The sequence below is a fragment of the Corynebacterium sp. 32222D000AT genome (assembly GCF_053546955.1).
Window position 1 is genome coordinate 113,646 of sequence record NZ_JBPPVW010000003.1, and the last position, 56,981, is coordinate 170,626.

Consider the following 56,981-nt stretch of genomic DNA (forward strand, 5'->3'; position numbering starts at 1 on the left):
GCCCGCCGATGATGATGCCGCGGAGGGTAAGCTCGCGCAGGCTCGCCTGTGAACCGGCGGCGGTTTCCGTTGTCGCCATGCCAGGTCCTTTCTAGCTAGTATGGAGGTTTTTCGCCCGCGCCCGTGGGTTCTGCGGTTAGAAGCTGACAGGGTCAGTTCCTTAAGCAGGCAGTTTCCCGGTTGCGAGATAACGAAATTCTAGTACTTGACAGGTCGATTCCCTAAACGAGCCTCCCAGTAGGCGGGACGGGTAGTTTAGAGGGCATGACCGAAAACATTTCCGCACAGCAAGCATTCGAATTCGTCACCGGCGACCGCGAGCAGATCTTTAAGCAGCTTTCCGAGCTGGTCGGCTTCAACTCCGTCCACGGGGATCCGGAGCTTAAAGACCAGACCGAGAAGGCCGCCGCGTGGGCTGCCAACGCCCTGCGCGAGCTGGGCGCCGAGGTGGAAGAGATTTCCGCGGTGGACGGCTCCACCGCCGTGGTCGGCACCCGCGCCGGCAAGGAGGGCGCGCCGACGGTGCTGCTCTACTCCCACTCCGACGTCGTGCCGGCCGGCGACCCCGCCGGCTGGGATTCCGATCCCTTCACCCTGACCGAGCGCGACGGCCGCTGGTACGGCCGCGGCGCCGCCGACTGCAAGGGCAACGTCGCCATGCACCTGGCGGCCCTGCGCGCCGTCGAGGCCCTGGGCGGGACCGACCTGAACCTGAAGTTCCTCATCGAGGGCTCCGAGGAGCAGGGCGGCGAGGGCCTGTCCCACCTCATCGAGACCCGCCCGGAGCTTTTTGCCGCCGACGCGATCATGATCGCCGACGCCGGCAACGTGAAGGTCGGCCAGCCGACGCTGACGACTTCCCTGCGCGGCGGCGGCCAGATCGTGGTCCGCGTGGACACGCTGTCCTCCCCGGTGCACTCCGGCCAGTTCGGCGGCGCCGCCCCAGACGCGGTCAAGGCCCTGATGCGCGCCATCGACTCGCTCAGCGACGAGCAGGGCCGCCTGGTCATCGACGGCGTCGACACCCGCGCCAAGTGGGAGGGCCGGGAGTACTCCCGCGAGGACTACCGCGCGGACGCGCAGCTGCTGGACGGCGTGGACATCCTGGGTGACGAGACCGACGCCGTGGCCGACTTCCTCTGGGCCCGCCCGGCCGTGAGCGTGACCGGCTTTACCTCCACCCCGGTCGCCGAGGCCGTCAACGCCGTGCCGGCGACCGCGCAGGCCAACCTGAACGTGCGCGTGCCGGCCGATATGGACCCGCGCGAGGTCATCGACGGCATCGTCAGCCACCTTAAGGCCCACACCCCGTGGGGCGCGCATATCAGCTGCGAGGTCCCGGAGGTCAACCGCGGGTTTACCACCGATCCGACCAAGCCAGCCCTGGCCACCCTGGGCGAGTGCCTGGGGGCCGCCTACGGCGCGGAAGTCGCGCAGGTCGGCATGGGCGGTTCCATCCCGCTGACCGTGGAGCTGCAGGAGGCCCACCCGAACGCGGAGATCGCGCTGTACGGCGTCGAGGATCCGCAGGCGGCCATCCACTCCGCTAACGAGTCCGTGGACCCGACGGAGATTGAGCGCATCGCCACCGCCGAGGCGCTGTTCCTGCTGCGCTACGGCAAATAAACCCCCGCTGGCACCGCCAACTGACCCCATATAATACTGAGTGGAAAAATTTAGGTTTAAAATCCAGCACTTTAACGGTAAAGTGGGGAAACGTTGGCCGCGCCATTCATGACGCCGCCTCAACGCTGGACGCTCCCGCCTGGTGGTGTCGCTTGTGTTTCTCAGTGAAAATCAGATCGGTTCCGCCGCCATCCTCAAGCGCGGCGAATGAGTGCAGACTGCCGCTGGGGCAGCACCGTTGTGCGTCGACATGGACCCTTTACTCGCGGCACCCTGTCCTATCCGCGACTTACACGTAGGGAGCACTCGTCTCACCGTGCTGATTCTGCTTTGCGCACTGCTAATCGCCTCGATCAGTGCGCCTATCCTCATTCACTATCTGGGTAGACCCGCGTTCGGTTTGCTCGCCCTAGTCCCCGGCGCCGGCTTCGTGTGGGTACTCAGCCTCTTTGCTAACGGGACGTTTAGAAACGGCGGTTCCGTCGACGTCACCGTCGAATGGATGCCCGCCGCGCACCTAGCCTTCGACTTACGCTTGGACTCCCTAGCCGGGCTGTTCAGCCTGATCGTGCTGGGCGTGGGGGCGCTGGTCCTGGTCTACTGCTGGGGTTATTTCGACCAAACGCCGCGCCGCCTCTCGATGTTCGGCGCGCAGATGGTCGCCTTCGCCACCGCCATGTTCGGCCTGGTGGCCTCCGACTCCATGCTGCTGATGTACGTCTTCTGGGAGATCACCTCCCTGCTGTCGTTCCTGCTGGTCTCCTACTACGGCGAGCGCGCTTCCTCCCGCCGCGCCGCCCAGCAGGCACTCATGGTCACCGTGCTGGGCGGGCTGGCCATGCTGGTCGGCATCATCCTCTTCGGCCGGCAGACCGGCATCTGGCACTTCTCGGAGATCTCCGGGTTCGAGCAGATCGAGCTGACCCCGTACATCACCGCCGCCATCGTGCTGATGCTCTTCGGCGCGCTGACCAAGTCCGCCATCGCCCCGGCGCACTTCTGGCTGCCGGGGGCTATGGCCGCGCCGACGCCGGTGTCGGCCTACCTGCACTCCGCGGCCATGGTCAAGGCCGGCATCTACCTGGTCGCCCGCCTAGCCCCGGACCTGCAGGTGGTAGACACCTGGCACCTGGTCATCATCCCGCTGGGCGTTATCACCATGCTGCTGGGCGGCTGGATGGCGCTCAAGCAGAAAGACCTCAAGCTCATCCTGGCCTACGGCACGGTCTCCCAGCTGGGCTTTATCACCGCCGTGGTGGCCATCGGCTCCCGGGAGGCCATGCTGGCTGGCCTGGCGCTGACCTTCGCCCACTCGCTGTTTAAGGCCCCGCTGTTCATGGTGGTCGGCGCCATCGACCACACTGCCGGCACGCGCGACATCAACGAGCTGTCCGGCCTGGGCCGCCGCCACCCGGTGGTCTACGGCCTGGCGATTGTCTCCGCGCTGTCCATGGCCGGCATCCCGCCGCTTTTGGGGTTCGTGACCAAGGAGGCGGTCATCGAGTCCGTCATGCACGAGCAGCTGCTGGTCGGCATGCCGCGCAACATGCTGCTGGTCGGCGTGGTCTTAGGCTCCATCCTGACCATGGCCTACGCGCTGCGTTTTCTGTGGGGAGCCTTCGCCACCAAGCCGGCCAGCCACCCGACCGGCGGCGGCATCTCCGAGGCGGTGGAGAACATGCACGCCATCGGGCCGATGCTCTGGTTCCCGCCGGCCGCGCTGACCGCCTGCACGGTGGCCTTCGGTATCTTCCCGCGCCCGCTGTCGGATCTCATCAACCAGCACCTGGACAACGTCTACGGCGCGGACCCGGAGGCGACCTACCTGGCGCTGTGGCACGGCTTCAACGTGCCGCTGGCCATCTCCGCGCTGATTATCGTCTGCGGTGTTGCCATGCACTGGCAGCGCGGCGTGGTCGCCAAGGCCCAGCTGGAGCACCCGGCCCTGGGCTCGGCCGACGTGGCTTACGATGCCACGATCGACGGCATCCGCAACCTGTCGCTGCGCACCACCGCCTTTACCCACCGCGGCTCGCTGCAGATGAACCTGACCATCATCTTCGCCTGCCTCATGCTGCTGCCGGCAGCCGCGATCGTCTCCGGCGGGCTCAACGACGTGCGCATGATCGTGGCGGAAAGCCCCTGGCAGGCCATCGCCGCCATCATCATGATCATCGCGGCCATCGCGGCGACCGTCACGCATAACCGCCTGTCGGCCGTGCTGATCGTCGGCGTGTCCGGCTACGGGCTCTCCGCCGTCTTCGCCCTGCAGGGTGCGCCGGACCTGGGCCTGACCCAGCTGCTGGTCGAGACCCTCATCGTGGTGCTTTTCATGCTGGTGCTGCGCAAGATGCCGGCCAACGTCGAGTGGCGCCAGGGACCCCAGCTCAACCGGCTGCGGGCCTGGCTGTCCGTGGGCGTGGGCCTGACCGTGACCATCGTGGCCATGTTCGCCATCAACTCCCGCACCGCGGATCCCATCTCGGAGCCCATGCCGGAGCTGGCCAAGGAGATCGGCCACGGCGCGAACGCCGTCAACGTCCTCCTGGTCGACATGCGCGCCTGGGACACCATGGGCGAAATCACCGTGCTGGTCATCGCCGCCATCGGCGTGGCCTCCCTGATTTTCCGCACCCAGTCCTTCGAGCGCGACTCCCGCCGCCCGACGCTGCGGGTGACCGGCCGGCGCTGGCTGGCCGCGGAGGTCGAGACGGAGCAGGCGCTGAACCGCTCGCTCATGATCGATGTCTCCACCCGCATCCTCTTCCCGCTGATGATGGCGCTGAGCTTCTACTTCTTCTTCGCCGGGCACAACGCCCCGGGCGGCGGGTTTGCCGGCGGCCTGGTGGCCGCGCTGGCGCTCACGCTGCGCTACCTGGCCGGCGGCCGCGAGGAACTGGAGGAGGCCCTCCCGGTCGATCCGGGCCGACTCATGGCCACGGGCCTGTTCGCCTCCCTGGCCGCGGCCATCGTGCCGATGTTCTTCGGCCGCCCGCCGCTGGCCTCGGCCTACGGCTCGCTGGACATCCCGCTCATCGGCAGCGTGTCCTTCCCCTCGGCGCTGGTCTTCGACGTGGGCGTCTACCTGATCGTCATCGGGCTTATCCTGTTCATCCTCTTCTCCCTTGGCGGCAAGCTCGACGAGGAGGAAGAGGTCCGTAAGCAGCGCGCCCGCGACCGGGCCCGCTCGCTGGCCCGCCGCCAGCGCCAGCGCGAAAACGCGAAGAACAAGAAGGCCGCGGCCGCCCGCAGCCAACCGGCCAAGGCGGCGGCGCGCCACCAGTCCACCGCCAACGACATCACCAACCGATCCACCGGAAAGGAGAAATAAATGGAAGCGAACCTGTTCTTGCTGCTCGCCACAGGCGTGCTGATCTCCGCCGGCGTCTACCTCTTGTTCGATCGCGCCATGACCAAGATGATGCTGGGCCTGCTGCTCATCGGCAACGGCGCCAACCTGCTCATCCTGCAGGCCGGTGGTTCGGCCGGCTCCCCGCCGGTGATGGGCCGGGAATCGGCCCAGTACGGCGAGAAGATCGCCGACCCGCTGGCGCAGGCGATGATCCTGACCGCCATCGTGATTTCCATGGCCATGACGGCCTTCATCCTCACCCTGGCCTACCGCCAGTACCGCTACCGCACCGCCGACGTCATTGAAGACGACGCGGAGGATGCCGCAATCGCCAAGATCGCGGCCCGCCCGGGCAACGCGGCGGCCGCGCCGGACCACGACGCCTCCGACGACCCGACCACCGGTCGGGCCACCAAGCACGGCGACCAGTTCGGTCCGAAGTTCTTCGAGGAGCCCGTGAAGGGGGCCAAGGATGAGTGAGACTTTCCAACCCATCGTTGACTGGGCCCTGCCGAACATGGGCTACATCATTCCGCTGCCCATCCTGATCCCGGCCCTGGCCGCCGCGGCCGCGATGATGTTCGCCAAGAAGCCGGGCGTGCAGCGCCAGATCGCGTTCTTCTCACTGCTGGTGACGGCCGCGGTGAACGCGGTGCTCATCATCGTCGCCGACGCGGAGGGCATCCAGACCGTCCAGATCGGCGGCTGGGACGCGCCCGTCGGCATCACGCTGGCCGCGGACCGGCTGGCCTCGGTGATGCTGTTTACCTCCTCCATCGTGCTCTTTAGCGTGATGTGGTACGCCATCTCCCAGGGCGTGCGCGACGGCTCCAAGGACGAGCCGGTGGCGGTCTTCCTGCCGACCTATATGTTGCTGACCATGGGCGTGAACGTCTCCTTCCTGGCCGGCGACCTGTTCAACCTCTACGTCGGCTTCGAGATCTTCCTGGTGGCCTCCTACGTGCTGCTCACCCTGGGCGCCTCGCCCGGCCGCGTGCGCGCCGGCGTGGGCTACGTGATGGTCTCCATGGCCTCGTCGATGATCTTCCTCTTCGGCATCGGCATGGTCTATGCCTCCGTGGGCACGGTCAACCTGGCCCAGATCGGCATGCGCATGGAAGACATCCCGGCCGGCACCCAGACCGCCATCTACGGCGTGCTGCTCATCGCCTTTGCGATTAAGGCCGCCATCGTCCCGCTGGACGCCTGGCTGCCGGACTCCTACCCCACCGCCCCGTCGCTGGTGACCGCGGTCTTCGCGGGCCTTCTGACCAAGGTCGGCGTCTACGCGATTATCCGCATGCGCACCACGGTCTTTACCGACGGGCGCCTGGACACGCTGTTGATGTGGGTCGCCCTGGCCACCATGGTGCTGGGCATTTTAGGTGCTATCGCCCAAAGCGATATCAAGCGTTTGCTGTCCTTTACCCTGGTCAGCCACATCGGCTACATGATCTTCGGCGTGGCCCTCGGCACGGCCCAGGGCCTGTCGGGTGCGATCTTCTACGCGGTCCACCACATTCTGGTGCAGACCTCCCTGTTCCTGGTGGTCGGCCTCATCGAGCGCCAGGCGGGCACGTCTTCGCTGCGCCGCCTGGGCTCGCTGATCTACTCCGCCCCGCTGATCGCGATCTTGTATTTCATCCCGGCGGTCAACCTGGGCGGCATCCCGCCTTTCTCCGGCTTCATGGGCAAGATCCTGCTGCTGCAGGCCGGCGCGAACGAGGGCTCCTGGCTGTCCTGGGTGCTCATCGCCGGCGCCGTGATCACCTCCCTGCTGACCCTGTACGTGATGATGCTGGTCTGGTCCAAGGGCTTCCTGCGCGACCGCGCCGATGCCCCGGAGGGCAACGTGGCCATGGCCCGTCCGTCCCCGCTGGGCGATATCACGGACGAGGTCGCCTACTCCGACCGCGAGGACGTCGGCAAGCTGCCGCTGGGCATGGTCGGCTCCACCGCGCTGCTGGTGGCCGCTTCCACGGCGATCACCTTCCTGGCCGGCCCGATCTCCGGGATCACCTCGCGGGCGGCCGAGTCGGCGCAGGACACCTCGATTTACCAGTACGCGGTGCTGGGCGACAACGCGGACAACCCGACCCGGCACCTGGACCAGCGCGAGCGTTACCACGGCGGCCAGGACTCCCTGGAGTCGCGCACGCACCCGCTGCCCGAGCCGGAGCCGGGCATTGCCACCAGCCCGAACGACATCGACGAGTCGGAGGAGGAAGAGTAAATGACTCATCCCATTAAACCCACCTTTTCCCGCCGGCTCAGCTACCGTTTCCGCCCGGGCTTCCTGCTGGCCATCACCATCATGTGGGTGTTGCTCATGGGCGAGGTCTCCTTTGCCAATATCGTGGCCGGCATCGGCGTCGGGCTCATCATCATGGTGATTTTCCCGCTGCCGGCGATGCCCATCAACGGCCTGTCGGTGTCCTGGGGCCGGCTCATCAAATACGCCTTCACCTGGACCGGGGAGTTATTCCAGGCCTCGCTGAAGGTCGGTTGGTTGGGCGTGCGCCCCCAGCCGAAGCCGCGCAGCGCCATCTTGAACGTCCCCATGCGCGTGGAGAGCGAATTCGTTCTATCCTTTGCGGTGATGCTCTACAACCTGCAGCCGGGTGGCACGATTACGGATATCGACATCGCCAACCGCATGCTGACCGCCCACGTGCTGGACGCGGACTCGGAGGACGACATCGCCCGCGAGATCGCCAACATCCGCAAGCTGGAGGCGCACATGATCGATATCTTTGAAAGGAAGGTGCGCTAGATGGACCCGACAATCTACAACATCGTCTTGGCGGGCGCCGCCGTGCTGTTCATGGCCGCATTCCTGATGACCACCTGGCGGATCATCGTCGGCCCGAACTCCATGGACCGGCTGATCGGCATGGACGGGTTTGTCGCCATGTTCCAGTGCGCCATGGCGGTTTATATCTGCTGGACGCTGAATACCACCGTGGTCAACTCCATGCTGGTCGTGGCCCTGCTGGGCTTCATTTCCACGGTCTCGGTCACGCGCTTTAGGAAGAGGGATAACCAGTGACTTATTCGCTCATCGCCGATATTGTCTCGCTCATCCTCATCGTCTGCGGCGCGCTGCTAGTCTTCTCCGCCGCCGTGGGCGTGGTCCGCTACAAGGACACCATGTCCCGCGTCCACTTCGTGACCAAGCCCCAGACCGTGGGGCTCATCCTGACCATGCTGGGTGCCCTCATTAGGGTGACCGGCTCCGAGACCTTCGGGGTCGCGGAGCGAGGAGACCTCGGCATGCTCTTCCTGCTGGTACTCTTTGCGATGATGACCAGTCCCGTTACCGCGCAGCGCATGTCCCGTATTGCCCGGCGTGAGGGTCTGTACGGAAAGGAAGACGATATGACGCGCAACGACCGACCGGCAGGCAAATCCATGCGCCGGAAGTAGCAGGCACGCCACCGTGAAGAAAATCTACGGTCTGCCCACCGTCGGGCTGGTCTTTTTGGCCCTGACCTGGTGGGCCTGGCACCAGATCGCCCCGGTGCGGGAGCAATCCGCCTTCGTGTGGCGGATGCCCCTGGATTTGGCGATCTACCTCAAAGGCGGCGCGGAGGTCGCCCAAGGCCAGCCGCTCTACGACGGCCCCCTGATTTTCGACCTCCCCTTCACCTATCCCCCGTTCGCCGGCGTCGTCTTCGCCGGCCTCGATCCCTTAAGCGACAACGCGACCATGGCGCTGTGGCACGGCGCGACTTTCCTGGCGCTTTTTGCCGTCGTCGCCCTGGCCCTGCGGGAGCGCGGCCTACGGCTGGGGGTGCTCGGGATCCTCGTCTTCTTGGTATTCACCCTGACCACGGTCAACCTGGAGCCCATTCACGGCACGGCCTACTACGGCCAGATCAACGTCTTTTTGATGTTTTTGGTCGCGCTCGATTTCCTGCCGCGGAAGTTCCGCCTGGCCGGCATCGGCACGGGCCTGGCCGCCGGGCTGAAGCTCACCCCGGCGTATATGGGCCTGATTTTTGTCATTCAGCGGCGCTGGTGGCACGCGGTGATCTGCGTGCTGACCTTCCTGACCACCGTGGTGGTGGGCCTGGCGGTCGTGGGCGACGGCATGCGCTTTTGGACGGAGTCGATGTTCGAGTCCTCGCGCGTGGGCGCGCATACCAACCCGGGCGCGCAGGCGCTGCGCTCGGTGCTCGAGCGCGCCTTCGGCGTGGCCGGCGGGCCGGTCTGGCTGGGCGTTATCGTGGCCGTTTTCGCGCTGACCTGCGCCGCGGTCTTCCTTGCCAGCCGCAGCGGGAACAACACGCTGGCGCTGGCCTTTACGGGCTTGAGCTCCTGCCTGGTCTCCCCGTTTAGCTGGTACCACCACTTCGTCTGGGTGGTGCCGCTGGGCATCGGCTTTTTCGCCTGGATCAACCAGACCCTGGGCCGCAAGTGGCGCGGCACCGTCCTGCGCGAGCAGGTAGTCGGGCTGGTCTCCGTCGCCGGCCTCTGCCTGATCCTCGCGCCATTCGTGGGGCAGCGCAGCTTCCCCTGGTTTGCCTACCGCACTCTGGACGGGCTCGAGGCCACCTGGCCGGCGCTGGTGTTTTCCTGCTCGCCCATCGTCTTCATGCTGGTCTATGTCATCTACCGGCTCATCCCGCGCACCCCGGTCGACGAGGGCCCGGACACCCAGGACCTGCCCGTGGTCACGGGCCGGCACCGCGCGGCCTAGCGCACCGGGCGCTTGTTCTCCATCTCCTGGCAGGCCAGGTCGACCGCGCCGACCCAGCTGCCGGTGGATTCGAAGATGGCGCGCTGGCGCTCGTAGCCGGCGCCGCCGTCGATGATCTCGCGGATAAGCTGCAGCTCCTCCTCACAGCCCAGCTCGCGGCTTAGGTCGGCCAGCTCCTCCATGAGATCGGCTAGCTCGTCCTTGACCCAGCGCTCGTCCGTCTCCCGCGAGGTGATGACCAGCGCGTCCATGCCGTAGCGCGCCCCGCGCCACTTGTTCTCGGCCACGTGCCACGGCTGCAGGGTGGGCAGCGCCTCCCCGGCCTCCAGCATGCGGTCGTAGTGGACCACCAGACAGTGGGTGAGCGCGACGATGGCGGAAAGTTCGCGCAGGTTGCTCGTGGCGTCGGAGACGCGCACCTCGACCGTGCCCCACTTGGAGGCCGGCCGGATGTCGAAGTGCATGGAGCCGGTGTGGTTGATGACCCCGGAGATCGCCTGATCCCGCATGTAGTCCTGCCACTGGGACCAGCTGGTGAACTGATACGGCATGCCGGCGGTGGGCAGCTGCTGGTAGAGCATGGTCCGGTTGGAGGCGTAGCCGGTGTCAATCCCCTCCCAGCCCGGGGAGGAAGCGGAGATGGCCAACAGGTGCGGGTACTTGGTCATCAGCGCGTTGATAATCGGCCAGACCTTGTCCTCGTGGCTGATCCCGACGTGGACGTGGGTGCCCCACAGCAGCATCTGCTGGCCCCAGTACTGGGCGCGGTTGATGATTTCGCTGTAGGCCTGCTTTTCCGAGACCGGGTTTTCGCGGAAGTCGGAAAACGGGTGCCCGCCCGAGGACCACAACTTGACCCCCATCTCGTCCGCCACGGCGCGGACCTTGTCCAGGGTGCCGCCCAGATCCGCCATGGCCTCCGGCACGGTGTGGGTAATGCCCGTGACCAGCTCGACGGTGTTTTGCAGGAATTCCTTTTCCAGGCGGACGTCCGGGTGCGCGGCGCGGACCCGGTCAATGAGCTCGGCGCCGCGCGGGACGAAATCCCGCGTTTCTGGATCCACCAGCGCGATCTCCCACTCCACCCCCAGGGTGGGTTCGGCGGAGCGCGCGAATTTTTCTTCCGGGATCTTCACGCGTTTATCGTATCTATTCAGCGTTAGAATCCGTTAGCTGCCGCGCCTTTTAATTCTTTATTTATCCGTGGTTAGGCGTCGGTGAGCACCACGGTCAGCCCGCGGCCTTGCGTGGCCTTGTCCGGCAGGCTGTCGATGTTTTCGCGCGCGATGCCGCCCAGCTCCGAGGCGATCTTGCGGGCCTCGGCCTCCGCGGCCGCGTCGCCCTTGGGGAAGAAGACGGTGGTCTCCGGCAGGACCTCCTCCGGGAAGTTACCGACCTCGCCCAGCTCGTAGCCGTTGCCCTCTAGGTCGCGGGAGACGCGATCGGCCAGGCCCTGGGTCATGGAGTTGTTCAGCACGCTGACCTTCTTCGGGGCCGGCTGCTCGGCCGGGGCGGGGTCGGCCTGCTCCGGCTGGCCCGCCGCCGGGGCGGCTTCCTCCCGGTTGCTGTCCTCGGCGGGCGCCGGGGCCTCGGTGCTGCGCTCGGCGTCGGCGTCCTTCTCCTGGCTGGGCGCGGCCGCGGAGGTGGTCGGACCCTCCGCGCCGCCGGCGGGGGCGGAAGAGGTGGCGGCGGCCGGGGTGGATTCTTCGTCCCCGCCGCCCTGGGTCAGGGCGTAGAGGGCCCACAGGCCCAGCACGACGGCGACGGCGATGAGCACCATCGCGAAACCGCGCAGGGGCAGGCTGGTCGAGGTGGCGTCGTTCTTCTCCTGATTCACATTAGTCACAAAACTTACTTTAAACCCCAGGAGTTTCATTTTGTTGCGCGGCGCGCCGGATTTCTTCGCGTTGGCTGCGTACCCGCCGCAGCCGGCCCACCAGCACCGGCGCGTATTCCTGCGCCGCCGGCAGATCCAGCAGCGCGTTGAGGCGTTGGTGGTAGCGCACCGGCGTCAGGTCCAGCTGGGCGCGGATGGCCTCTTCCTTGCGCCCGACGGCGCGCGGGGCGTGCGCCTCGAAGTCCAGAATGGCCACGTCCTGCTCGGATAGGCCAGACAGGTCGGGTAGGTCAGATTGCGCGGACATGCTTAAACTGTAGAACATGAGTATTCGCCCCATCGTGATCCACGGCGACCCCGTGCTGCATCACCCCACCGAACAAGTCACGGAAGACATCTCCAGCCCGCAGTTCCAGCAGCTGATTAGCGATATGCACGAGACCATGGACGCCGCCCACGGCGTCGGGCTGGCCGCCAACCAGATCGGCATCAACAAGCGACTGTTCGTCTACCACTGCCCGGACACCGACGGCCCGGACGGCACGGAGAAGGAAGACGGCGGGATGCGCCGCGGCTGCGTCATCAACCCGGTGCTGGAGACCTCCGAGATTCCCGTGACAATGCCGGCGGACGACGGCTCCGACGACGAGGGCTGCCTGTCCGTGCCGGGCGAGTCCTTCCCCACCGGCCGCGCCGACTGGGCCCGGGTAACCGGCCAGGACGAAAACGGCAACGACATCACCGTCGAGGGCTACGGCTTCTTCGCCCGCTGCCTGCAGCACGAGGTCGGCCACCTGGACGGCTACGTCTACACCGACACCCTCATCGGCCGCTACAAGCGCGCGGCCAAGAAGGCCATCAAGCGCGAGGGCTGGAACGTCGCCGGGCTGACCTGGACCCCGGGCGTGGACGAGGATCCCTTCGGCCACACGGACGGTGAGGACTAGGCCGTGGGCTTCGCGTTTCGCTCCGACGCGGTGGAGGTAGGCGACCGGGTCGTGGCCCGGCGCGACTACGCCGGCGGGGTCAAAAGCGACGTCATCGGGCACGTGCAAAGCCTGGATCCGCTGATCATCCGCCCGCAGCAAGTGGGCGGCTACCCCTCCGATAAGGAGGCGGTGGAAATCGCGCCGGAGGAGCTAAAGATCATCAAGAAGCTCTCCCCGCGCACCATCCGCAACTCGGATATCCGCCGCGTCGAAGAGGCCATCGCGAACGCTTACCCGGACCCGCACGAGCAGTGGTCGGCGGACGGGCAGTGGCTAATGCGCGCCTCCGGCTCGGTGCCGCTGGGTCCCTCGGCCGGGTTCACGCCCCTGCCCGCCGCCGAGATCCTCGATAACGCCGGCCCGCGCCTGCTGTTGCCGGAGCGCATCGGCAAAAACGGCCTGCCACACTCCCGCCCGGTGGGCCCGGAGCTGGTCTGCTACGTCGGGGAGCTGCCCGACGAGACCAGCGCCGAAAATCCCGACACCGCGCCCGCCGCCCTGGGCACGGCCGGCGACGACACGGTGTGGGTGGTCGTGCCCACCGCCCCGGCCAGCGCGGCCGAGCTGCGCGAGAAGCTGCGCTGGGGCCGGGCCCAGGGCGCGACCCGCGCGGTGGCGGTCCTGGAGGTCCCGGACGCCGCCGCCCGCGCGATTGCGGCCGAGTGCGGCCTGGATGAGCACCATCGGCGGCGGTTCGCTACCCTGTAAATCATGCGCATAGCCACCTGGAACATCAACTCCGTCCGCACGCGGGCCGAGCGCGCGCTGGCCCTGCTGGACGCTCACGACATCGACGTGTTGTGCCTGCAAGAGACCAAGGTGGCTGATGACAAATTCCCGACCCAGGTTTTCGAAGACGCCGGCTACCACGTGGCCCGGCACGGCCTGAACCAGTGGAACGGCGTGGCCATTATCAGCAAACAGGCCCCGGAGGAGACCTACGAGGGCTTCCCCGGCCAGCCCGGCTTCGCCAAAGACCCGGACAAGGAGCAGGCCCTGGAGGCCCGCGCGCTGGGCGTGGTCATCCGCGGCGTGGAGATCTGGAGCCTGTATTTCCCCAACGGCCGCGAGATCACCGATCGCCACTACGACTACAAGCTGCAGTTCTACTACGCGCTGGCGCGCTACGTGGAGCAGCGCTCCCACCGCAAGCTGCTGCTGACCGGGGACTTCAACGTCGCCCCGCGCGACGAGGACGTCTGGGACCTGTCCGTTTTCCGCGGCAAGACCCACGTGACCGAACCGGAGCGCGCCGCCTTCCAGATGCTGCTGGAGGCGGGCACGCAGGAGGTCACCCGCCAGTTCACCCGCGAGGAGCGCTGGACCTACTTCGACTACAAGGGCATGCGCTTCCAAAAGGGCGAGGGCATGCGCATCGACTTCCAGCTGGCCTCGCAGCCGCTGGCCGAGCGGGTGCGCTCCGCCGCGGTCGACATGGCCGAGCGCGCGGAAAAGGGCACCTCCGACCACGTGTTGCTGATGGCCGACTACGACCTTCCGGACTTCGACGCGGTGCGCTAATGAGCCTCAGTATCGATCTGACCTTCTGGCAGGCCTTCTTCATGGTGCTGGACTACGCCATCAAGGCCGTCGCCATTGGCATCGTCCCGGAGGGCCGCCGCCCGTCCAGCTCCAATGCCTGGCTGCTGGCCATCCTGTTGCTGCCCTTCGTGGGCCTGCCGCTGTTCCTGCTGATGGGCTCGCCGTATATCAACCGGCGCCGCCACCGCATCCAGCAGGAGGCGAACGAGATGATCGACGACATCACCGCCGCCACCCCGGATCACCCGGAGGACCGCCTGCCCTCGGAGGTCGAGTCCCTCATCCACCTCAACCGGGAGCTGACCGGTTTCCCCTGCGTGGTCGGCCACAACCAGGGCCTGCACGCGGACTACGACGAGTGCATCCGGGCGATTGCCCGCGCTATCGATGCCGCCGAGGAATACGTCTACGTCGAAATCTACATCCAGTCCTGGGACGAGGCCACCGACGTCTTCTACCAGTCCCTGGCCCGCGCCCGGAAGCGCGGGGTGGAGGTCAAGCTACTGCTCGACCAGATCGGCAGCATCAAGTACCCCGGTTACTTCAGCTTCGGTAAGAAGCTCAGCGCCATCGACGTCGACTGGCGCCTCATGCTGCCCATCCAGCTGCACAAATTCCGCTTCCGCCGCCCCGATCTGCGCAACCACCGCAAGATCGTGGTCATCGACGGCCACACCGGCTTCCTCGGCTCGCTGAACATGATCAAGCGCCAGTACAAGACCGACGACCGCGCCTGGATTGACTACATGGTCGAGCTCACCGGCCCGGTGGTCACCTCCCTGGCCGCCGTCTTCGCCGTGGACTGGTACCTGGAATCCAACGAGACCCTGGGGCTCAAAGAACTGCCCTACGACGACGCCTGGGACGCCGACGCCAACTTCTTGCAGCTCATCCCCTCCGGCCCGGGCTATACCACGGAGCCGAACCTGCGCATGTTCAACTCCGTGGTGCACCACGCCAAGGAACGCCTGGTGATGGTCTCGCCCTATTTCGTCCCGGACGAGTCCCTCATGGAGGCCGTCACCACCGCCTGCTACCGCGGCGTGCGGGTGGAGCTCTACGTCTCCGCCAAGGCCGACCAGTTCATGGTCAACCACGCCCAGTCCTCCTACTACCAGACCCTGCTCGAAGCCGGCGTCCACATCTACCAGTTCCCCGAGCCCTACGTTTTGCACTCCAAGTTCACCCTCGCGGACCCGGACGAGCCGGCCAATACCTCCACCTACCCGCTGGCCATGTTCGGCTCCTCCAACATGGACATGCGGTCTTTCGGCCTGAACTACGAGTCCACCATGCTGGTAGCCCGCGGCGACCTCATCGACCAGCTCAACCAGCTAGCCGCCAACTACCGCGGCGTCTCCCACGAGCTGACCCTCGAGGAATGGAACACCCGCGGCTTCTTCCGCCGCTACGTGGACAACGTCATGCGGCTGACCTCGGCGCTGCAGTAGCCGCCCGTGCGTGACACATCAACATTGCTAGAGTGGGGAGCAGAAAGTTCAATCACCGATCGCTTTTTAAGGAGCATCATGTCCAAGTCTTCCAAGCCGACCCTCGGCCACCGTCTCGCCTCCGTCGCCCTGCGCGCTCTCCCGGGCGCTTTCATCCTCAACTCCGGCATTGGCAAGCTGGGCCTGCGCGGGGAAAACGCCGCCGGCCTGCGTGACTTCGCCGCCACCGGCGTCCCGGCTCTGGGCGATATGGATCCGGATACCTTCGGCAAGTTCATCTCCTACTCGGAGATTGGCGTCGGCGGCGCCCTGCTGGCCCCGTTCATCCCGAACCGCCTGGCGGGCCTGGCCCTGACCGGCTTCTCCTCCGGCCTGCTGACCCTGTACTTCAACAACGACAACATGACCCAGGACGACGGCATCAGCCCGTCCGAGGACGGCACCGCCATCGCCAAGGACAGCTGGATCCTGTCCATCGGCCTGGCCCTTATCGCCCTGGGCAAGGGCAAGAAGTAAAACTACTCACCCACATGCCAACGCGTGGCGGCAAAGGCGGCGGCCACCGCCACGCCCGCGCAGACGCACATGCCCAGTGACATCGTCAGCAGACGATCACTGCCCAGCCCCATCAGCGGGCTGACCAACCCGCCCAGCAGCGACTGGACCCCGCCCATCACGGCCGAGACCGAACCGGCCTTATCCCGGCGCAGGCCCGTGGCCAGGGCCGCGGAATTGCCCATGATGAACCCGGTGGGCGCGACGCAGAAAAACAACGCGACCAGCACCACCCCGCCGCCGGCCCCGAAGGCGATGGTGGCCAGGAGCACCGCGTTCGCGCACACGCTTAAAATCACCCCGGCGCGCAGCATCACCTTCGGTCCGTGGCTATCCACCAGCCGCATATTCACCAGGTTCGCGGCCAGCAGGCCCAGCGAATTCACCGCGAAAACCAACGAGTAGCCGGCCGGGCTAAAGCCCAGCACGTCCTGGATGACAAAGGGCGAGGCGGAGATATAGCAGAACATCGCGCTAAAGCCGAAGGACATCGAGCCCAGGTATCCCAGGATCGCCGGGTGGGACAGCACCGTGGCGTAATTGCCCAGCACCTGGCCCAGCAGGCGGCCCTGCCGGTTCCGGCCGCCGGTTTCCGGCACGACCAGCCACGCCAGGAGCAGCTGCACCACGTGCAGGCCCACCAGCACCCAGTAGATGCCGCGCCAGCCGATGGGCTCGGCCAGCAGGCCGCCGATGATGGGGGCGAGCGCCGGCGCGATGGCCTGGATGGCCATGAGCAAAGAAAAAGCCCGGGCCGCGGCCTTGCCGACCAAAAGGTCCGGCACCACCGCGCGGGAGAGCACCACGCAGGCCCCGCCGCCCAGGCCGTGCAGGAAGCGGGCCGCGATCAGCACCCCTATGTTGGGGGCCAGCGCCGCTAGCACCGATGCGGCCACCGCCCCCACCGCGCCGAGCAGGAGCAGGGTCTTGCGCCCGAGGGCATCGGAAAGCGGGCCGATAAACAGCTGGCCCGCCGCCAGGCCGACGAAGAACGCGGTCAGCGTGAGCTGGACCCACGCATCCGCCACCCCGAACTCCGCCGCGATGGCGGGCATGACCGGCAGGTACACGTCCGTGGCGAAGGCGGCCGTGGCCGACAGCAGCGCCAGGGACAGAAGAAGTGAATAGGGCACGGTTTCCTAGACTAAACCGTGCGGGCTTTAGGCGTCGCGCTTTTGCAGCAGCAAAACGCCCAGCAGCCACAGGCCACCGGCCCACAGCAGGAAGATAACCAGGTTCATCCAGTTGGCGTCCCACATCGCCTTTTCCGGCACGGTCTCAAAGATCCAGTTCTGCAAGGCCGTAAACGGCATGAACGGGGCGATGTGCTCACCAATCTTCGGCAGTCGCCCGATGAGCTGGTCGATGCCCAGGTTCAGGATCAAGCAGATGGCCACGGTGCCGGCGGTCTGCCGCAGCAACAGGCCCATGCCCTGGGAAAACAGCACCATCGCCGCCATCACCAGCGGGTAGACCCAAAGGAAGCGCCGGGCGCTCTCACTGTTCCACGGGTCATAATCCGGGGCGACCTCGCCGGCAATGGCCTGGGTGAGCAGGTAGACGCCCACCAGCGCGATGAATACCAAAAGAGCGGAAATTACCGCGTACATGACCAGCTTGACCACCGCCACCATCGGGCGGTTCGGGTTGGCCATGTAGACGTTCGTCTGGATGTTGTAGCGGTATTCGGTGGTGATGATCATGATGGACTGGATCATCAGCACCGGCAGGCCCAGCATCCAGACGGCGGTGGCCGAGGACTCCGGAGTCAGGAACATGGCGGTCTCCGGCGTCTGCCGGGCAACAGATGCGTTCAGGGCGCTCCAGCCCCAGGTCAGCAGGAAGAACACGGCGCTGGTGAGCCAGAACGACCGCGTGGTAATCAGCTTGGTCCACTCTGCGCGCAAAGTATTAACGAGCATCGTCAGCCCCCTCAATCTGGCCGTGGTATTGGACCGCGTGGCCGGTCATTTCCATGAAAGCGTCCTCCAGCGAGGCGCGGTGCAGCGTGAGCTCGTTCAGCGGCACGCCCACCGAGTACGCCAGCTGCCCGATAAGGTCCGTGGCCTGCTCTGGGATAACCAGCGTGGGCCGGCCCTCCTGGTCCTGGCTGTACTGGTAGGTGATGTTCTCCTCCTCCAGCGCGTTGGTGAACGCGTCCAGGTACTCGGAGCGGACGATGACCTGCGAGGCGGCGTGCTCCTTGATGAAGTCGTAGGTGGACTGGTTAGCCACCAGCTGGCCGCGGCCGATGACCACCAGGCGGTCGGCGGTCATGGACATCTCCGACAACAGGTGCGAGGAGACCAGGATGGTGCGGCCTTCCCGGGCCAGGGCCTGGAGCAGGTCGCGCACCCAGCGGATGCCCTCCGGGTCCAGGCCGTTGACCGGCTCGTCCAGGATCAGCACGCCCGGGTTGCCCAGCAGGGCGCTGGCCAGGCCCAGGCGCTGCCCCATGCCCAGCGAGAAGCCGCCGGCCTTCTTGCCAGCCACGTCGGACAGGCCCACCAGGCCCAGCACCTCGTCCACACGACGGGTGGGGATGCCGTTGGACTGCGCCATCCACTTCAGGTGGTTGGCCGCCGAGCGGTTCGGGTGCACGGCCTTCGCGTCCAGCAGCGCGCCAACCTCCCGCAGCGGGTTCTTCATCTCCCGGTAGCTTTTGCCGCCGATGCGAGCCGTGCCCGCCGTCGGCTTATCCAAGCCCAGGATCATGCGCATGGTGGTGGATTTGCCCGCACCGTTGGGTCCCAAGAAGCCGGTCACCATTCCGGGGTTGACCGTAAAACTTAAGTTATCGACGGCGCGGACCGACTTATACTGCTTAGTCAGCCCGTTCACTTCAATCATGCCCACTAGCGTGCCACAATTCGGGCGGTTTTACCTGCCCAAGGCACGCGCCGCCCGGCACAAATCCGCGTAAGCGGAGCGGAAGGCGGACAGCAGCGGCAGCTGCTCGACCTCGCCGAGCGGCACCCAGCGCAGCTCCAGCGACTCCTCGTTGGGCACGGTGTCCAGCGGGTTTCCGGTCTTGGTCCGGGCCAGCACCGAGGTATAGGTCCAGCCGCCGGGCAGGTCCGGGCGCGCGGGGTTGGCCGGGTAGGGGCCGGCGGTAACAATCTCATCAATAATTTCTATGTCCGCCGGGTCGATGGTGCATTCCTCGACCGCCTCGCGCACCGCCGCCTGGCTGGCGGTTTCGTGCAAGTCCCGCGCGCCGCCGGGAATCCCCCAGGTGCCGCCCTGGTGGGTCCACTGCGCGCGGTGCTGGAGCAGGACCCGCGGGCCCTCGGCCAGCAGGAAGAGGCCGGCCGCGCCGTAGAGTCCCCAGGCGGGTTTGCCGCCCGGGCCCGCTGCCCAGCCGTCGCCGCTTTCGGGTTTGCCTGCCACATTCATCACCCTCCATGCTATAACTTTTGGCAAAACCCCGCGGACAGGTGGCGTAGCACACAGCGGAAAAGCTATTCTAGATGAATGACCGGTTCCGGGGCACCCAGCTTGATGCGGCCACGCCGCAGGAAACCTAAGTCGACCCAGCCCACCGAGCACGACTCCCAGTTCGCCGGGGGCGACCACTGGCTCGACGACCTCACGGCCCCAGCAGACCCTGCCTTCAACCCGGCCACCCACCTGGCGATGTCCACCTTCGCCGGACCCGCGCGCCTGGCCCGCCGCGTCTGGTCCTTCCTGGAGACCACGCCCGGCAAGCTTTTCACCGTCACGGTGATTCTGACCCTTGCCATCGCCGCGGCCGGCATCTCCATGTCCAATTCTTCGGCCGCCCGGCAGGACAACCTGGACACCCTGCTGTCCACCACGGAGCCGATGTCGAACTCGGCCCACAACCTCTACACCTCCCTCTCCCTGGCGGATACCGTCGCCACCACCGGTTTCGTCCAGGCCGGCGTCGAGTCCGGCGAGAACCGGCAGAAATACAACGACGCGATCGACCGGGCATCGGTAGCCGCCACCGAGTCCATCCTGGGCACCTCCGACGACGACCAGCGCATCCGCGACCTGGTCGGCTTCATCCAGCGCGAGCTGCCGGTCTATACCTCCATGGTGGAAACCGCCCGGGCCAACCACCGCGCCGGCAACGCCGTGGCCAGCGCCTATATGTCCAATGCCTCGTCGCTGATGCGCGAGGAGATCCTGCCCGCCGCCGACGAGCTTTTCCAGCTGACCAGCCAGAAGGTCTCCGACGAGCGCCGCGAGCTCACCCGCCCCCAGTGGGTTCCGCTGTCCGGCCTGGTGGCCGCCGTCATCTTCCTGGTACTAGCCCAGTGGTGGCTGTGGCGGCTGACCCGGCGCCGCTTCAACCGCGGCTTCGTCACCGCCACCAGCCTGCTCACCCTGGCGGTGCTGTGGGTGGGCCTGTCCAACCTGGCGACCTGGTCCGCCGGCATGCAGGGCTTCGAGGACGCCTCCCGCCCGTGGGACGCGCTGACCAATTCGCGCATCGCCGCGCAGCAGGCCCGCACCTCGGAGACCCTGGCCTTGGTCAACCGCCAGTCGGAGCAGGAAACCGCCGTGACCTTCGACGAGACCACCGAATCCATCTCCCACGCGCTGGAGGACTACGCGGCCTCCGAGTCGATCACCACCGAGTCCGAACTCGACCGCGACGACCTCATCCGCGGCGCCCAGCACTCGCTGGAGCGCTGGACCCAGTCCCACGAGGCGCTGCTCAACGCGCTGAGCGAGGGCCGCTACGACGACGCCATCTTCCTGGCCACCGATCCCAACCCGGGCGACACGCTGCCCGGGGAGACCTCACCCACCAGCGCCGCCAGCTCCTTCAACGAGCTCGACCGCACCCTGGACCAGCTCATCGCCGACGCCCGGCGCGCCATGCGCCTGCACATCCAGGAGGGACTGACCGCCATGACGCTGGTCTCCAGCGCGGTCATGCTGCTGACCGTGGCCGCGGTGATTTCGGTCTGGCTGGGCATCCGCCCCCGAGTGCAGGAGTACCTCTAATGCGCAAGAAAGTCCTGCCCGCGCTCGCCATTCTCCCGCTGCTGCTTACTGGCTGCGTGACGCACTCTTCCGAGCTCGCCCCGACCAACGAGATCGACCGCATCCTCCCCGAGCGCACGCAGGAAGAACAAGCCGGCCCCCCGCTGCCCGCCGGCGCCTACTACGAGCCCGCCGATGCCGAAGCCGCCGACGCGGACTCCCGCGGCAACCCCGCCGGTTCCTGGCGCCCCGACGACAAGGACGCCGAGGAGCGGGTGCCCGAGATCGTCAAGCGCGGCTGGGTGATTGTCGGCGTGGACCAGTCGCACAACCTGCTCAGCTACCGCGACACCACCACCGGGCAGATGAGCGGCTTCGAGGTCGACCTGGCCCACGAGATCGCCCGCGATATCTTCGACGATCCGTCCAAGGTGGATTTCCGCTTCCTGTCCTCGGCCGAGCGCGTGGACGCGCTGGAGTCCGGCGAGGTCGACATGGTGGTCCGCACCATGACCATCAACGAAGACCGCCAAAAACAGGTGGAGTTTTCCACGCCCTACCTCGACGCCTCCACGCGCCTGCTGGCGCTGAAGTCCAGCGGCATCGACTCGCTCGAGTCCACCGCCGGCAAGCGGGTCTGCGCCACCGCGGGCTCGACCTCGCTCAACCAGGCCCGCCTCCACCTGCCCGACGCCCAGCTTTTGATCACGCACTCCTGGGGCGACTGCCTCATGGCCCTGCAGCTGAGCCAGGCCGACGCCGTCATCACCGACGACACGCTCCTGTCCGGCATGGTGGATCAGGACTCCTACACCGAGATCGTCGGCGAGCCCATGTCCACCGAGTCCTACGGCGTAGGCATCAAGAAATCCCGCCCGGGGGCAGACACCCGCCCGCTGGTCCGACAGGTCAACTCCACGCTGGAGCGGCTGCGCCGCGACGGCACGTGGGCGCGCCTCTACAACGAGTGGTTCGGCCCCTACCTCGCCCCCGCCAGCCCGCCGGCCCTGGACTACCGCAGCGAAGACCCCGACGACGACTCCGAGGAGGCACGCAATGACTGATCGCTCCGATCACCTGGAACCGGGCCCGGATTCCGACCTGGACGCCGCCACCGCGGCCGTGCCCTTCGATCCCTTCGCCGACGACGAGGAAGGCGAGACCGGCACCGCCGCCGTGGCCTTCGATCCCTTCGCGGACGACGACGAGGACGACGAATTCGCCGCCGACTCCGACAACATCGCCGCGCTGATCAAGGACCTGGGCAACCTGCGCGACAAGAAGGCGCGCGACGCGCAGCAGGTGGCGGATACCTCGCAGCGCTCCCGCCAGAAGGCGCTCGACACCTTCCGCTCTAGGCGCGCGACCCGCCGCCGCGACCGCGAGGTCGCCGACGGCATGGTCCACCTGCCGTTCGTCTCCCCCAGCAACCCGCGCCAGGCGCTGCTCGACGTGGACGAGGTCGTCGAGCGCAAGAAGATCCCCCGCCCGCAGCTTAACCCCGGCGACATGGTGGCCAGCCAGTACGAGATCCTGGGCGTTATCGCCCACGGCGGCATGGGCTGGATCTACCTGGCCAACGACCACTTCGTCTCCGGGCGCGTGGTCGTGCTCAAGGGCATGCAGGCCCACAAGTCCGAGGACGAGACCGCCGCCGCGGCCGCCGAGCGCGAGTTCCTGGCGGATATTACGCACCCGGGCATCGTGAAGATTTTCAACTTCATCGACGACGCCCGCGTGCCCGGCGGCTTCATCGTGATGGAATACGTGGGCGGGCCCTCCCTGCGCAGCCGCCGCAACGCGCAGCCGGGCAAGGTGCTGCCCATCGACATCGCCATCGCCTATATCCTGGAGCTTTTGCCGGCCCTGGACTACCTGCACTCGCGGGGGGTGGTCTACAATGACTTGAAGCCCGACAACATCATCGTCACCGAGGACCAGGTCAAGCTCATCGACCTAGGCGCGGTCTCCGGGATCGGCGCCTACGGCTTCATCTACGGCACGCAAGGCTTCCAGGCCCCCGAGGTGGCCACCCAGGGCCCCTCGGTAGCCAGCGATATCTACACCATCGGCCGCACCCTGGCCGCGCTGACCATCGACCTTCCCAGCGAGGACGGCATCTACCTGCCCGGGCTGCCGAGCCCGGCAAAGGAACCGCAGTTCCGCCGCCACCTGTCCTTCTACCGGCTGCTGCTGCGCGCCACCGACCGCGACCCGGACAAGCGCTTTAACAACCTGGGCGAGCTGCGCACGCAGCTCTACGGCGTGCTGCGCGAGGTCATCGCCGTCCGCGACGGTGTCCAGCACCCCTCCCAGCACTCGCTGTTTTCGCCGCAACGTACCACCTTCGGCACCAAGCACCTGGTCTTCCGCACGGACCAGCTCATCGACGGCATCGACCGCACCGTGCGGACCACCGCCCCCGAGGTGGTCTCCGCCCTCCCGACCCCGCTGCTGGACCGCAGCGACGTCGGCGCCGCGCTGCTGCAGGGCGCGTCCTATACGGAGCCGCAGGAGGCCCTGGAAACCCTCCGCCAGGCGATGCAGACCGACGAATACGAGCAGTCCGCCGAAATCCCCCTGGGCGTGGTGCGCTCCATGATCGACCTCGGTTACACGGGTCAGGCCCGCAGCTGGCTGTCCTCGCTGGAGCAGCGCCTGGGCGGCGACTGGCGCTTCGAGTGGTACTCCGGCGTGACCGCGCTGCTGCTGGACGACTACGCCGAGGCGCAGAAGCACTTTTCCACCGTGCTCAGCCTCCTGCCCGGCGAGGCCGCGCCGAAGCTGGCGCTGGCCGCCATCAACGAACTGCTCCTGCAGCAGCTGGGCTACGACGGCTCCTCCCTGCTCATGCCGAAGGTCGCCCGCGCCTGCGCGGTCCAAGAGCTCAGCTTGGGAGACCTGCCCGACGAGGACTTCGCCGGCCAGCCCGAGCTCTGGGAACACATCACGCAGGACCCCGGCGTCCTGCGGTTTAACTCGATGCGCCTCTACGGGCTGGTCTGGGCCACCAACCCGACCACGGTCTCCTCCGCCTTCGGGCTGGCCCGCCAGCTGCGCACCGAGCACCAGGTGGAGATGGCCGTCAACACCCTCGACCGCGTGCCGAACGCCTCCCGCCACCAGCGCATGGCGCGGCTGACCACGGTGTTGCAGCTCATCTCCCACTCCCTGACCGAACCCCGCGTGCGCCGCGCCGCCCGCCGTCTGGAAGAGATCCCCACCAACGAGCCGCGCTTTTTGCAGATCAAGGTCGCCGTGCTCTCCGCCGGGCTGACGTTCCTGCGCGATCACCAGCTCACGCACGCCGCCAGCCCGAACGACCTGTTCGAGTACGCCTTCACCCAGCGCGGCCTGCGCTACGGGCTCGCCGACACGCTCCGCGCGCTCGCCCGCCAAGCCCCCTTCTCCCGGCACCGCTACGCGCTGGTCGACCTGGCGAACCAGGTCCGGCCGGTGACGGCGTTTTAGGTTCGGTGGGTACTGGGGCTGGGTCCGGGGAAATATCGACCCCTGCCAGCGGGTTGGTCCGCGGATTTCACCTTTAACGCGTTGACCAGCGGTTTTACGGGTCGGAAATATCTGCCTTTGGGCAGAGGGCGATATTTTCCGCGGATTCTCCTCTGCCCCGGCCGAAAATATCTACTTCTACCGCCCAACCTCCCCGCAGCCGACACGCACAAAGCCGTGAACAGCGGTTTTAGACACCGGAAATATCGGCTTCTGTGCAAAGGACGATATTTTCCGCCCAGCGCCCGGCACCCAGCGCCCGGCGCTCGTCGCCCTACCTCCCCGCCCGCCGCAACGTGGTGGTCAGCATCTCCATGAACTCGGCGTATTCGTAGAAGAGTTGCCGCGGTGTCACGCGACGGACCACGAAACCCTGGTTTTGCAGGTAGGCCTCGCGGTCGCGCTCGGAGCGGATGACGTCCTCGACCGCGCGGCCGTAGGTCTGCCCGTCGTATTTGGCGGCGCCGTCCACCTCGAGGACCAGCCATCCGTCGATGAGCAGGTCCACGCGGAAAGCGCCGATCTGGGCCTGGGCCTCGACGCGGTGGCGCTTAGCCAACCCGCTATGGATTAGCAGTCCGCGGGCAAGCGACTCGTACGGCGACTCCGAGTTGCCGATCGCGGCACCGATGACCTGACGGGCCTGACCAATCCCCCGGGTGCCTTTGAGCCTGCCGGCCACGGCCATCAACTCGGCGCGCTCAAAACCGCGGGCCAGGTAGCTGTCGGCGGCGACTAGCCCGCGCACGAAGCCGTGCAGGCGGGCCAGATCCACCACGGTGCGGGCCGGGCTGGTGGCTCTGACGCTGGCATCACTTTCCGCAACCGCCACCGAGACGATATCGCCCGGCGGCAGCTTCATCTTGTGGTAGCGCCACCCGGGCGGGACCTGCGCGTTAGGCGGGGCGGTGCCGCCGGCCAGGGCGAGTTCTATGTCCTCGCCCCCGCGGGCGCTGAGCACCCACAGCCGGTGGATGCGGGCGGCCGAGCGGGAGGTCAGCACCGCGCGGTGGGCGCTCAGCGCGGCGGCCAGGCAGCGCAGCCGGGCCTGTTCGTGGGCGGGCAACGACGTGAAATCCTGCGCGTCGGCGGTTACCTGCGGCGCGAGGCGGGTGCAGTGGTTATCAGTGGTACGGGGTCTTAGTCAGTTTCATACCGCCATCCTGACCGCCCACGCAAACACCGGTCTAGGCCGCCCGGGCCCAGATACAGCAAAACTGTGGATAACTGGGCGCGGGCCCTAGTTATCCACAGTCGCAGGCGCGCTCAAGTGGCGCGCGGCAGCACGAGGTGCTAGTACAGGCCGGCCTCGCGGGCCATGGCGGCGATATCGGCAGACTTCTGCGCGATGGCCAGTTCCTCGTTGGTCGGGACGACGAAGACCTTGACCGGGGAGTCTGCGGTGGAAATCATGCGCGGCTCCTTGGAACGGACCAGGTTGGCTTCCTTGTCAAAGTGGATACCGTACATGTCCAGGTTGTACAGGGAGTCCTGGCGGACCTCGGTGTCGTTCTCACCGACGCCGGCGGTGAACGTGATGGCGTCGACGCGGCCGAGCGCAATCATGTAGGAACCGATGAAGCGGCGCAGCTGGTGGATGTAGATGTTGTACGCCAGCCAGGCGTCGGAGTCCTCGTTCTCGATGCGCTCGCGCAGCACGCGGAAGTCATTGACGCCGGAAATGCCCTTCACACCGGACTGCTTGTTAAGCAGCTTGTCGATCTCATCGATGGTCATGCCCGCCTGGCGGGACAGGTGGAAGATGATGCCCGGGTCGATATCACCGGAACGGGTACCCATGGCCAGGCCGGCCAGCGGGGTCAGGCCCATCGAGGTGTCGATGGCGCGCCCGTTGGAGATCGCGGCGGCGGAGGCGCCGTTGCCCAGGTGCAGCGTGATCTGGTGGGTGTGGCCCGGGTCGCGGCCCAGCAGCTTCGGGACCTGCTGCGAGACGAACTCGTGGGAGGTGCCGTGGAAGCCGTAGCGGCGGATGTCGTACTTCGTCGCGACTTCCTTGTTGATGGCATACAGCGCGGCGGCCGGGGCCATGCGGTTGAAGAAGGCGGTGTCGAAGACGGCCACGTGCGGCAGGTCCGGCAGGATGGCGCGCGCGACGCGGATGCCGTCCAGGTTGGCCGGGTTGTGCAGCGGGGCCAGCGGGATGAGGTCCTCGATCATGGACTCGATCTGCTCGTCCAGCAGCTGCGGCTCGCTGAAGAGGCGACCGCCGTGGACGACACGGTGGCCGACGGCGATGAGCTCCAGCTGGGTGGGGCCGACCTGGTTGTCCTCCATGATCTCGAAGGCGCGCTTCAGGCCCGCGGTGTGGTCCGGGATTTCCAGCTCTTCGCGGATCTTCTCGCCGTTGACGGTGACGTTGATGGCACCGTTCGGCTCGCCGATCTGCTCGACCAGGCCGGTGACCAGCGGAGCGTCGGTGGCTTCGTTCTCCGGGTTCACCACCTGGAACTTGATGGAGGAAGAGCCGGAGTTAAGTACTAGAACGTAGGCCATTTAGGCGTTGCCTCCTGCCTGGATAGCGGTAATAGCGACGGTGTCGACAATATCGGGAACGGTAGCGCCACGGGACAGATCGTTGACCGGCTTGTTCAGCCCCTGCAGGATCGGGCCCACGGCCAGGGCGCCGCCGGTGCGCTGCGCGGTCTTGTAGCCGATGTTGCCGGCTTCCAGGTCCGGGAAGATGAAGACGTTGGCCTGGCCAGCGACCTCGGAGTCGGGCATCTTCTTCTTGGCCACACCCGGGTCGCAGGCGGCGTCGAACTGCAGCGGGCCGTCGACCTTGAGGTCGCCGTTGATCTGAAGGGCGGCCTCCACGGCGGCCACGGCGCGGTCCACGTCCGGGCCGGAGCCGGAGGTGCCGGTGGAGTAGGACAGCACGGCCACGCGCGGGTCGATGCCGAACTGGGCCGCGGTCTTCGCGGAGACGGCGGCGATCTCGCCGAGCTGCTCGGCGGTCGGGTTCGGGTTGACCGCGCAGTCGCCGAAGGCCCACAGGCGCCCGCGCATGACCATCAGGAAGATGGAGGAGACCACGGAGGCCTCCGGGGTGGTCTTGATGATCTGGAAGGAAGGCTTGATGGTGTGGGCGGTGGTGTGCGCCGCGCCGGAGACCATGCCGTCGGCCAGGCCCTTGTGGACCATCATGGTGGCGAAGTAGGAGATGTCCTGCATGGTCTCGCGGGCCTGCTCGAGGGTCACGCCCTTCTTCTTGCGCAGCTCGGCGAAGTCGGCAGCGAATTCCTCGGCCAGCGGGGAGGTCAGGTGGTCGATGATGGTGGCGTCAGTCAGATCCACGCCCAGCTCGCCGGCGCGGGTGGCAATGGAGTCTGGGTTGCCCAGGATGGTGAGCTTGACGATGCCCTTTTCCAGCAGCTGGCCAGCCGCCAGCAGGATGCGGTCGTCGTCGCCCTCCGGCAGCACGACGTGGGCGCCGGCGGCCTTGGCCTGGCCCAGCAGCTGCTGCTCGAAGACGGGAGCGGACATGACCGGCTCGACGTTGAGGTTAATCTGGCGGGCCAGGGCCTCGCCGTCCTTGAGCTGGTCCGGCGTGACAACGCCGGCGACGGTCGCCTGCACGTCCTTGGCGTGGCGGACCGCGAGTTCGGCCGCGCCCTTTTCCTGCTCGGCTACGAACAGCAGCGGCACGCCGACGGCGGCGGCAGCTACGGAGTCGAAGTGGGTGTCGCCGGTGCCCTGAATAACTACGGGGCCGTCGGCGGTAAGTTCCGCAGCGACGACGTCGGCGAGCTTCGGGTTGAGCTCATCCAGAGTGCGCAGCTGCGCGTCTAGCTGGTGGGCAGTTTCCGCAAGGTTGAGGTCGGCAAAATCACGACCTACGACACTGACAAGGACAGAACGAGCATTAGACATGCGACGAACCTTTCATTCGCTGTCACGGGGCAATATCCACAGCAAAAGTGCTGTATATCACTCAGTAATTTGTTTAGTGACCTCCTCTACCCTACTTCAGAATGCCCATTTTTTCCGATTCGCGTAGATGTAAAACAGGTCACTCATGACTATAAGTTTTGGGCAGAATCCGCGATTGCGCGTTTAACCGCAGCTACGGACTTTTCTAAGGCCTTCGTTTCCCAGTCATCCAGCTCCACTGTCAGGCGCCGGAGGACCCCCGAACGCCCGATCAAACATGGCAGGGAGACCGCGACGTCGCCGTCGTAGCCGTATTCGCCGTGCAGGGTGGTCGAGACCGGGAAGATGGCGCGCTCATCGAGCAAGACCGCCCGCGCCAGGCGCATGGCCGAGGCGGCGACGCCGGCGTTGGTCCAGCCCTTGGAGTGGAAGACCTGGTAGGCGGCCTCGACGACGCGCTCGGCCAGGTCCGCCGCGTCGAGCCGGACGCCGGGGAAGTATTCGCCGAGCCGGGCGGCGGGAATGCCGGCCACGGACAGGTGGGACAGGACCGGGAAGGCGGCCATGCCGTGCTCGCCCATCATGTAGCCGTCGACGGAGTCGGGGCTAATCCCCAGATCGTCGGCGACTAGGCGGCGCAGGCGGGACGAGTCCAGCATGGTGCCGGTGGCGAAGATCTTGTGCTCCGGGTAGTCGAATTCGTTCTGGGCAATCCAGACGATGGTATCGGCCGGGTTGGTGATGAAGATGAGCACGGGGCCGGCCTCTTTGTCGGCCACGTTCGCGCACACCTCGCGCATGATCCCGCGGGTGATATCGCCGTTGACGGGCGCGAGCGCCGCCCGGTCCGGGTTGGCGTCGGGGTTGTCGGGGTCCACGATCATCGACGGGCCGGCGGCCGAAATGACGACGTCGGCGTCCGCGCACTCGGAGTAGTCGCCGCGGCGCACGCGCGGGACGAAGCTACCGGGCACGCCGGTCAGGTGGTGTTGGTCGAGGGCCTCGCCGTAGGCAATGTCGGGGTCGCTATCGATGACCACAATGTCGGCAAACAAGCCGGAGTGTACCGCCTCTGCCAGCACGTAGGAACCTACGTGGCCCGCTCCGGTGATAACGAGCTTGGCTGGTCGGTTCATGATTTTCCTTTCGACGAGTAGTGAAACAAGAAGGGTTCTCGGCAAGCGAAAAACCGCCGACCTCGAGTGTAGGCCGGCGGTAGCAGCGCTTACAGGGAGTGGAAGATGGAGAAGAAGATGGTTGCCACGGCCACCAGGCCGATGAAGGTGGTGAACCAGTTGGACGGCTTGCCGCGGAAGCGCTTGAGCGCGTCCACCTTGTGGATGGCCCACATCGGAATCAGGAAGAGCAGGACGGCAATGGCCGGGCCACACAGGGTCTCAATCATGCCCAGGATGGACGGGTCGGCCCAGGCGACCAGGATGCAGGTCACCAGGATGAAGATAAGCGAGCCGGTCTCCAGCGCGCGGCTGTGGGTGAACTTGGTGTTGCCAGCGACGTGGTTGCCGGTGACCACCAGACCCTCGACGGACTCCGCCGCGCCCAGGTAGTGGCCCAGGAAGGACTTGCAGATGGCCACCAACGCCACGATGGGGGCTACCCATTGCAGGAAGGGGGCATCGAAGTGGTTGGCCAGGTAGGACAGGATGGTGATGTTTTGCTCCTTGGCCTCGGCCAGGTTTTCCGGCGACAGGGACAGGGCGCAGGAGAAGACGAAGAACATCACGACGATGACCATGAGGCCTTCGGCCGCCGCCAGGACCTGGCCGGTCTTCTTATCCGCCCACTTGTCGCCGTACTCCTGGCGCTTCTCGGAGGCGAAGGAGGAGATGATCGGCGAGTGGTTGAAGGAGAAGACCATCACCGGCACCAGCAGCATCAGCGTGGTGGCCAGGCCGTTGCCGGAGGCCTCCCGCGCGACGTCTAGGTCGAAGGTAGAGAAGAAGGCGGTGTTCCAGCGCGGGATGAGGTAGAGCGCCAGGAAGATCAGCACGGCGATGAAGGGGAAGGCCAGCGCGGACATCACCTTGACCACGATTTCCTGGCCCATCTTCACCACGAAGATGAGGCCGCCGACCAGCAGGGTGGCTAGCGCCCAGCGCGGCCAGGGTTCAACGTGCAGCTGGTGGATGAGGAAGGACTCCAGGGTGTTGGTCAGCGTGACGGCGTAGACCAGCACCAGCGGGTAGACCGCCACGAAGTAGAGGACGGTCATCACGACGCCGGCGTTGGCGCCGAAGTGCTCCTCCATGACGTCGGTCAGGTGGGACTTCGGATCGGAGCCGGACAGGACCAGGCGGGTCATCGCGCGGTGGGCCCAGAAGGTCATGGGGAAGGCGATGATGGTCATGATGATCAGCGGGATAATGCCGCCGATGCCCGCGTTGATGGGCAGGAACATGACGCCGGCGCCGATGGCGGTGCCGAACAGGCTCAGCGTCCAGATGGTATCGGTTTTGCCCCAGCCGGGGGCTTTGTCAGCGCTGTCGGGGCTACCCGGCGCCGTGGTGGTTGGTGCCCGCCGGGCGTCGGCGGCCTCGGGAGGGATGACGGACATGGTGTGTTCGACCCTTTCGACGTGTTCCCCGCAGCCCTACGCGAAAGAACGGGCCGATGGAGAACTATTTATCACTTCACGCTCCATCCTCCGGAAAACCCCCGCAGGATGCTATGAGCAAATTCACATTTGATGATTAATTATTATCACATCACCAAAATGAGAACTTTTCCGCAGGGATCCGTTATAGTAATTAGCCACACTCGGTTCTGACATAGTTTTTACCTAGTAGCCAACAGGAACCACCGGAAAACCCGCCCAGGCTGCACCGACCCCAAACGCCCCCTGAAAATCCCCTAGGGAAACGGTGTTTCACCCTAAGGCCGCACCTCCCCCGCCGGATGCCCCCGACTATTGGGCATGTCACGGAAAAACCGGGCACTATGACCAAAATCAAAGCCCTTTTGCCCAGGTCAGAGAACTTATAACATCGGAGGCATGAGCACTACAGTCCAGACCCCGCTCGTCACCGCCGCCGAAATCGAGGCCGCCCACGAGCGCATCCAAGATGAAATCAACCGCACCCCACTGCGCTACAGCGAACGACTGTCCCAACTGACCAACTGCAACGTCTACCTCAAGTGCGAGGAACTGCAGGACGTGCGCTCCTACAAGATCCGCGGCGCGCTCAACAGCATCAAGAACCTGAGCGACGAGGAGCTGGCCGCCGGCATCGTCACCGCCTCGGCCGGCAACCACGCCCAGGGCGTGGCCTACGCCTGCAAGACCATGGGCGTCCAGGGCAAGATCTTCGTGCCGGTGTCCACCCCGGCCCAGAAGCGCGACCGCATCCTGGCCCACGGCGGCCGCTTCGTGGACCTGGTCGTGACCGGCGAGTCCTTCGACGAGGCCTCCGCCGCCGCCCATGAGGACGCCGCCGAGCGCGGGGCCACCTTCATCGAGCCCTTCGATGCCCACGACACCGTCGTCGGCCAGGGCACCATGGCCAAGGAAATCCTCGAGCAGCTGGCCGAGGAGGGCAAGGAGCTGCACGCGCTGATCGCCCCCGTCGGCGGCGGCGGCCTGCTCTCCGGCCTGACCAGCTACGTCGCGGAGAAGGCCCCGGAGGCCCAGATTTACGGCGTGGAGCCGGCCGGCGCGGCATCGCTAGCCGCAGCCTTCCGTAATAATGGCCCGATGACGCTGCCGACCGTGGACCCGTTCGTGGATGGCGCGGCCGTCAAGCGCATCGGCGCGCTGCCCTACGAGATCCTCTCGGCCAACAAGGACCGGCTGGAGCACTTCGCAGTCAGCGAGGACGACGTCTGCATCGAGATGCTCAACCTCTACCAGAACGAGGGCATCGTCTCCGAGCCGGCCGGCGCGCTGTCCGTGACCGGCCTGACCAAGCTGGACCTGGCGCCGGGCTCGACCGTCGTCTGCGTCATCTCCGGCGGCAACAACGACGTCATCCGCTACACAGAGATCATGGAGCGCTCCCTGGTCCACCGCGGCCTGAAGCACTACTTCCTCATCAGCTTCCCGCAGGTCCCCGGCCAGCTGCGCATCTTCCTCGACGAAATCCTCAACCCCGGCGACGACATCACCCGGTTCAAGTACCAGAAGCGCAACAACTGCGTGCTGGGCACCGCGCTGGTGGGCCTGGTGCTGGAAAAGCCCGAGGAAATCGACCAGCTCATCGAACGTTTGGACAACTCCAAGTTCGAGTACGAGTACCTCAAGCCAGGTACGCCTGAATATAAGATAGTCGGATAAGCCCTTCTGAGGCTGATTTGGGGAGCAGGCTTGTTACCCTATCTAGTACGTTGCTCGCATCCGAACGTATGATGAGCTCAGATTAGACAAGTAACAGCCACTCCCCCAAGAATCAGTGAGGACACCGACATATTATGACTTCCCCTCTGCGCGTTGCAGTCGTTGGTTCCGGCCCGGCCGGCATTTACGCATCCGATCTTCTGGTTAAGTCCGAGGTCGACGTCCAAGTCGATCTGTTTGAGAAGATGCCCGCCCCCTTCGGCCTGATCCGCTACGGCGTGGCCCCGGACCACCCGCGCATCAAGGGGATTGTTCAGTCTCTGCACAACGTCATGGAAAAGGAAGACATCCGCTTCCTGGGCAATATTGAGGTCGGCCGTGACGTCACCGTCGAGGAGCTGCAGGACTACTACGACGCCGTCATCTTCGCCACCGGCGCCACCGCAGACCGCCTGGTCAACATCCCGGGCGAGGACCTCGAGGGCGTCCACGGCGCCGGCGAGTTCGTGGGCTTCTACGACGGCAACCCGAACTTCAAGCGCGACTGGGACCTGTCCGCCGAGTCCGTGGCCGTCATCGGCGTGGGCAACGTCTCCCTAGACGTCTCCCGCATCCTGGCCAAGACCGCCGATGAGCTGCTGGTTACGGAGATCCCGGACAACGTTTACCAGACCCTGAAGACCAACCGCGCCAAGGAGATTCACGTCTTCGGCCGCCGCGGCCCGGCCCAGGCGAAGTACACCCCGAAGGAGCTCAAGGAGCTGGACGAGTCCCCGACCATCGAGGTCATCGTCGATCCGGAAGACATCGACTACGACGCTGCCTCCGAGGAAGCTCGCCGCGCCACCAAGTCCACCGACCTGGTCTGCCAGACCCTGGAGGGCTACGCCATGCGCGAGACCAAGGGCGCCCCGCACAAGCTCTACATCCACTTCTTCGAGGCCCCGGTGGAGATCCTCGGCGAGGACGGCAAGGTCACCGGCCTGAAGACCGAGCGCACTGAGCTCGACGGCACCGGGCGGGTCAACGGCACCGGGAAGTTCACCGAGTGGCCGGTCCAGGCGGTCTACTCCGCCGTGGGCTACCACCCGCAGGACGTCAAGGGCGTGCCCTACGACGAGGAGAAGGCCGTCATCCCGAACGACGGCGGCCACGTGCTGCGCGATAACGGCGGGGAGAAGATCCCGGGCCTGTACACCACGGGCTGGATCAAGCGCGGCCCGGTCGGGCTTATCGGCAACACCAAGTCCGACGCGAAGGACACCACCTCCATGCTGCTGGCCGATCACCTGGCCGGCGAGCTCACCGAGGCCACTAAGCGCGACCCGCAGGACATCCTGGACCTGCTGGCCAGCCGCGAGATCGCCGTGACCACCTGGGAAGGCTGGCACCGCCTGGACGCGGCCGAGCGCGCCGCCGGCGAACCGCAGGAGCGCGAGCGCGTCAAGATCGTCGAATGGGACGACATGGTCCGCTACGCCGGCCCGCAGGAGGACTAAGCCCGGCCGCTAAGCTGGTGGGCGTGACTAAAGAATCTTTTAACCCCACCATCACCGCCGCGCCGCTCGCGGCGCTGGCCCCGCTAGACGTCCACGCGCTCTACAAGCTGCGCGTGGACGTCTTCGTGCGTGAGCAGGCCACCCCTTACGCCGAAATCGATGACACGGACGCCCAGCCGTCCACCATCCACCTTTTGGCCTGGGACAGTCCTGCAGCCGAACAAGAACGAGCGCAAGCACAAGAACAGACCCAGGATCCCACCTCCCGGCTCCTGGGCACGGCCCGCCTGTTCCCGGCGACCATCCCGGACCCGGACGCCGCAAAGCAAGGCGAGCCCGCCGACGCCCCGACCATCGAGGTCGTCCAGTTCGGCCGCTTCGCCCTGGATCCCGCCGCCCGGGGCACGGGGCTGGGCCGGCAGCTTATCGATGCCGCCTTGCAGTTCGCCGCCACCGCCCGTCCGGGCACGCCGGTCTACCTGGAGGCGCAATCGCCGCTGACCGGCTACTACGGCCGCTTCGGCTTTAGCGTGTGCGGCGAGCCCTTCGACGAGGACGGCACCCCGCACACGCCGATGATTAAGCGCGCCACGGCGAAGTAGCTAGGAGGCAGGCTCCTACTTCCGGCCCCACAGGGTGGTGTTTTCGACCGCGGCTTCCTCCTCGTCATCGTCGATGCCGCCGGTCAGCTCGGGGTTGACTCGCACGAGCGGCTCGTCGAGCAGCACCACCTTGTGCAGCTGCGGGATATCCGGGGTCTGGGAGTCCTCGACGACCTCGGCCGCGGTCGGGGTGCCGCGCACCTCGATGCGCGCGGCCGCCACGTTGGCCCTATCGCGGGCCTCCTCGATGTCCTCGCCCGTGGAGACCACCAGGCCCATGCGCCGGCCCTTGTAGGCGCCCGGCTTGCCAAACAGCGTCACGTCGGTCTCCGCGACCGCCATCGCCTGGCCCACGCCCTGGTAGGCCACGTCCTCGATGTCGTCGTCCGCGTGCAGCATATAGGACGCACCGGGGGTTACCAGGGTGACGTCGATCGGGTAGCCCAGAATGGCCCGGGCTTGCAGCTCGAACTCGGAGAAGCGCTGGGTGTAGCCGGTCAGCATGGCGGTATCCGACGGCCGCGGGGAGACGGAGGAGAAATACACGTCGTCGCCGGCGACGAAGAGCTCCACCCCGTAGACGCCGCGCCCGCCCAGCTCGTTGGAGATTCGCGCGGCCACCGAGCGGGCGTTTTCCAGCGCGCGCTGGCTCATGGGCATCGGCTGCCACGACTCCACCAAGTCGCCGTGCTCGTGGCGGTGCCCGATGGGCTCGCTAAACCACGTGGCCATCTCCTTGGTGGACGGGTCGATGGAGCGCACCGCCAGCAGCGTGACCTCGTAGTCGAAGTCCACGAAGCGCTCGGCCACCACGCAGTCCGAGTCTGAGGACACACGGCGGACCTTCTGCCAGGCGCTGGCGATTTCCTCCGGCTCGCGGACCAGCATGTGCCCCTTGCCGGAGGTCGACACGTCCGGCTTGATGATGCAGGGAAAGCCCAGCTCCTCGACCGCGGCGACGAGCTGCTCCTCCGAATTCGCAAAGCGGTAGGCCGTCGTGGGCAGGCCCAGCGACTCCGCCGCGCTGCGGATCGATTCCCGGTCCCGGGTGAGCTCACAAGCGCGTGCGGTGGGCACTACCACGGCATCCGTTTCCGCCTCCAGGCGCGACAGGGCATCCACGGCCACCATCTCCACCTCAGGCACGACGAAGTCCGGCTGGACCTGGGAGGCAATCTCCCAGACCGCCTGCGGGTCGGAAATCTGCGCCACGTGCGCCACGTGGGCGATGTGCAGCGCCGGCGCCCCCGGGTAGGAGTCCACCGCGTGCACCTCCAGCCCCAGGCGCTGGAACGCAGCCGTCAGCTCCTTGCCGAGCTCACCACCGCCGAGCAGCAGCACCTTGGTGGCGTTGGATGTCAGCGGCGTTCCGATATGTTGTGCAAAGTCCATAGATTGTTCCTCCAGAAGCTGTGAGACACCACAGCAAACTCTGCGACCATTATCGCATAGCGCCAGCTATCTGCCGCATTGGAACAGGCCATAACATTGCGCAGGTACCGGTCCCGCAACGCACAAACTCCCGCCCAGCTGCCATCACAGCATTCGACGGGAGTGTGTGTTCTATTGGTTTTCTGCCTGCTTAGGCGTCCTCGAGGACGTCGTGGCGCACGATGGTCTGGTCGCGGCCGGGGCCGACGCCAATGTAGGAGATGCGGGTGCCGGACAGCTCCTCGAGGCGCAGGACGTAGTCCTGGGCCTTCTGCGGCAGTTCCTCGAAGGTCTGGCAGCGGGTGATGTCCTCGTCCCAGGCCGGCATGGTCTCAAAGATGGGCTCGGCGTGGTGGAAGTCGGACTGGGTCATGGGCATCTCGTCGAAGCGCTTGCCGTCCACGTCGTAGGCCACGCAGATGGGGATCTCCCCGATTCCGGTGAGAACGTCCAGCTTGGTCAGGAAGTAGTCGGTGAAGCCGTTGACGCGGGTGGCGTACCGGGCGATGACGGAGTCGTACCAACCGCAGCGGCGCTTGCGGCCGGTGTTGACGCCGATCTCCCCGCCGGTGGTCTGCAGGTACTCGCCCCACTTGTCGAAGAGCTCCGTGGGGAACGGGCCCGCGCCCACGCGGGTGGTGTACGCCTTGATGATGCCCAGGGAGGTGGTGATCTGCGTCGGGCCCACGCCCGAGCCCACCGAGGCGCCGCCGGCGGACGGGTTGGAGGAGGTCACGAACGGGTAGGTGCCGTGGTCCACGTCCAACATGGTGGCCTGACCGCCCTCCATGAGGACGTGCTTGCCGTTGGACAGGGCATCGTTGAGCTCGAGCTCGGCCTCGATGACCATCGGGCGCAGGCGCTCCCGGTAGCTCAGGAAGTACTCCACGACCTGCTCCGGGTCGATGGCCTTGCGGTTGTACATCTTGACCAGCATCTGGTTCTTGATGTCCAGCGCGGAGGTAACCTTCTGGCGCAAGATGGACTCGTCGAAGATGTCTTGGACGCGGATGCCGATGCGCGCGACCTTGTCCGCGTAGGCCGGGCCGATGCCGCGGCCGGTGGTGCCGATGGCGCGCTTGCCCAGGAAGCGCTCCTGCACGCGGTCGAGCGTCTGGTGGTACGGCGCCACCAGGTGCGCATTGGCGGAAATCTTCAGGCGGGAGGCCTTCGCGCCGCGGGCTTCCAGCCCGTCGATCTCGTCGAAGAGGGCCTCCAGGTTAATCACGACGCCGTTGCCCAGGATCGGGGTGGCGTTTTCCGACAGGATGCCGGCGGGCAGGAGCTTGAGCTCGTACTTCTCGCCGCCGACCACGACGGTGTGGCCGGCGTTGTTGCCGCCGTTCGGCTTGACAACGTAGTCGACCTTGCCGCCGAGGATATCCGTCGCCTTGCCCTTGCCTTCGTCGCCCCACTGGGCGCCAACAATGACGATTGCTGCCATGGTTGCTAGTTCACTTCCCCATTTAAATTGGAGTCAAATACGCACTAACTCTACCTGGTTAGCCATCCGCGTGGGCTCTCCTACCCCGGCGAAGTAGCATAGAAAACATGCGTGTGATGATCTTACGCTGCGGTGCGCCGCAGTTTGCCCTGTCCTCCGCTCCGGACTCCAACTGGGAAATCCTGGACTGCGAGGCCGTACCCACGCGCAAAGAGCTCAAGGCGCTAGACGCCGCCGCCCGCGAGATCCTGCCCGAAGACCCCACGCCGTCGCTCGATGAAATCGCCGCCCAACCCGACGTGGCGCACCTAGGCGCGCCAGCGCCCGCGCCCCAGCCGGTACCCGAAGCGCTGCGCGTGATCGTCATCGGCACGGACGCCGCCCTGTCCGCGGTGATTACCCGGCTCATGCGCGCCGACACAATGTGGGTCGAGGTCGCCTACGTGCCGGTGGAAGACACTTCCGCCGCCGCCCAGAACTGGGGCCTGCCCCAGAATACGAACGATGCCTTCCGCCTGGCGCTGGAAGGTGTAGTCGCGCCGGTACCCACCATCCGCAACGACGCCGGCCAGGCCGTGGCGGGCTCGGCCACCATCAGCCAGTGGAACCCCGGGGCCATGACCGGGGAGATCATCGTCGACGACCACGTGCTCGTCCGCCAAGACGGCGAGGCCCTACGCGGGCCCCAGGCGGGCGTCTACGGCGCCAAACTGGTGCCCATGGTGGACGCCCCCGGCATCGTCGCCGCGGCGGCGCCAGTGGCCCGCCAGGGGGTGCTAGGGCGCCTGCGCCGGAAGCCGGCCGCGCCGCAGCCCGGCCCGGTCGATCCGTCCACCGTGGCCACCGGGCGCGCGGTCCAGGCCGGCGGGCCGGAGCTGCGCGTGACCGTGGACGGGGTCTCCCGGCCCCGCCCGGTCGACCGCGTGACCTTCTACCGGCACCTGCGCGACCTGCAGGTGGTGCGGGTGGCGCGCCCCTAGCGTTTAAAGGTCGTGCTCGTCCTCGTCGTAGATCTCCGGCGGGTAGGCCGGGGTCTGCGAGGTCGGGATGAGCACCGCCACGGCGGACTCGCGGGACATACCGCAGATCATTAGCAGATCCACCACGATGGAGCGCGTCTGCGCCAGGATGGCGTAGGCCGACAGCTGGCTGCGGCCCTCCACGATGTCCATGCTGGCCCTAGCCCCCGCCCGGCGCAGCCGCTGGACCAGGTGGGGCAGCTCCTGGGCCTCGTTGAGGCCGCGCCGGCTGCCGTAGATTTCGGCCAGCTCCTCCATCACCGAGCACAGCTCCTCGATGAGCTCAATCTGGACCGGGGAGACCTTGTCCCCGTCCTCGGTGATCACCAGCGCGCGGCGGGAGAGCACGCGCACCCCGCGCACACCGTTGTCCACGGGCACGAGGATGCGTTCCAGCGAGCGGATATTGCGCCTAGAACCCCACATGATGGGCGAGACCTCGGAGGCCTCCCGGCCCTGCTTGGCGGCATCGGCCAGCTTCTCGATATTGGTCTGCGTGCCGAAGACGGCCTGGCGGGCCTCCTCGATGATCTCGACGTCCTGCTTCTCCAACCCGCGGGAGACGTCGTAGAGCACGCTGGCGGCGATGCTGAGCACCTTGGAGACCTCCCGGCGCGCCTGGGCCAGCGGCGAGTTCGGGATCAGCGCGATGGTGACCACGCCGATGACGGACCCGATGAGGGCATCGATAGCGCGGTTGAGGCCCCCGGCTCCCTCGGTGGGCGGGAAGATAGTGGCGATCAGGATGGAGCCAAAGACGATCTGGTTGGTCAGCAGCGGCGACTTGGTCATAAACGAGCCGAGCAGCAGCGTCGCGCCCACGATGACGGTGATCTGGAACGGGCCCTGGCCGACGAATTGGAAGAGGATATCGCCGACCGCCACGCCGGTGATGCCGCCGATGGCCATCTCCACCGCGCGCTTCATCCGGTCGCCGCCGGACAGGCCCAAGATGATCACCGTGGAGATCGGCGCGAAGAAGGGCTGCGCGTGGCCCGCGATGTCGTTGGCCACCCAGTAGGACAGCCCCGCGCCGACGGTGGCCTGCAGGATAAACACGAAGCGCGAGCGCACGCGGTTCAACCGGGCCATCAATGACCGGTCGATACTGCGCAGGCGCTCGCGCGTGGTGAGTCGTTTACGTTCTTCGGCCATGGGCGCCATTCTAGGACACTTTTATAGCGCCGCGGACCGAAAAGACTGCTTTAGCGGGAAACCGTCTTCCCCACCGAGTGCAGGTCCTGGCAGGCCTCGATGACGCGCTCGGACATGCCCTGCTCGGCCTTCTTCAGGTAGGAGCGCGGGTCGTAGACCTTCTTGTTGCCCACCTCGCCGTCGATCTTGAACACGCCGTCGTAGTTGGCAAACATGTGGCGCGCGACCGGGTTGGTAAACGCGTACTGGGTGTCGGTGTCCACGTTCATCTTGATGACGCCGTAGCGCAGGGCCTCCTCGATCTTTTCCTTCTCAGAGCCGGAGCCGCCGTGGAAGACGAAGTCGAAGGGCTGGGCGCCCTCGTCTAGGCCGAGCTTCTTCTGCGCGGTCTGCTGGCCCTCCAGCAGGACCTCCGGGCGCAGCTTCACGTTGCCCGGCTTGTAGACGCCGTGGACGTTGCCGAAGGTGGCGGCCAGCAGGTAGCGGCCGTTCTCGCCGGTGCCCAGGGCGTCGATGGTCTTCTCGAAGTCCTCGACGGTGGTGTAGAGGTTGTCGCCAGCCTTGGCTTCCACGCCGTCTTCCTCGCCGCCGACGACGCCGATCTCAGCCTCCAGGATGATGTGGGCCTTACGGGCCTTTTCCAGCAGCTCCTGGGCGATCTCCAGGTTCTCATCGATCGGGATGGCGGAGCCGTCCCACATGTGGGACTGGAACAGCGGCAGCTCGCCGCGGTCGACGCGTTCCTGGGAGATGGCGATCAGCGGGCGGACGTAGTCGTCCAGCACTTCCTTCTGGCAGTGGTCGGTGTGCAGCGCGACGTTGATGCCGTAGTGCTTGGCGGCCTCGTGCGCGAAGGCGGCCAGCGCCTGGGCGCCCGCTACCTTGTTCTTGACTGCCAGGCCGGAACCGAACTCCGCACCGCCGGTGGAGAACTGGATAATGCCGTCGGACTCGGCCTCCGCGAAGCCCTTGAGCGCAGCGTTGATGGTCTCCGAGGAGGTGCAGTTGATGGCCGGGAAGGCAAAGCCAGACTGCTTCGCCTCGTCCAGCATGGCGTTGTAGACCTCTGGGGTAGCAATAGGCATAGAAGTGAATCTTCCTTACTTGGTTCGCGTTTGACTTACTGCACTACCAAGTATGCCTGTGATTTGGCTTGCGCGCCGCAGGTCTTGGTTAAGGAAAGGTGTGAGTTTGTACCTAGCCGGTGTCTGGTCCCGGCTAGTGGGGCTAGCCCCGGCCTTCTGCGCGGTCGCGGGCGACGCGGGCGGCGGCCTCCATCAGCATCCAGCCGGACAGCTGCACCGACAGGTCGCGCTCCGCGATGCGGATGACGCCGACCTTCTCGCCCAGCGTGGTCGGGCCCAGGCCGAAGTTGTGGGGCAGGCGCGCGTCCGCGGTCCAGTCCGTGCCGAAGATGGGCAGACCGTCGACCTCCAGGCGGTGCTCCCAGACCGAGGCGGCCGAGGACATCACCAGGCGGGCGGCCAGCTTCTTCGCCGCGCGGTTGGCGGGCGAATCCCCCGGCAGGCGCACGGCCGCGCCCGCCAGGTAGCGCACCAGGATGCCCTTGAACAGGCCGCCGTCGCCGTCGCCGGTGTCCCAGTCGATGACCCCGGCGGGGGTGGCCATATACGAGGCGATGGCCTGGATGAGCCCGCGGATGCGGGTCAGGTACTTCACGGTGTCCTCGGCGCGCTCGGCCTCCTGGACCGAGTCCAGGTGCTCCAGTGAGGAAAAGCCGGCGCGCTTGCGCAGGGCCAGCGCGATTTCCACGCAGGCGCCCAAGACCACGCCCTGGCAGTAGGGGTGCAGGTTGCGCACCCACTCCGGGCCGTCCATGCGCATGCGGATGCCGTCCATGATAAGCCCCTGGTCATCGACCAGGTTTTCGTAGAGCCACTCGACGATCTTCTCGGCCTCCGCCAGGTGCCCCGTGCGCGCCAGCAGGATCGCCGCCGGCCCGTTGGAGGGCACGTTGAAGAAGTTCTCGCCCTCCCGCCACGGCAGCACGCCCAGGTGCTCGTCGCGGCCGGCGCGGATGTTGTCCTGCAGCTCCGCGAGCTTCGAGTAGGGCTTGACCTTGCTCAGCTGCCCGGCGCGCTGCAGGGCGAGCGCCAGCCAGGCCTTGTCGTCGAAGTAGCGGTTGTTCTTCAGCGGGCTGAGGTTGCGCACTCGGATGCCGCGCACGGTTTCGGTGATCCGCTTGCGCCGCATCTTGGTGTTGTGGCGCTGGGCGGCATCCACCAGGCAGTCCAGGTAATGCGCCTGCCACCAGTAGTGCCAATGGAGGAAGATCTTTTCCTTGCCGGTGGGCGGCCAGCGCACGATTGCCAAGTTGGTCTTTGGCAGTCCCCACACGCGTGCTGCGTGGCGGTCATTGATGGCGGTTTCTGCCAGATCCGCGCGGTGTGCCCACTTTTCGTCCACTCAGGTGCCCTAATTTCAGTCGATCTATTACTCACAGGAAGTCTAGCGCGCTCCCAGCTCACACGTGCAATTTTGCGCAACTGGCTGGCGCCCCCGCCTACCAGCTGTGGGACAGATCCGCGTGCTGGCGGATCCAGGCATGCATGGCGATGCCGGCCGCCACGCCCGCGTTGATAGACCGGGTGGAACCGAACTGGGCGATGGAACAGGTCATCACCGCCCCGTCCTGGGCGGACTGGCTCACGCCGGGGCCTTCCTGCCCGAACAGGAGCAGGCATTTCTCCGGCAGCTCGGCGGTCTCCAGCGGCACGCAGCCCGGGGTGTTGTCGATGGCCACGACCGTCAGCCCCTCCTGCCCCGCCCACTCCAGCAGCTCTTCTACCGTGTCGTGGTGGGCCAGGTGCTGGTAGCGGTCCGTGACCATGGCGCCGCGGCGGTTCCAGCGGCGGCGGCCGACGATGTGGACCGTGTCCACCGCAAAGGCGTTGGCCGTGCGCACCACGGTGCCGATATTCGAGTCGTTCTCGAAGTTCTCAATGGCAATGTGCAGGCTGTGGCGCCGGCTATCGATGTCGGCGACGATCGCCTCGCGCCGCCAGTAGCGGTAGGCGTCCACCACGTTGCGGCGGTCGCCCTCGGCCAGCAGCTCCGGGTCGTAGCGCTCGGCCTCCAGGCCGGTGGGCCACGGCCCCTCCCACGGGCCGACCCCGTGCCGGCCCTCGTTCCATTCGGTGGGGCCGGGCTGTTGGTCGGCTTCGCTGCCGCGGGCGTCCGGCTTAAGCAAGGTCGAGGTCCTCCAGGCCCAGCAGGAAGCGGTATTCCAGTCCCTCGGCCGCGATGGCTTTGTCCGCGCCGGTGGCGCGATCCACGACGGTGGCGATGCCGACGACCTCGGCGCCGGCCTCGCGCAGGGCGGCCACCGCGGTCAGCGGGGAGTTGCCCGTGGTGGTGGTGTCCTCGACCACCAGGACCTTCTTGCCCTGAACGTCAGCGCCCTCGATGCGGCGCTGCATGCCGTGCTTCTTGGCCTCCTTGCGCACCACGAAGGCGTCGATCGGGCGGCCGTCCGCGTGCATGATGGAGGTGGCCACCGGGTCCGCGCCCAGGGTCAGGCCGCCGACCGCGGCGAAGTCCCAGTCCGCGGTCAACTCGCGCAGCAGCGCGCCGATCAGCCGGGAGGCCTCGTGCTGCAGGGTCGCCCGGCGCAGGTCGACGTAGTAGTCCGCTTCCTTACCCGAGGACAGAGTCACCTTGCCGTGCACCACGGCCAGCTTTTTGACCAGCTCGGCTAGTTGGCTCTTTTTCTGCTCGTCCAGCTTCATGAGGTTTAAAAACTCCTTTGCTTAGCCCGCGCGGGACGAAGTCTGCGTCCGCTACTCGCGCAACTGCGTTTTTGTTGTTTTCTCGCTGTTTTCTAGCTTAAGACACCCCGTGGGTGAAAACCACGCCCAGGGCGCCTTAGGCGTCGCGGTTGTCGTCGCCTTCTTGGTGGTCGTTGTGGTCGCTGGGCTCGGCGGGGTCGCGGACGGGGTGCTCCGGGATATCCCCGATGGGGCCCAGCTCGGCTTCGATCTCGTCGAAGATCGAGGAACCTCGGCCCAGGTCGCGCGGCAGGCGGGCGACGGATTCGTCCGCGTGCGGGCGCTCCTGCCCGTCGGCGATGGCGTCCACCTCGTCCGCGCCCAGCGCGCGGTGCTCCATGGAGCCGTGGGCGGCGCCGGCCCGGCGGCTGGGCAGCACCATCGGTTCCTCCGGGCGCTGGACCGGCGGGCGCGCCATGTCCTCGGCGGGGTTGGGCACCGCGGTCGGGCCCGTCGGCGCGACCGGCTGCGGCGGCGGCACCACGCGCGTGGGATCCCCCTGTTCCGGGTGGTAGACCAGCCCGGCGGCCGGGCGCGGCGGCAGCACGCGGGCGACGTCCGCCAGCACCGCCATCGGGGCGAGCATCTCATCCCACTCGGCGCTGCGGGCGGTCTTGTCGGTCTGCGCGAGTACCCATTCGTTTTCCATCCACACCGCGGTCACTGCCTCCGGCAGGTATTCCAGCCCGGTGGCCAAGCGGTCGTCGCTCATGCGCTCGACCACGCCCGGCTCCGTGGCGTAGACGCTAAAGCCGGCGATCTCGTTCGCGGCGACCAGGTCCTCCGAGGCCTCTTCCACCAGCGGCAGGCCCGTGCGGCGGAAATCCACCACCACGTCGGAGCTCGCGCCGGTGCGCAGCGCCATCACGTTGACTCCGCCCAGGTCGAGCAGGAAAAGCTCGTGGCCGAAGACCGTGCCGTGGGCGATGTCCCGCGGGCGCGCGCCCCCGGCCGCCGCGCCCCGCGTCCACTCGTCCGCCAGGTAGGAATCCTCCTTGGCGAAGTCGAAGCCGTGCTGGTTTGCCCAGGCCTTGCGCTCCCGGCGCAGCGCGCCCGGCAGCATCGGGCGCCCGATCTTCTTCTTCGGCACCGCCTTCGGGGCCGGCTCCGGCTCCTCCGCGCTGGCGGCTTCCGGGGCCTCCGGGGCCTCGGCTGCTTCTTCCGGTTCCGCGGCTTCCTCGTCCCAGCCGTCGTCGGCAGCGTCGACGCCTTCCGGCTCGGGGCTATCGACCTCGGCGGTCTCGGGGTCGTCGTCCTCTTCGTAGACGATGTCCGGCGCCGGCGAGGGATCCGGCTCCGGCACCTCGGACGGGGCCTCGGCCTTGCCCCAGGTCTCGGGCTCGGTCTCGGGTTCGGTATCGGCCGAGGGGGCATCGGCAGCGTCAAGGCTGTCGGCACGGCTGTCATCGCGCTCGGCCAGCGAGCGCTGCTGCGCGGCTTCCTGGGTCTGGGCGGCGCGCCACAGGAAGACTGCGCCCGCAACAGCCAGCAGGGCCAGGATCAAAAGCAAAATAGGTGTCATTAGCGCCTTAGTTTACTGCCTCCCGCGGCGGCGCGCGGGCGGTGGGGCCGAAGGGTTTTAGGCGCCGAGGGACTCGCGGTCGCCGCGCTCGACCGGGTTGGTCGCATCCGCCGACCACTGCGACCAACCGCCGACGTAGTGGCGCGCGCCGGTCAGGCCCACCCAGTCCATGGTGGCCAGGGCCAGGCCGGAGTGGTTTCCGGAACCGGAGTAGACGATGGCGTCCTTGACGTTGTCCTCGTTGATGCCGGCGTTGTGGAAGACCTCGCGGATCTCCTCCTGGGTCTTCCAGGTGCGGTCCGCGTGGTGCAGGTAGCGCTCCGGCACGTTGACCGCGCCCGGGATGTGCCCGGCTTTGAGGTCGAGGTTCTCGCGACGGCCGGCAAAGCGGTTGGGCTCGCGGGTATCAATCAGGATGCCGTCGTGCTCCTTGACCTCGTCGATGGTGGCGACCATGTCCGGGTTGGGGTCCACGGTGGCGTTGGTCTCCACGGAGATATTGCCCGGGCCGGTCAGGGTGGGCAGCTGCTCCCGGCGCCAGTGGGCCAGGCCGCCGTCGAGGACGCGCACGTCCTCGATGCCCGCCCAGCGCAAGATCCACCACGCGCGGCCGGAGAAGAGCCCGCGGCCCTCGTCGTAGACGACGACCGGGCGGTCCTTGCGCAGGCCCCAGGTCACGAACCATTCCTGCAGCTTGTCCGGATCCGGCAGCGGGTTGCGGCCGTTGCGGGAGCCCGGCAGGCCCGCCATGGCGGCGGAGACGTCGCAGAGCTGGGCGGTCGGGATGTGGAGTGCGTGGAACTGGTTCCGGGCGCTGTTTTCACCCGAGCCCCACAGGCAGGCCAGAACGGTGAGGCGATCGCCGGCGTAGATGGCATCGAAAAGCTCGCGGGGGGAGACCAAAATACTCATGTTTCCCACTCTAGAGCCAAAGCGGCCGCGCCGCCCGCCGTGGCGGCATGACCTGGACGCGCGCAGGCAAAAGGCCCCGGCCACCCCGTCACGATTGGCGGGAAAGCCGGGGCCTAGCCGCGGGCCTTTAGTCCTCCGACTGCTCGGTGGACTGCATGTCCAGGGACTCGCCGTCCGCGGCCACGGTGACCCGCACGATGTCACCGTCGCGGATCTCGCCGGCCAACAGCTTGCGGGCCAGCTTGTCGCCGATGGCCTGCTGGGTGAGCCGGCGCAGCGGGCGGGCGCCGTAGTCCGGGTCGTAGCCGCGCTCGCCCAGCCAGGTCTTGGCCTCGTCCGCCACGTCCAGCGTCAGGCGCTTGGCGGCCAGGCGCTCGGCCAGGTTAGCCAGCTGGATGTCCACGATGCCGCGCAGCAACTCCGTCGACAAGCTCTCGAACATCACCACGTCGTCCAGGCGGTTGATGAATTCCGGCTTGAAGGCCTTCTTCACCGCCGCCATGGTCTCCTCCTTCGTGCCGCCGGCACCCAGGTTGGAGGTCAGGATGATGACCGTGTTGCGGAAGTCCACCGTGCGGCCCTGGCCGTCGGTCAGGCGACCTTCGTCCAGCACCTGCAGCAGGACGTCGAAGACGTCCGGGTGGGCCTTTTCCACCTCGTCGAAGAGCACCAGCGTGTACGGGCGGCGGCGGACCGCCTCCGTGAGCTGGCCGCCGGCCTCGTGGCCGACGTATCCCGGAGGGGCACCAACCAGGCGGGAGACGGAGTGCTTCTCCCCGTACTCCGACATGTCGATGCGCACCATCGCCGAGGCATCATCGAACAGGAAGTCCGCCAGGGCCTTGGCCAGCTCGGTCTTACCGACGCCGGTCGGGCCCAGGAAGAGGAAGGAGCCGGTCGGACGGTTCGGGTCCGCGACCCCGGCGCGCGAGCGGCGCACCGCGTCCGAGACGGCCTTGACGGCCTCGGACTGGCCAACCACGCGGCGGCCCAGGATCTCTTCCATGTTCAGCAGCTTCTCGGTCTCGCCCTCGAGCATCTTCCCGGCCGGGATACCCGTCCACGCGGAGACGACCTCCGCGATGACGTCCGGGCTGACCTCCTCGGTCAGCATGGAGTTGGTCTCCGACTGGGCGTGGGCGCGGGATTCGGCGTCGGCCAGCTGCTTCTCCAGCTCCGGGATGCGCCCGTAGCGCAGCTCCGAGACCAGCTCGTAGTCGCCGTCGCGCTCGGCGATTTCCGCCTTGCGCTTGAGCTCCTCGAGCTCCTCCTTGGCCTCCTGGACCTCGTCGATAGCCTTCTTCTCGTTAGCCCAGCGGGCCTTGAGCTCGCCCAGCTTCTCCCGCTCGTCGGCCAGCTCCTGCTGGAGCTTGGCCAGGCGGTCCCGGCTGGCGGCGTCGGATTCCTTCTTCAGCGCCAGCTCTTCGATCTCCAGCCGGCGGACGACGCGCTCGAGCTCATCAATTTCCTGCGGGGAGGAGTCGATTTCCATCCGCAGGCGGGAGCCGGCCTCATCGACCAGGTCGATGGCCTTGTCCGGCAGGAAGCGGTTGGTGATATAGCGGTTGGATAGCTCCGCCGCCGAGACCAGCGCCGAGTCCTGGATGCGCACGCCGTGGTGCACCTCGTAGCGCTCCTTGAGGCCACGCAGGATGCCGATGGTGTCCTCCACCGAGGGCTCGCCCACGTAGACCTGCTGGAAGCGGCGCTCCAGGGCCGCGTCCTTCTCGATGTACTTGCGGTACTCGTCCAGGGTGGTCGCGCCGACCAGGCGCAGCTCGCCGCGGGCCAGCATGGGCTTAATCATGTTGCCCGCGTCCATCGAGCCCTCGCCCGTCGCGCCGGCGCCGACCAGGGTGTGCAGCTCATCGATGAAGGTGATGATCTGGCCCTCGGAGGCCTTAATCTCATCGAGCACCGCCTTCAGGCGCTCCTCGAACTCGCCGCGGTACTTCGCGCCGGCGACCATCGAGCCAAGGTCCAAGCTAATGAGGGTCTTGCCCTTCAACGACTCCGGCACGTCGCCGGCCACGATGCGGCGGGCCAGGCCCTCCACAATCGAGGTCTTACCGACGCCGGGCTCACCGATGAGCACCGGGTTGTTCTTGGTACGGCGAGACAGGACCTGAACCACGCGGCGGATTTCCTGATCGCGGCCGATAACCGGGTCAATCTTGCCTTCCCGGGCCCGGGCGGTCAGATCCGTGGAGTACTTCTCCAGGGCCTGGAACTGGTCCTCCGGGTTTTCGGTGTTGACCTTGGCGGCCCCGCGCACCGACGGGAACGCGCCCTTAATGGCGTCGTAGGTAGCGCCGCGGCCGGTCAACAGCTCCGCCGCGTCCGTCTTCGAGCCGGCGATGGCTGCCAGCAGCACCTCGGTCGAGACGTAGTCATCCCCTAATTCGCCCGCCAACTCCTGGGCCCGGGTCAGCACGTTGAGCGCGTCCCGGTTGAAGTTCGGGTTGGCCATGTTGGCCCCTTCGGCCTTCGGGTAACCGTCGACCAGCGCGCGGGCCTCCTGCAGTACGGTCTGCGGGTCCACGCCGGTGGCCTTCAGCACCGGGGCAGCGATGCCGTCCTGCTGGTCCAGGATGGCCGCCAGCAGGTGGGCCGGGCGAATATCCGGGTTCCCACCCGCGGAGGCGGTCTGCAGCGCCTGCTGCAGGGCCTCCTGAGTCTTCGTAGTTGGGTTGAATGAGTTCATAATCTGCTTTCTCCTTTAAGTAAATCTCCCTACCTCGGGGAGGTGATCCCACTGTAGAGGCTTCACTAGATGTAACGCAGACAAACTTGAGTATATTCCACTCAACTTTCGAAAATCTTATTTTTCTTGTCCGGGGGCCGCGCTCTGGGCTTCGTGGCTGCCTTCGTGCTCGTCCTCGCGCCAGCCACTGGGCTGCTCCTCGTCGCTGTCGCGGCGCTCGTTCTCACGGTCCGAGAACGTCGCGCGGCGCACCTTGGCCGAGCCGTCGAAGTTGGAACCCAAGGCCCCACCCATGATGCCCAGCGAGGTGGTAAACCACGCGATGTCGACGTAGTCGCGCCAGCCGACGGCCTCGCCGAGCTGCTCGGTCAGGTAGTCCGGCGGGATGACCACCACGGTCAGCGCCGCCATGCCGCAGAAAGTCAGCCCGAACATCATCAGCACGGTCACCAGGACGGTCAGGCCCGTCGAGGCGTTATCCAGCCGCGCGCGCTGCCGGAAGGTCTGGTGGGAGACCCGGTGCCACATGCCGTTGTAGATGACCAGCCAGGTGGACAGCACCAGGATGGCAACCACGCTGACCAGGGCCAGGCGCTGGGGGCTAAGCGCGTGCGCCATCTGCCAGACCGAGCCGTAGAAGATACCGAACCCGCCGGTGGCGACCGTGACCGCCAGGCAGCTGGCCAGGGCCGTCAGCATCCGGCCGGGACGGTTGGTGCGCACCATGCCGGCGACGAAGCGGGCGCGCTGGCCGGTGACGAAGGTAGCATCGGCATGCTCGTCCGCGCCGTCAACGTGCGACGGGGAGCACTCCTCACCTGGGCCCGACCACTGGCCGCTATTGCCGAAGGCCCGGACCCGCTCGGCCAGGTTCTGGCGGCCGAGCCGGAAGCCGAAGGCCGGCAGGCTCACGATGGCGGCATCGCCGGCCTGACCGACCACCTGCGCGGCCACGGGATCGCCGTCGGCGGTCATCGGCATGTCCGTGATGTAGACGAACCGGTCCCAGCCGTAGCGGGTCCGTATCGCCTCAGCCGAGGCCGACAGCGCGATGTTGCCGGAGCCATCCGTGGGCACCGACTCCACCACCACGTCGGCATCGCTTAGTTCTTGATTGACCACTCGGGCGGGCAGGCCGTTATCGACCAGCACTCCCCATTTCGACACACGCGTCACGCACCTTTTCTCTTCATATATTCGGGGGTGCTTATTCTACGCGCGGGGTCTGGCTCGGATCGAACCCCTGGATCGACAAAGCCGCCGCGACCCCTTATCGGACTTGGGGTGCGGCGGCTGGCGGCGCGAGGTATTAGGACTTCTGCCCCACGTGGCCGATGCCTTCCTTGAGGATGGTGCCGCGCGGCGGCATCCAGCCAGCGAACTTGAAGGTGAGGTAGATGCCGACGGCAATCGCCAGCGAGATCCAGCCCAGCCCGGCGGTGAAGCCGTAAATCACGGCGATCGGGGCCACGACGGTCATGCCGATCTCGAAGGGGCCGAAGCCGACGTAGGCCATGCCGTATTCCGACAGGGTGCCGGACTCCAGCTTCGGGTCGACGATCTTGAGGATGGCGATACCGGTGGCGACGGTGGCCGTGGCCCAGCCCCAGCCGAAGATGCCGCGCTCAATCCAGCGCTCGCCGAAGAACTCGGCCGGGAACCACAGCAGGAAGAAGGTGCAGTAGATGGTACCCAGCACGAACAGGACCAGCAGCGGGACCCAGTAGCTAGCGATGGCGGCCGGCACGATGGCGGCGATACCGAAAGCGATCAGGTAGTCGGTGGCAGCACCGGAGACCATGGAGATGGCCTCGCGGTCCAGGTAATCGTTAGCACCCACGGCGTTCATGATGGCGCGGATGATAAGGCCCACCACCATGGACATGGCGAACAGCGGGATGGAGACGTTCTCCCAGACCGAGGAGATAGCCGAGTTGATGAGGTAGGCAATCATGACGGTCAGAACGATGAAGCCCAGGTGCAGGGTCAGCGGCTCAATCGCGGACGGGTTGGTGGTCGCCCGCCCCAGGGACGGGCGGTCCTCGACGTTGCGGATGTAGCCGCGGCGCAGCTCCTCCGGCAGCTCCTTCGGGACGTGGGAGACCTTGCCGCGGCGGATGCCCCAGTTGCCGGCGACGACGCCGCCGATGATGGCGGCCAGCGTACCGACGGTCGCCGAGGTAAAGCCCAGCGAGGACGCGGCCTCAGCGCCAACGCCCTCCAGCGCGCCGCCGACTGCCGCGGCGGTACCGAAGCCGCCGGTGAAGCCGACCGGCAGCATCATGCCGAACCAGTTCGGGGTGTCAAAGACCGGCATGAACAGGAAGACACCCAGCAGGATGAACAGGCCCCACTGGCCCGTGAACATCATGGTGGAAAAGCCCCACATGTTGCGCGCGCCCTTGCGCATGGAACCGCCGACCTCCATGGAGTAGGCCATGGAGGCGAACACGACGGCGATCAGCAGGGAGGTGTAATCGCCCAGCGCGTCGGAGAAATTGATCCAGCCCAGCAGCTCGGGGCCCAGAATCAGGCCCAGCAGGCCGGCCGTAATCGGGGCGGGCAGCAGCAGGTCCTGGAAAATGAACTTGACCTTGTGACGCAGGACGTTGCCGATCACCATGAGCAACGAAATCCAGCCCACGTCCAACATCAGGGAATAAGCAGAAAACTCTTCCACCGGCTATCCTTTCACCTTCATCGTGAATTGCCGCTGCCCACCGTGGGCCGCGGCCGCTCCCCACGGGGCGCCGGCCTGTGAATTTGCCGTGGAACCGCTGTCACCGCGGCACGCCAAATTCCAAATAGCTGACTTTTGGGGGAGTTCTGACCGTGAACACATTACTTGCTTACGGGTGATATACAACATACCGGGGTGTTTTATTAGGGCGCCATTACCCCCGAATAAAAAGGGCCAATCCTCGGCAAACGGTTAGACTAGCTGGTATGTATTCAGCTGAAGTTGTGGTCATCGGCGCCGGTCAGGCCGGCCTCGCGTCCGCTCAGCAGCTCAAGCGGCGCGGCGTGTCCGCCATCGTCCTCGACGCCAACCGCGGCCCCGGCGGCGCCTGGCGCCACCGCTGGGATTCGCTCACCCTAGGTAAGGCGCACGGGATTGCCGATCTCCCCGGCCTGGCCGCCCCGGCCGGCGACGACGCCACGCCGGCTTCCCGCGTCGTCTCCGACTATTACGGCACCTACGAAGAGCACTTCGGCCTCGACGTGCGCCGCCCGGTCCGGGTGGAAAACGTGCACTACGATTCCGCCGCCCACACCTTCCACCTGGCGACCACCGCGGGCAGCTTCCAGGCGCCGGCGCTCATCAACGCCACCGGCACCTGGGACAGCCCGTTTATCCCGCACGTCCCCGGCGCGGCGGAGTTCCGGGGCTGCCAGCTGCACACCAAGGACTACACGCGCGCGGCCGATTTCGCCGGCCAGCGCACCCTCGTCGTCGGCGGCGGGCTGTCCGCCGTGCAGTTCCTGCTGGAGCTCGAAGGCGTCACGGAGACCATCTGGGCCACCCGGCGCCCGCCGGACTTCGTATCCACCGCCTTCGATGCCCGCTGGGGCCGCGCCGTCGAAGACAGCGTGCGGGCCCGCACCCACGCGGGCAAGCGCCCCGCCTCGGTCGTGTCCACCACGGGGATCCCGCCGTGGCAGGACTACCTGGACGCCGTCGACCGCGGCCTGCTGGTCTCCCGCGGCATGTTCAGCGCCATCGATGCCACCGGCGTCACCTTCTCCACTCCCCGCTCGTACGCTGCCCCGGACGTCCACGACGCGGACGCCGAGACCCGCGCCAAGGCCTGGCGCCCCTTCCCCGCCGGCACCCACGTCGAGGTCGACACAATCTTCTGGAACACCGGCTTCCGCCCGCACCTGGGCCACCTGGCGGGGCTGCGGTTGCGCAGCCCACGCGGGGGAATCGAGATGCTCGACGAGGTCACCCCGGCCGCGAACCCGCGCGCCCTGCTGGCCGGGTACGGTTCCACCGCCTCGACCGTGGGCGCCACCCGCGCCGGCCGGCTGGCCGCCAAGCGTGCGGCGGAGGTTTTGGGTAGGTTTTAGGGCCGGTTCTGCGGGGGTTCTGCGAGTTCCGATCAACTTTTGGCCCGTGGGCCCACCCCGGGAACGCAAACTTGATCGAAACTCTCGCGAGCGCGTACCTGCCGCCTAGCGATAACGCGCCCAGGACACCTCCCGGATAATGCCCGAGTGCCAGTTCCACACCCCGTTGGAGGCCATGGGCGCCGGCCGCGGCTGCGTCACCTGCTTGACTACCCGCTTGAGGTGATAGTGCACGCAGCTGCCGCTATAGCGCAGGACCGTGTACCCCGCCAGCGTGGCCTCGTTCGCCTTCCACCGGTCCCGGATGAAGGTGTCGGGCGACTCCGCGGTATGGAACTGATAGCCGTCCACCTCGATGAGCATCTTCAACTCCGGCAGGTGGAGGTCGAAGAAGTACTGTCCTACCTGCACGTTGGTATCCACCCGGTACCCGGCGTCCCGCAAGGCCCGCACGAGCTTGCGCTCAAGCGGAGAATCGCTGCCGATGGAAGCCCGCCCAATAAGGCCGCGCGCCCGCTTGCTGAGCCGCCGGCCGGCGATGTGCTGCTCCAGCACGCTCTTCGCCTTCCTCCCCCGGTACGCCTGCTCCAGCAGCTCGACGGCCTCTTCGTCAGTGCAGTAGTCGATCGTTAGGGCAGGTATATGCACCCGCGCCCCTTCCACCTGGAGTGCCGCCAGCCGCTGGGTCCGGTAGCCGGACACGTAGGCAGATCGCGGGAGCTTGCGCGGGGCGGCCAAGTGCAGCGGGAAGCTAAGCGGCTGACCCAGATAAATCTCGCGCGCGGTCGGCCCGGTGGCCACCGCCTGGGGCCAGCGTCGCATGGCTATCGCCAGCAGCTCCCCCGGCGTCGGCTCCCGCGTCAGGTACAGCCCCTTGGCAATCTTGACGTAGACCCCGGCCGCCGCGCGCCGCCACAGCGTCTTGGCATCCACGCCGGACACGACGATGTCGTCCATAAAGTATTCCCCCCTGCGCTACAGGCTAGCAGCGGAGAGCGCTTCGCCGGGGCGGGCGAGATTCTCGCCGGGGTACACGAGAGTTCCGATCAATTTTTCGCCGCCCGAGCGCGCCGGCAAGCAGAAACTTGCCCGGAACTCCCGCCAAGGCCGACGCCAAACCCAAACCCTTCCCTTTTGTTGACGCGTCCACTATAATGGCGGGCATGAAAGCCTTCGGATTCTTAAGCTTCGGACACTACGCATTCGGCAACCAGCGCGGACCCTCGGCCAGCAAGGTCGCCCGCATCCACCTCAACCTCGCCCAGGCTGCGGACGAGCTGGGCGTGAACAACGCCTCCTTCCGCGTGCACCACTTCGTGCCCCAGGCCTCCGCCCCGATGCCCCTGCTGGGCGCGGTGGCCGGCAGCACCAAGCACATCGAGGTGGGCACCGGCGTTATCGACATGCGCTACGAAAACCCGCTCTACTTGGCCGAGGAGGCCGCCGCCCTGGACCAGATCGCCGACGGACGCGTCGCGCTGGGCATCTCCCGCGGCGCGCCGGAGGTCGCCGAGCGCGGCTGGGAGGCCTTCGGCTACCGCTCGCAGGCCCCCAACGGCGCCGACCTGGCGCGGGCCAACTTCGAGCGCTTCCTGGCGGGCATCGATGGCGCGGGCATGGCCACCGCCGCGCCGCTGGACCGCCAGTACCCGAACATGTTCCAGCCGGGCTCGCAGCTGCCCGTCTTCCCGCACTCGCCGGGGCTGCGCCGCAATATCTTCTGGGGCTCGGGAACCTACCAGTCGGCGGAGCAGGCCGCCCGCGACGGGGTGAACCTGATGTCGTCCACCCTGGTCTCGGAGACCTCCGAGCACACCTTGGGAGAGATCCAGGCCGAGCAGATCCGCCGCTACCGCGCGGCCTGGGCCGCGGCCGGACACGATTGGGCCCCGCGCGTGAGCATCTCCCGATCCATCTTCCCCATCGTCGACGGCGCCGATCACCAGCTGTTCGGCATGCAGGCCACCAGCCACGACCAGGTCGGCATCCTGCCGGACACGGGCGCGTCCACCTTCGGCCGTACCTACGCGGCGGAGCCGGACAAGCTCATCGCCCAGCTACGCGAGGACCCGGCCATCGAGGCCGCCGATACCCTGCTGCTGACCATCCCGACCGCCATGGGCCTGGAGACCAACGTGAAGATCCTGGAGAACTTCGCGAAGCACGTCGCACCGGAGCTGGGCTGGCAGCCCAACACGGAAGGCCCGGTCACCGGCTACGAAATCTAGCCCGCCCGCATCGACCGGCCGCGCCGAGCCAGTAGACTAAGGGACATGAATTCGCGTGTGGAGACCTACGGGTTAGCGGCTGCGTTTTCCCTGGAGGAAGCCGCGGAGCTCATCGAAGCCGGCCACCCGGACGCCGAGCGCCTCCACCGCGCGCTGCACGAGAACCTGTTTGTCGACGTGGTCGAGTCGCGCCAGGTCTTTGCCTGGGACCAGCACCGCGTCCACGCGGACTTCCTGCCCGCGCTGGCCTGGCTGGTGCGCGCCGTGCGCGTTGAACCGGGCGAGCTGGTCATCCCCGCCGAGGTCACGAAGCGGCTCGAGGACATGGCCCGCGCGCACCGCCGCCACGGCTTCCCCGCCGAGCTCTACTCCACGCTGGCTAGCGCCTTTGGGAAGGCGCTGCGGGATGTGGGGGCATCGACGACCATTTCGCGGCGGCTTTCCGGCGTCTTCACCCAGGTCTGCACCATTATGCGCGAGGCTCACCACGCCGCGGACGTCGCCGGCATCCCGCCGGCCTACGCGGGCCGCGTGGTGGCGGTGGACAAGCCCAACCGCGCGACTGCCATCGTGCACGTGGAAATCGGCACGGCCTTAGAATGCGCGCCCGGCCAGTCCGTGCCGGTGACTTCTTCCCTGCTGCCCGGCACCTGGCGGGAGATGACCCCGGCCACCCCGGCGGATTCGACAGGCCAGCTGGAATTCCACCTGGCCGCGGCTGGCGATGCCTCCACCTCCCTCATCCGTTCCCACCCCGGGGATTGGTGGACGCTTGGCGCCCCGGCCCAGGATTTCCCGCACGGGGCCGGCAACGCCGAAGTCCTGGTCAGCCGCAGCACCGGCTGGTCCGCGCACAAGGCCCACCTCCTGGCGTTGTGGGCCGACGTCGCTGCGGGCAAGGTGCCCGAACCCGCGCGCATCGATGTCATTCGGCTGGCCGAAAGCCCCGGCGCCTTCTACGACACCCATTTCCAGGAAAACTTCGCCGCGCTGGCGCCCTGGGTGCGCTTCCACCACCTGGCGGAAAGCCCGCGGGATCCGTGGCTGTTAAGCCCGGCGGATCCGGCGCAATCGCTGAACGTCGAGGTTACCGACGACCCGGCGGCGGCCATCACCGCCATCGCCGGCGGGCGGCCCACCCACGTGGTCGGCCCGGGGATTACGCAGCTAGCCGGCCGCGTGGCGGCGCAGGCCGCGGACTGGCAGCCGGCCGGTTTTCAGGCCTAGCCGACTACGGCTTTTAGGTCCGCGACTCCAGCACCGGCAGGGAACGACGCATGTCCGCGACCTCGTCGGCGTCGATATCGGCGTAGATGATCTCTTCCTCATAGCCGGCCTCGGCGAGGCGCCGGCCCTGCGGGTCCACAATGACCGAGTGGCCGATGCCCGTGGGCCCGGAGGGGTTGCCCGCCTCGTCGTTGCCGCCCGGGCGGGCCTGGCCGGCCGCGCACAGGTAGCTGGTCGAGTCCAGCGCGCGGGCCGCAGACAACAGGCGCCACTGCTCGAGCTTGCCCGGGCCGTCGGCCCAGCTGGTGGGCACGACGATGAGCTGCGCGCCGCGCTGGGCTAGGGCCCGGAACTGGTCCGAGAAGCGGATGTCGAAGCAGACGGCCACGCCGACGGTCCACTCGCCCACCTCGAAGGTCACGAGGTCGACGCCGGGGCGCACGGTGTCGGATTCGCGGTAGTCGAAGGCGTCGTAGGTGTGGATCTTGGCGTAGCCGCGGTGGATATCCGGCCCGGTTATTAGCGCGGTGTTGTAGACGCGGTTGATGGTCTTGTCGCCCTTGACGTAGCTGTCGGCGGGGCTGAACATGCCCGCTACCACGGTGACGCCGAGCTCGGTGGCGAGCGCGTGCAGGCGCTGAGCAAATTCACCATCTAGGTCTTGGGCGCCCTCG

50 protein-coding genes (2 of these 50 cut by a window edge) are annotated in these 56,981 nt (G+C 66.9%); 23 read left to right on the forward strand and 27 right to left on the reverse strand.

Annotated elements, in window-relative coordinates; translation table 11 throughout:
* A protein-coding gene (locus ACEE23_RS02690) for an OPT family oligopeptide transporter (protein WP_368519898.1) crosses the window boundary here: on the reverse strand, positions 1–79 show its 5' end (the start). It extends 1,880 nt beyond the left edge of the window; 79 of the gene's 1,959 nt are visible here — the first part of the coding sequence; its start codon is at positions 77–79; its stop codon lies beyond the left edge, outside the window.
* 185 nt (positions 80–264) lie between these two features.
* Here ACEE23_RS02690 and ACEE23_RS02695 point away from each other — a divergent pair, with 185 nt between their 5' ends.
* From ACEE23_RS02695 to ACEE23_RS02730, 8 genes are all read left to right on the forward strand, one after another.
* The gene (locus ACEE23_RS02695; RefSeq protein ID WP_368519899.1) at positions 265–1,626 is read left to right on the forward strand and encodes a dipeptidase; all 1,362 of its coding nucleotides are present in this window, start codon (positions 265–267) and stop codon (positions 1,624–1,626) included.
* 316 nt (positions 1,627–1,942) lie between these two features.
* Positions 1,943–4,957 carry a Na+/H+ antiporter subunit A gene (locus ACEE23_RS02700; protein WP_448871782.1) on the forward strand — a complete coding sequence of 1,005 codons (3,015 nt, stop codon included), beginning with the start codon at positions 1,943–1,945 and terminating at the stop codon, positions 4,955–4,957.
* Positions 4,958–5,458 (forward strand): Na(+)/H(+) antiporter subunit C, encoded by a 501-nt coding sequence (locus tag ACEE23_RS02705; protein ID WP_448871780.1) that lies wholly within the window; start codon positions 4,958–4,960, stop codon positions 5,456–5,458.
* A complete protein-coding gene (locus tag ACEE23_RS02710) occupies positions 5,451–7,211 on the forward strand; it encodes a Na+/H+ antiporter subunit D (protein WP_448871778.1) in 1,761 nt (586 codons plus the stop codon). The genes ACEE23_RS02705 and ACEE23_RS02710 overlap by 8 nt, the downstream gene beginning before the upstream one ends.
* The gene (locus tag ACEE23_RS02715) at positions 7,212–7,751 is read left to right on the forward strand and encodes a Na+/H+ antiporter subunit E (RefSeq protein ID WP_448871776.1); all 540 of its coding nucleotides are present in this window, start codon (positions 7,212–7,214) and stop codon (positions 7,749–7,751) included.
* Positions 7,752–8,027, forward strand: coding sequence for a monovalent cation/H+ antiporter complex subunit F (locus tag ACEE23_RS02720; RefSeq protein WP_070768689.1), 276 nt, complete (start codon positions 7,752–7,754; stop codon positions 8,025–8,027).
* The gene (locus tag ACEE23_RS02725) at positions 8,024–8,404 is read left to right on the forward strand and encodes a monovalent cation/H(+) antiporter subunit G (RefSeq protein ID WP_290223367.1); all 381 of its coding nucleotides are present in this window, start codon (positions 8,024–8,026) and stop codon (positions 8,402–8,404) included. Before ACEE23_RS02720 ends, ACEE23_RS02725 begins: the two co-directional genes overlap by 4 nt.
* Positions 8,405–8,417: 13 nt before the next feature.
* The gene (locus tag ACEE23_RS02730; protein WP_368519904.1) at positions 8,418–9,680 is read left to right on the forward strand and encodes a glycosyltransferase 87 family protein; all 1,263 of its coding nucleotides are present in this window, start codon (positions 8,418–8,420) and stop codon (positions 9,678–9,680) included.
* Here ACEE23_RS02730 and ACEE23_RS02735 read toward each other — a convergent pair.
* The 3 genes from ACEE23_RS02735 to ACEE23_RS02745 form a co-directional block, all read right to left on the reverse strand.
* Positions 9,677–10,816, reverse strand: coding sequence for a glutamate--cysteine ligase (locus ACEE23_RS02735; RefSeq protein ID WP_448871773.1), 1,140 nt, complete (start codon positions 10,814–10,816; stop codon positions 9,677–9,679). The two genes, ACEE23_RS02730 and ACEE23_RS02735, sit on opposite strands and share 4 nt — an antisense overlap.
* A gap of 71 nt (positions 10,817–10,887) precedes the next feature.
* Positions 10,888–11,526 (reverse strand): LytR C-terminal domain-containing protein, encoded by a 639-nt coding sequence (locus ACEE23_RS02740; RefSeq protein WP_448873520.1) that lies wholly within the window; start codon positions 11,524–11,526, stop codon positions 10,888–10,890.
* Positions 11,527–11,536: 10 nt separating this feature from the next.
* Positions 11,537–11,842: a DUF3263 domain-containing protein gene (locus ACEE23_RS02745; protein ID WP_290223377.1), complete on the reverse strand. Its 306-nt coding sequence runs from the start codon at positions 11,840–11,842 to the stop codon at positions 11,537–11,539.
* On the opposite strand from ACEE23_RS02745, the gene ACEE23_RS02750 reads away from it, so the two are divergent.
* The 5 genes from ACEE23_RS02750 (at position 11,841) to ACEE23_RS02770 (ending at position 16,015) form a co-directional block, all read left to right on the forward strand.
* Entirely contained in the window at positions 11,841–12,464 is a 624-nt protein-coding gene (locus ACEE23_RS02750) for a peptide deformylase (protein WP_448872660.1), read from the forward strand. The two genes, ACEE23_RS02745 and ACEE23_RS02750, sit on opposite strands and share 2 nt — an antisense overlap.
* 3 nt (positions 12,465–12,467) lie before the next feature.
* Complete coding sequence (locus ACEE23_RS02755; protein ID WP_448872658.1) at positions 12,468–13,214, forward strand: GNAT family N-acetyltransferase, cg3035/Rv0428c family; 747 nt, start codon at positions 12,468–12,470, stop codon at positions 13,212–13,214.
* A gap of 3 nt (positions 13,215–13,217) precedes the next feature.
* The gene (locus tag ACEE23_RS02760; RefSeq protein ID WP_448872656.1) at positions 13,218–14,027 is read left to right on the forward strand and encodes an exodeoxyribonuclease III; all 810 of its coding nucleotides are present in this window, start codon (positions 13,218–13,220) and stop codon (positions 14,025–14,027) included.
* Positions 14,027–15,499 (forward strand): phospholipase D-like domain-containing protein, encoded by a 1,473-nt coding sequence (locus ACEE23_RS02765; RefSeq protein WP_448872654.1) that lies wholly within the window; start codon positions 14,027–14,029, stop codon positions 15,497–15,499. Before ACEE23_RS02760 ends, ACEE23_RS02765 begins: the two co-directional genes overlap by 1 nt.
* Positions 15,500–15,577: 78 nt before the next feature.
* On the forward strand, positions 15,578–16,015 hold the full coding sequence (locus ACEE23_RS02770; protein WP_448872652.1) for a hypothetical protein: 438 nt from the start codon (positions 15,578–15,580) through the stop codon (positions 16,013–16,015).
* Between the two features lie 2 nt (positions 16,016–16,017).
* Here ACEE23_RS02770 and ACEE23_RS02775 read toward each other — a convergent pair whose 3' ends face one another.
* Genes ACEE23_RS02775 through ACEE23_RS02790 form a run of 4 tightly spaced genes read right to left on the reverse strand, consistent with a single transcriptional unit; the run spans position 16,018 to position 19,444 of the window.
* Entirely contained in the window at positions 16,018–17,187 is a 1,170-nt protein-coding gene (locus ACEE23_RS02775; protein WP_368519913.1) for a multidrug effflux MFS transporter, read from the reverse strand.
* A gap of 27 nt (positions 17,188–17,214) precedes the next feature.
* On the reverse strand, positions 17,215–17,976 hold the full coding sequence (locus tag ACEE23_RS02780) for an ABC transporter permease (protein WP_368519914.1): 762 nt from the start codon (positions 17,974–17,976) through the stop codon (positions 17,215–17,217).
* Positions 17,966–18,904 (reverse strand): ABC transporter ATP-binding protein, encoded by a 939-nt coding sequence (locus tag ACEE23_RS02785; RefSeq protein ID WP_368519915.1) that lies wholly within the window; start codon positions 18,902–18,904, stop codon positions 17,966–17,968. Before ACEE23_RS02785 ends, ACEE23_RS02780 begins: the two co-directional genes overlap by 11 nt.
* Positions 18,905–18,934: 30 nt before the next feature.
* Complete coding sequence (locus ACEE23_RS02790) at positions 18,935–19,444, reverse strand: NUDIX domain-containing protein (RefSeq protein WP_368521276.1); 510 nt, start codon at positions 19,442–19,444, stop codon at positions 18,935–18,937.
* Between the two features lie 111 nt (positions 19,445–19,555).
* Between ACEE23_RS02790 and ACEE23_RS02795 the strand changes: the two genes are divergently transcribed.
* The 3 genes from ACEE23_RS02795 to ACEE23_RS02805 are packed head-to-tail and all read left to right on the forward strand — an operon-like array spanning position 19,556 to position 24,484.
* Positions 19,556–21,034, forward strand: a complete 1,479-nt coding sequence (locus ACEE23_RS02795; protein ID WP_368521277.1) for a hypothetical protein — start codon at positions 19,556–19,558, stop codon at positions 21,032–21,034.
* Positions 21,034–22,077, forward strand: coding sequence for a glutamate ABC transporter substrate-binding protein (locus tag ACEE23_RS02800; protein ID WP_448872649.1), 1,044 nt, complete (start codon positions 21,034–21,036; stop codon positions 22,075–22,077). The genes ACEE23_RS02795 and ACEE23_RS02800 overlap by 1 nt, the downstream gene beginning before the upstream one ends.
* Positions 22,070–24,484, forward strand: coding sequence for a tetratricopeptide repeat protein (locus tag ACEE23_RS02805; protein ID WP_448873522.1), 2,415 nt, complete (start codon positions 22,070–22,072; stop codon positions 24,482–24,484). The genes ACEE23_RS02800 and ACEE23_RS02805 overlap by 8 nt, the downstream gene beginning before the upstream one ends.
* 313 nt (positions 24,485–24,797) lie before the next feature.
* Here ACEE23_RS02805 and ACEE23_RS02810 read toward each other — a convergent pair whose 3' ends face one another.
* The 5 genes from ACEE23_RS02810 to ACEE23_RS02830 all read right to left on the reverse strand — a co-directional run bounded on the left by ACEE23_RS02810 (position 24,798) and on the right by ACEE23_RS02830 (position 30,989).
* On the reverse strand, positions 24,798–25,589 hold the full coding sequence (locus tag ACEE23_RS02810; protein ID WP_368519920.1) for a hypothetical protein: 792 nt from the start codon (positions 25,587–25,589) through the stop codon (positions 24,798–24,800).
* 227 nt (positions 25,590–25,816) lie between these two features.
* A complete protein-coding gene (locus ACEE23_RS02815) occupies positions 25,817–27,037 on the reverse strand; it encodes an acetate kinase (RefSeq protein WP_368519921.1) in 1,221 nt (406 codons plus the stop codon).
* Complete coding sequence (gene pta / locus ACEE23_RS02820; protein ID WP_448872646.1) at positions 27,038–28,414, reverse strand: phosphate acetyltransferase; 1,377 nt, start codon at positions 28,412–28,414, stop codon at positions 27,038–27,040. It abuts the gene before it with no gap.
* A 149-nt stretch (positions 28,415–28,563) separates the two neighbouring features.
* On the reverse strand, positions 28,564–29,550 hold the full coding sequence (locus tag ACEE23_RS02825) for a lactate/malate family dehydrogenase (RefSeq protein WP_368519923.1): 987 nt from the start codon (positions 29,548–29,550) through the stop codon (positions 28,564–28,566).
* A gap of 89 nt (positions 29,551–29,639) precedes the next feature.
* A complete protein-coding gene (locus ACEE23_RS02830; protein ID WP_368519924.1) occupies positions 29,640–30,989 on the reverse strand; it encodes an HAAAP family serine/threonine permease in 1,350 nt (449 codons plus the stop codon).
* 438 nt (positions 30,990–31,427) lie between these two features.
* Between ACEE23_RS02830 and ilvA the strand changes: the two genes are divergently transcribed.
* The 3 genes from ilvA (at position 31,428) to ACEE23_RS02845 (ending at position 34,806) form a co-directional block, all read left to right on the forward strand.
* Positions 31,428–32,705, forward strand: a complete 1,278-nt coding sequence (gene ilvA / locus ACEE23_RS02835) for a threonine ammonia-lyase IlvA (RefSeq protein ID WP_368519925.1) — start codon at positions 31,428–31,430, stop codon at positions 32,703–32,705.
* A gap of 134 nt (positions 32,706–32,839) precedes the next feature.
* Positions 32,840–34,204, forward strand: a complete 1,365-nt coding sequence (locus ACEE23_RS02840; RefSeq protein WP_368519926.1) for an FAD-dependent oxidoreductase — start codon at positions 32,840–32,842, stop codon at positions 34,202–34,204.
* Between the two features lie 23 nt (positions 34,205–34,227).
* Complete coding sequence (locus tag ACEE23_RS02845) at positions 34,228–34,806, forward strand: GNAT family N-acetyltransferase (protein WP_368519927.1); 579 nt, start codon at positions 34,228–34,230, stop codon at positions 34,804–34,806.
* 15 nt (positions 34,807–34,821) lie between these two features.
* Here the strand turns inward: ACEE23_RS02845 and purT are convergent, their stop codons facing one another.
* Both purT and ACEE23_RS02855 read right to left on the reverse strand, forming a co-directional pair.
* On the reverse strand, positions 34,822–36,198 hold the full coding sequence (purT, locus tag ACEE23_RS02850; RefSeq protein WP_368519928.1) for a formate-dependent phosphoribosylglycinamide formyltransferase: 1,377 nt from the start codon (positions 36,196–36,198) through the stop codon (positions 34,822–34,824).
* Positions 36,199–36,388: 190 nt separating this feature from the next.
* Positions 36,389–37,681: an adenylosuccinate synthase gene (locus ACEE23_RS02855; RefSeq protein WP_368519929.1), complete on the reverse strand. Its 1,293-nt coding sequence runs from the start codon at positions 37,679–37,681 to the stop codon at positions 36,389–36,391.
* A 107-nt stretch (positions 37,682–37,788) separates the two neighbouring features.
* On the opposite strand from ACEE23_RS02855, the gene ACEE23_RS02860 reads away from it, so the two are divergent.
* Positions 37,789–38,661, forward strand: coding sequence for a hypothetical protein (locus tag ACEE23_RS02860; protein WP_368519930.1), 873 nt, complete (start codon positions 37,789–37,791; stop codon positions 38,659–38,661).
* Between the two features lie 3 nt (positions 38,662–38,664).
* On the opposite strand, the gene ACEE23_RS02865 is transcribed toward ACEE23_RS02860, so the two are convergent.
* The 10 genes from ACEE23_RS02865 to ACEE23_RS02910 form a co-directional block, all read right to left on the reverse strand.
* Positions 38,665–39,855 (reverse strand): FUSC family protein, encoded by a 1,191-nt coding sequence (locus ACEE23_RS02865; RefSeq protein ID WP_368519931.1) that lies wholly within the window; start codon positions 39,853–39,855, stop codon positions 38,665–38,667.
* Between the two features lie 50 nt (positions 39,856–39,905).
* The gene (fbaA, locus tag ACEE23_RS02870; protein WP_368519932.1) at positions 39,906–40,940 is read right to left on the reverse strand and encodes a class II fructose-bisphosphate aldolase; all 1,035 of its coding nucleotides are present in this window, start codon (positions 40,938–40,940) and stop codon (positions 39,906–39,908) included.
* A 142-nt stretch (positions 40,941–41,082) separates the two neighbouring features.
* The gene (locus ACEE23_RS02875; RefSeq protein WP_448872960.1) at positions 41,083–42,282 is read right to left on the reverse strand and encodes a glycoside hydrolase family 76 protein; all 1,200 of its coding nucleotides are present in this window, start codon (positions 42,280–42,282) and stop codon (positions 41,083–41,085) included.
* 97 nt (positions 42,283–42,379) lie between these two features.
* Positions 42,380–43,066, reverse strand: coding sequence for a TrmH family RNA methyltransferase (locus ACEE23_RS02880; protein ID WP_368519934.1), 687 nt, complete (start codon positions 43,064–43,066; stop codon positions 42,380–42,382).
* Positions 43,059–43,604, reverse strand: a complete 546-nt coding sequence (gene pyrE / locus ACEE23_RS02885; RefSeq protein WP_368519935.1) for an orotate phosphoribosyltransferase — start codon at positions 43,602–43,604, stop codon at positions 43,059–43,061. Before pyrE ends, ACEE23_RS02880 begins: the two co-directional genes overlap by 8 nt.
* Positions 43,605–43,740: 136 nt before the next feature.
* Positions 43,741–45,165, reverse strand: a complete 1,425-nt coding sequence (locus ACEE23_RS02890; protein ID WP_368519936.1) for a hypothetical protein — start codon at positions 45,163–45,165, stop codon at positions 43,741–43,743.
* Between the two features lie 57 nt (positions 45,166–45,222).
* Positions 45,223–46,077 carry a sulfurtransferase gene (locus ACEE23_RS02895; RefSeq protein ID WP_368519937.1) on the reverse strand — a complete coding sequence of 285 codons (855 nt, stop codon included), beginning with the start codon at positions 46,075–46,077 and terminating at the stop codon, positions 45,223–45,225.
* 127 nt (positions 46,078–46,204) lie between these two features.
* Positions 46,205–48,781, reverse strand: coding sequence for an ATP-dependent chaperone ClpB (gene clpB / locus ACEE23_RS02900; RefSeq protein ID WP_368519938.1), 2,577 nt, complete (start codon positions 48,779–48,781; stop codon positions 46,205–46,207).
* Positions 48,782–48,898: 117 nt separating this feature from the next.
* Entirely contained in the window at positions 48,899–49,948 is a 1,050-nt protein-coding gene (locus ACEE23_RS02905; RefSeq protein WP_368519939.1) for a hypothetical protein, read from the reverse strand.
* A 142-nt stretch (positions 49,949–50,090) separates the two neighbouring features.
* The gene (locus ACEE23_RS02910; protein ID WP_368519940.1) at positions 50,091–51,461 is read right to left on the reverse strand and encodes a sodium/glutamate symporter; all 1,371 of its coding nucleotides are present in this window, start codon (positions 51,459–51,461) and stop codon (positions 50,091–50,093) included.
* Positions 51,462–51,727: 266 nt separating this feature from the next.
* Between ACEE23_RS02910 and ACEE23_RS02915 the strand changes: the two genes are divergently transcribed.
* A complete protein-coding gene (locus tag ACEE23_RS02915) occupies positions 51,728–52,852 on the forward strand; it encodes an NAD(P)-binding domain-containing protein (protein ID WP_368519941.1) in 1,125 nt (374 codons plus the stop codon).
* A 105-nt stretch (positions 52,853–52,957) separates the two neighbouring features.
* Here ACEE23_RS02915 and ACEE23_RS02920 read toward each other — a convergent pair whose 3' ends face one another.
* Positions 52,958–53,809, reverse strand: a complete 852-nt coding sequence (locus ACEE23_RS02920) for an endonuclease domain-containing protein (protein ID WP_368519942.1) — start codon at positions 53,807–53,809, stop codon at positions 52,958–52,960.
* A gap of 206 nt (positions 53,810–54,015) precedes the next feature.
* Between ACEE23_RS02920 and ACEE23_RS02925 the strand changes: the two genes are divergently transcribed.
* The gene (locus ACEE23_RS02925; RefSeq protein WP_368519943.1) at positions 54,016–55,080 is read left to right on the forward strand and encodes an LLM class flavin-dependent oxidoreductase; all 1,065 of its coding nucleotides are present in this window, start codon (positions 54,016–54,018) and stop codon (positions 55,078–55,080) included.
* A 45-nt stretch (positions 55,081–55,125) separates the two neighbouring features.
* On the forward strand, positions 55,126–56,307 hold the full coding sequence (locus tag ACEE23_RS02930; protein ID WP_368519944.1) for a 2-polyprenylphenol hydroxylase: 1,182 nt from the start codon (positions 55,126–55,128) through the stop codon (positions 56,305–56,307).
* 13 nt (positions 56,308–56,320) lie between these two features.
* Here the strand turns inward: ACEE23_RS02930 and ACEE23_RS02935 are convergent, their stop codons facing one another.
* Positions 56,321–56,981 carry the 3' portion of a carbon-nitrogen hydrolase family protein gene (locus tag ACEE23_RS02935; RefSeq protein ID WP_368519945.1) on the reverse strand. It continues 155 nt past the right edge of the window, so 661 of the gene's 816 nt are visible here — the last part of the coding sequence; the start codon falls outside the window, past its right edge; its stop codon occupies positions 56,321–56,323.

What these genes read in the sequence shown, in the direction of transcription:
- ACEE23_RS02695 (WP_368519899.1), top strand. Translation starts at nt 265, where the DNA reads ATGACCGAAAACATTTCCGCACAGCAAGCATTCGAATTCGTCACCGGC.
- ACEE23_RS02705 (WP_448871780.1), top strand. Translation starts at nt 4,958, where the DNA reads ATGGAAGCGAACCTGTTCTTGCTGCTCGCCACAGGCGTGCTGATCTCC.
- ACEE23_RS02710 (WP_448871778.1), top strand. Translation starts at nt 5,451, where the DNA reads ATGAGTGAGACTTTCCAACCCATCGTTGACTGGGCCCTGCCGAACATG.
- ACEE23_RS02715 (WP_448871776.1), top strand. Translation starts at nt 7,212, where the DNA reads ATGACTCATCCCATTAAACCCACCTTTTCCCGCCGGCTCAGCTACCGT.
- ACEE23_RS02720 (WP_070768689.1), top strand. Translation starts at nt 7,752, where the DNA reads ATGGACCCGACAATCTACAACATCGTCTTGGCGGGCGCCGCCGTGCTG.
- ACEE23_RS02750 (WP_448872660.1), top strand. Translation starts at nt 11,841, where the DNA reads ATGAGTATTCGCCCCATCGTGATCCACGGCGACCCCGTGCTGCATCAC.
- ACEE23_RS02745 (WP_290223377.1), bottom strand. Translation starts at nt 11,842, where the DNA reads ATGTTCTACAGTTTAAGCATGTCCGCGCAATCTGACCTACCCGACCTG.
- ACEE23_RS02760 (WP_448872656.1), top strand. Translation starts at nt 13,218, where the DNA reads ATGCGCATAGCCACCTGGAACATCAACTCCGTCCGCACGCGGGCCGAG.
- ACEE23_RS02765 (WP_448872654.1), top strand. Translation starts at nt 14,027, where the DNA reads ATGAGCCTCAGTATCGATCTGACCTTCTGGCAGGCCTTCTTCATGGTG.
- ACEE23_RS02770 (WP_448872652.1), top strand. Translation starts at nt 15,578, where the DNA reads ATGTCCAAGTCTTCCAAGCCGACCCTCGGCCACCGTCTCGCCTCCGTC.
- ACEE23_RS02780 (WP_368519914.1), bottom strand. Translation starts at nt 17,976, where the DNA reads ATGCTCGTTAATACTTTGCGCGCAGAGTGGACCAAGCTGATTACCACG.
- ACEE23_RS02785 (WP_368519915.1), bottom strand. Translation starts at nt 18,904, where the DNA reads ATGATTGAAGTGAACGGGCTGACTAAGCAGTATAAGTCGGTCCGCGCC.
- ACEE23_RS02795 (WP_368521277.1), top strand. Translation starts at nt 19,556, where the DNA reads ATGCGGCCACGCCGCAGGAAACCTAAGTCGACCCAGCCCACCGAGCAC.
- ACEE23_RS02800 (WP_448872649.1), top strand. Translation starts at nt 21,034, where the DNA reads ATGCGCAAGAAAGTCCTGCCCGCGCTCGCCATTCTCCCGCTGCTGCTT.
- ACEE23_RS02805 (WP_448873522.1), top strand. Translation starts at nt 22,070, where the DNA reads ATGACTGATCGCTCCGATCACCTGGAACCGGGCCCGGATTCCGACCTG.
- ACEE23_RS02815 (WP_368519921.1), bottom strand. Translation starts at nt 27,037, where the DNA reads ATGGCCTACGTTCTAGTACTTAACTCCGGCTCTTCCTCCATCAAGTTC.
- pta (WP_448872646.1), bottom strand. Translation starts at nt 28,414, where the DNA reads ATGTCTAATGCTCGTTCTGTCCTTGTCAGTGTCGTAGGTCGTGATTTT.
- ACEE23_RS02825 (WP_368519923.1), bottom strand. Translation starts at nt 29,550, where the DNA reads ATGAACCGACCAGCCAAGCTCGTTATCACCGGAGCGGGCCACGTAGGT.
- ACEE23_RS02830 (WP_368519924.1), bottom strand. Translation starts at nt 30,989, where the DNA reads ATGTCCGTCATCCCTCCCGAGGCCGCCGACGCCCGGCGGGCACCAACC.
- ilvA (WP_368519925.1), top strand. Translation starts at nt 31,428, where the DNA reads ATGAGCACTACAGTCCAGACCCCGCTCGTCACCGCCGCCGAAATCGAG.
- ACEE23_RS02840 (WP_368519926.1), top strand. Translation starts at nt 32,840, where the DNA reads ATGACTTCCCCTCTGCGCGTTGCAGTCGTTGGTTCCGGCCCGGCCGGC.
- purT (WP_368519928.1), bottom strand. Translation starts at nt 36,198, where the DNA reads ATGGACTTTGCACAACATATCGGAACGCCGCTGACATCCAACGCCACC.
- ACEE23_RS02855 (WP_368519929.1), bottom strand. Translation starts at nt 37,681, where the DNA reads ATGGCAGCAATCGTCATTGTTGGCGCCCAGTGGGGCGACGAAGGCAAG.
- ACEE23_RS02860 (WP_368519930.1), top strand. Translation starts at nt 37,789, where the DNA reads ATGCGTGTGATGATCTTACGCTGCGGTGCGCCGCAGTTTGCCCTGTCC.
- ACEE23_RS02865 (WP_368519931.1), bottom strand. Translation starts at nt 39,855, where the DNA reads ATGGCCGAAGAACGTAAACGACTCACCACGCGCGAGCGCCTGCGCAGT.
- fbaA (WP_368519932.1), bottom strand. Translation starts at nt 40,940, where the DNA reads ATGCCTATTGCTACCCCAGAGGTCTACAACGCCATGCTGGACGAGGCG.
- pyrE (WP_368519935.1), bottom strand. Translation starts at nt 43,604, where the DNA reads ATGAAGCTGGACGAGCAGAAAAAGAGCCAACTAGCCGAGCTGGTCAAA.
- ACEE23_RS02890 (WP_368519936.1), bottom strand. Translation starts at nt 45,165, where the DNA reads ATGACACCTATTTTGCTTTTGATCCTGGCCCTGCTGGCTGTTGCGGGC.
- ACEE23_RS02895 (WP_368519937.1), bottom strand. Translation starts at nt 46,077, where the DNA reads ATGAGTATTTTGGTCTCCCCCCGCGAGCTTTTCGATGCCATCTACGCC.
- clpB (WP_368519938.1), bottom strand. Translation starts at nt 48,781, where the DNA reads ATGAACTCATTCAACCCAACTACGAAGACTCAGGAGGCCCTGCAGCAG.
- ACEE23_RS02915 (WP_368519941.1), top strand. Translation starts at nt 51,728, where the DNA reads ATGTATTCAGCTGAAGTTGTGGTCATCGGCGCCGGTCAGGCCGGCCTC.
- ACEE23_RS02920 (WP_368519942.1), bottom strand. Translation starts at nt 53,809, where the DNA reads ATGGACGACATCGTCGTGTCCGGCGTGGATGCCAAGACGCTGTGGCGG.
- ACEE23_RS02925 (WP_368519943.1), top strand. Translation starts at nt 54,016, where the DNA reads ATGAAAGCCTTCGGATTCTTAAGCTTCGGACACTACGCATTCGGCAAC.
- ACEE23_RS02930 (WP_368519944.1), top strand. Translation starts at nt 55,126, where the DNA reads ATGAATTCGCGTGTGGAGACCTACGGGTTAGCGGCTGCGTTTTCCCTG.